Source organism: Comamonas sp. SY3 (genome assembly GCF_041730275.1).
Lineage (GTDB): Bacteria > Pseudomonadota > Gammaproteobacteria > Burkholderiales > Burkholderiaceae_C > Comamonas > Comamonas sediminis.
In genome coordinates, this window is record NZ_JBGTYN010000009.1 from 112,213 (window position 1) to 167,475 (window position 55,263).

A 55,263-nucleotide genomic window follows, 5' to 3' on the forward strand; every position below is an offset into this window, starting at 1 on the left:
TCGGGCATCCTGCGCATCTTCCCCAACGGCAAAAGTTTTGACCCGCACTACACAGTCATCCAGGCTCGCGATTCCCAAAGCGTGCTGCCCGCGCAAGCAGCCATTGAAAACCTGCTGCGCCTGCGCCACGGCCGCGAAGACTTCTACGTCGCCAACGCCGCCGCCCGCCTGCAGGCCGAAGCCCAGGCCAAGGATTCCATGACCACCATGCTCAGCCTGATCGCCGCCGTCTCGCTGCTGGTCGGCGGCATCGGCGTGATGAACGTGATGCTGATGGCCGTCAAAGAGCGCACCCGCGAAATCGGCATCCGCATGGCAACTGGCGCACGCCAGTGGGATATTCAGCGCCATTTCATGACCGAGGCGGTGCTGGTGACCATGGTGGGCGGGACCGTGGGCGTGTTTCTTGGGGTGTTGATTGGCGCGGTGCTGGTCTTTTTGGGGGGCGCTGTTGTGCTTTCTGTTAGTGCGATGCTGCTGGCTTTTGGGTGCGCGGTGGTGACCGGCTTGGTGTTTGGGTGGATGCCGGCGCGGCAGGCGGCGCGGTTGGAGCCGGTGGTGGCTTTGGGTGGTTAGGGGGAGGGTGCTGGCTTCTAACGCAGCTGTCGCAGTCGCCGACCGTTACGGCTTCCCGACCCAGCCAAGCCGCTACTGCGTCACTGAGGAGGGGCTTGGGAAGGGAAAGGGGCTCAATAATGTGCCACACCCAAGTACTCCCATTTCTGCCGTGCTACAGTTACGCCGCTGCGCCAGTAAAGCGCAGTCGGGATTGGCGTCCCGATTCCCGCTGCGACGCAAGCCGCAGTCTCTTCCGCAGAGTACCTGCGGCTTGTTTGTTCGTGCTCGTTTTATGGCGGCTCGGGCAGGGAGCCGCGAGGCTCGCCGGTATGCGCAAGCGGGGCCGGTACGCCAACCTGTTCGAGCTGCCGCCCCCATTGGCGTGGGAAGCGGTGGTTGTAGCAAACCATCCTGATTGGAGTCCACCATGGCTCAGTCCTCCCTCGCGCGCATCTCTGCGCCTACTTCCTGCCTGGGCGAAGTCGCCCTTATCCAACTGCATCCCGACGCGTGCAACGCGCTGAACATGGTCATACAGGCACTAATGCCTGCACTGCGCAACCTGTCCAGGAATCAGGAGGCGTCATCATGAACAGCAAGCCCCAAGCTGCCCGCGCGGCAGCAAAAGCCGGCTCATCCGTGGATTCCAGCTCGGATACTTCCCGCCCGAATACCGCTTATGCCGATGCCATCCAGGCCATCGCTGGTCATGGCGACCAGCCTCTGGACATTCACGACATTTGCAGGCTCCGGCGGGCTTGCGGCTTCACCGACGACCTGGTGCTGACGGAGTCGGAAGCCCAAGCGATCAACACGCGCTTGTATGGCTTGAGTGCTATATCAGCGCTGCTGATTGGGGCGGATGATGGCGGGTCGTTTAAGCTGAGCAAGTGGCTGCAAGGCGGTCTGCACAGTGCTTTATATGCGCTGACCGAGGATGCGCAGGCGGCGCTGCATCGGGCGAATGAGAAGGCAGCCGAGGGGCGGAAGGGTGGCGCAGGGTGACCTGGCCGTCGTTCCCGAGCGCTTGGGCATCTTCCCCATGGCAATAGTTTTGACACGCCGGATGGGGCCGTGGGCGTGGTCATCGGGGTGTTGATTGGGTGGACGCAGGCTCGGTAGGCGGCTCGGTTAGAGCCGGGGCGATTCAAGCTGCACATCGGCATTGATGCACAAACGCTGCAGGTACGGGCGATCTGCGTCGCTTCCAACAATGTCAGCGACGCTGCCGTTATGCCTGAATTGCTGCCACGGGTTCCAGTCCAAAAACCGCTGCTGACCGTCACAGATGATCAGGGCTATGAAACCCAGCCCGTGCGTGCGATCAAGATGCAGCGCAATGCCACGCCTTTGCGCACCGTAATGCGGCCATCGCCGCATATTTTTGTAGGTTAGCGCCTGTGCATCGGTTCGGAAATTCACCCCAAGCCCGTGCCATACTCTCCCTCGTACGGGTGAAACCCCAAGCCCTCGTTCGTAATACATGACCCAACAAACCAATAACCTCGCCGCCGACCTGTGGGCTCTGGCCGATTTGCTGCGCGGCGATTTCCGTCAGAGCCAATACGGCCGCGTCATCCTGCCCTTTGCGCTGCTGCGCCGTTTGGAATGTGTGCTGCAGGGCAGCAAGCCCGCTGTGCTGGCTGAAAGCGCCAAGGTCGAGAAAATGGCCATTGCCGAAGAGGCCAGAGAAAAGCTGATCCTGCGCGCTACCGGTGGCCTGAGCTTCTTCAACACCTCGCCCATGGACCTGAGCACCTTGGGCGAGTCTGGCATCAAGGCCAATCTGGAGCGCTACATCCAGTGCTTCTCCAAAGATGCTCGCGAGATTTTTGACCACTTCAAGTTCGCCGAATTCATTGGCCTTTTGAACGACGCCAATCTGCTCTACAAAGTGGTGAAAAAAGTCCGCACCATGGACCTGCATCCCAATGCCGTGTCTAACTACGAAATGGGCCTGGTGTTTGAAGAGCTGATCCGCAAGTTTGCTGAAAGCTCCAACGACACTGCGGGTGAACACTTCACCCCGCGCGACATCGTGCGCCTCACCACCTCGCTGGTGTTCATGGAAGACGATGAAGCCCTCACCAAGCCCGGCATCATCCGCACCATTTACGACCCCACAGCGGGTACAGGAGGGTTTCTTTCGGCGGGCATGGAATATGTGCATGAGCTGAACCCGCAGGCCGTGATGCGCGCCTTTGGCCAGGAGCTCAACCCCGAGAGCTACGCCATCTGCAAGGCCGACATGCTTATCAAGGGGCAGGATGTGAGCAACATCAAGCTTGGTAACACGCTCTCCAACGACCACCTCTACGCCAGCAAGTTCGACTACATGCTCTCCAACCCGCCCTTTGGCGTGGACTGGAAAAAGATCGAAGGCGACATTACCAACGAACACACCCTTAAAGGCTTTGATGGCCGCTTTGGCCCCGGCCTGCCGCGGGTGTCCGATGGGTCGCTGCTGTTTTTGCTTCATCTCATCAGCAAACTGCGCGATGTGAAGGATGGTGGCTCGCGCATCGGCATCATCCTCAACGGCTCGCCGCTGTTTACTGGCGGCGCAGGCTCGGGTGAATCGGAAATCCGCCGCCATATTCTGGAAAGCGATCTGCTCGAAGCCATCGTCGCCCTGCCCACCGACATGTTCTACAACACCGGCATTGCCACCTATGTGTGGGTGCTGTCGAACAAAAAGCCTGCTGAGCGCAAAGGCAAGGTGCAGCTCATCAATGGCGCCAACCTTTGCGGCAAGATGCGCAAATCGTTGGGCAGCAAGCGCAATGTGATGGACGAGGCCGACATTGCCACCATCACCCGTTGCTTTGGCAACTTTGAGGTGGTGGAAGCGCTGGCGCTCAACAAACCGGCGGAAGCCAAAAGCAACCGGGGTCGCCCGGCCGCCAACCCCAAGCCCGAAGCCGTCAAAACCTTTGCCAGCAAAATTTTTTCCACGCATGAGTTTGGCTACCGCCGCATCACCATCGAGCGGCCCCTGCGCTTGTCGTGGCAGTTCAGCGATGAACGCATTGCCAGCCTGCGCTTTGAGTCAGGCAACCTGAATGCGGCCATGCAGTGGGTCTACGCCGAGTACGGCCAGTCCTACTGGCAAGACGCTGCCGATTGCGACCTCTACGGCCAGCTGGACGACTACACCGAAGAAATACGCGCCCACCTCAAGCGCGACTTTGCCAGCCTCAAGGAAAAGCAGATCAAAGACCTGCTCGACGCCCGCACCTGGCTGGCACAAAAGGACGTATTGCTCAAGGGCCGCGCCCTGCAAAGCGCAATCGGCAGCGCCCCGCACGACGACTTCAATGCCTATGACGAAGCCATCAAGGGCGCCAGCAAAAAGGCAGGCATTACGCTGGACGCGAAAGAGAAAAAGCAGATTGCCGATGCCGTGAGCTGGAAGAACCCCGCCGCTGAAAAGGTGGTCAAGAAGGTGCACAAAGGCAAGTCCCATCCGCTCTACGGCCTGTTCGCAGTGAACCAGGAGGTCATCGAATACCAAGCCGATGGCGAGCTGCGCGATTTTGAAAACGTGGCCCTGGACCCCAACGGCACTGTGAGCGAGAGCGTCGAGGCCTACTTCATCGCCGAAGTGCAGCCCCATGTGTCCGATGCGTGGATAGACGGCAGCAAGCGCGACGCCAAAGATGGTGAGATTGGCATCGTCGGTTATGAGATTCCGTTTAACCGCCACTTTTACCAGTACCAGCCGCCACGGCCGTTGGAAGAGATAGATGCCGACTTGGACGCCGTGAGCGCCGAAATCATGGCCCTGCTGCGTGAGGTGCATTCGTGAGTCGGTACAAGTCTTATCCGCAGTACGAAAAATCAAAACTCCAATGGGCAGACAGAACACCAAAGCACTGGAATTCTGTACATCTTCGCTGGATTGCAAAACTATATGCCGGAGGTACGCCATCCAAGGCTATTGAGGAGTATTGGAAAAATGGGTCAGTGCCTTGGATTAATTCTGGCGAGGTAAGTCAAGGCCTAATTTCGGAAGTCTCAACCTACATTACAGAAGCTGCCTACAAAAACAGCAGTGCGAAATGGATTCCTAAAAATGCACTGGTGATGGCGCTTGCGGGGCAGGGAAAAACGAAAGGAATGATTGCGCAGCTGGCAATAGATGCTACATGCAATCAGTCTATGGCTGCCATCGTTCCTCAAGACTTACAGAATTCACGTTATTTATTCTGGTGGTTGCACTCAAACTACCAGAACATCAGAAACATGGCCGGAGGCGACCTTCGAGATGGCCTAAATTTAGAGTTATTGGGCGATATAGGTTGTCCGATTCCAAATGTAGAAGAACAGTTGTCCATCGCCGCCTTCCTCGACCACGAAACGGCGAAGATTGATGTCTTGATCGAAAAGCAGTTGCGGCTGATTGAGTTGCTCAAGGAAAAGCGCCAAGCCGTCATCAGCCACGCCGTCACCAAAGGCCTCAACCCCAACGCCCCGATGAAAGACTCCGACGTGGATTGGTTAGGCGAGGTGCCTGCGCATTGGACTGTTTGTAGGCTTAAGCATGCAATTAAATCTGGCTCCTCGATCTCATACGGAATTGTTCAGCCTGGAGAGCCGCTAGATGATGGGGTTCCATTTGTGCAAACGACAAATATGAGTCGTGGCAGCTTCGGGATTGATGATCTTCAGAAAACCACAAAAGAAATTGCTGCTGCCTACCCAAGATCGACGCTTGAAGGTGGTGAGGTAATTTTAGGAATACGTGCATCAATTGGAGCCGCCCACGTTGTTCCAGAAAGCCTTAAGGGTGTAAATCTCTCTCGAGGCGTTGCACGAATAACTCCCGGCATGAGTTTGCTATCCAGTTATTTGGTCCTTTTCTTTGGGACTGATGCTGTTAGTCGCTATTGGGAGTTGAGCAAGCAGGGCAGCACATTCAGTGAGGTGTCCATCGAGACCGTGCGAGAGATGAGTTTGTTGATTCCTCCCAAATCTGAGCAACTTGAGATAGAAAAATCTATAAAGCAACGGCTTTCCAAAATGGACGTTGTTCTAAATTTGGCAGTTAATAAAGTCTCTCTTTTGCAAGAGCGCCGCACAGCCGTAATATCTGCCGCCGTCACCGGCAAGATTGACGTGCGCGACTGGCAAGCTGCCGCCTGACTGCCTAAACCCATACCGCCACATTTCCACCCCACCATGAGCGACCAAGCCACCGAACGCATCTTTCAAGACGACATCATTCGCCAGCTGCTGGCCAATGGCTGGTTGCTAGGCTCGCCGGAAAAGTACAACCGCGCGCTGGCCTTGTATCCCGAGGATGCGTTGGGCTTTGTGCAAGAGACGCAAGACGCGCAGTGGCAAAGGTTTTGCGCCAACCACCCCAAGGATGCGGAGCAGAAGTTTTTGCAGCTTGTGGCTACGCAACTGGGCAAGGCCGACCCCAATGCCACGCACAAAGACAGCCGCACCTTTGGCACGCTGGGCGTGTTGCGCCACGAGTTGCGCGACCGCAATGCGCGCCTGTCGCTGTGCCAGTTCAAGCCCGAGCACGACCTGAATCCGGACACGCTGGCCCGCTACGCTAAAAACCGCCTGCGTGTGGTGCCGGAGCTGGTGTATAGCCCGTGGTGTACCGATGCCTGTTTCGCGGAGACAGGTGCCAAGGCCAAGGCGTGGCGCATTGACCTAGTGTTGTTCGTCAACGGCCTGCCGGTGGCCACGCTGGAACTGAAGAGCGAATTCAAGCAGGCGGTGGACCGGGCAGTGCGACAGTACAAAACCACGCGCCTGCCGGTGGACCCGGTGGCCAAAAAGCCGGAGCCACTGCTGACCTTTAAGCGCGGGGCGCTGGTGCACTTTGCGGTGAGCCAGTACGAGGTGCATATGGCCACGCGGCTGGAGGGGGAGGGCACGTACTTTCTGCCCTTTAACAAAGGCACGGCAGACGGCGGCGCGGGCAACGATGTGCCAGACGACATCAACCGCTACGCCACCGATTACCTGTGGAACGAGGTGCTGCTGCCGGACAACCTGCTCAACATCCTGGCCCGCTTTGTGCACCTGCAGATTGAGGACAAGGAAGACTGGGAAGGCCGCAAGTACAAGAAGGAAAGCCTGATCTTCCCGCGCTACCACCAGTGGGACGTGGTTGGCAAGCTGCTGACTGCGGCGCGCACCGAGGGGCCGGGGCAGAAGTATTTGATTCAGCACAGCGCGGGATCGGGCAAGTCCAACTCCATTGCCTGGGTGGCGCACCAGCTCTCTGCGTTGTACAAGCATGACGGCAAAAAGCAGTTTGACTCGGTGATTGTGGTGACCGACCGCACGGTGCTGGACGCGCAGTTGCAAGACACCATCTACCAGTTTGAGCACACCGATGGCGTGGTGGGGCGCATAAACAACAAAGAGGGCGATGGTTCCAAGTCTGAAAAGCTGGCCGCTGCCCTGGAGTCTGCCCAGCCCATCATCATCGTCACCATCCAGACTTTTCCGTTTGTGTTGAAGGCGATTGAAAACAGCGTGAGTCTGAAGGAGCGCTGCTACGCCATCATTGCCGACGAGGCGCATTCGTCGCAAAGCGGCTCTACGGCGCGGCAGCTCAAAGAGGTGCTGATGAAGGAGGCCGGTGAAGCGGGAGATGAGGCTGCCGAACTGGATAGCGATGACATCATTGCTGCCACGGTGGCGTCGCGCCGCGCATCGGGCAACCTGAGCTACTTTGCTTTTACCGCCACACCCAAGGCCAAGACGCTGGAGCTGTTTGGCCGCGTGCCGCGCCATGACGAGGTGCCTTCGGCCACCAACAAGCCGGCGGCGTTCCACGTATACAGCATGCGCCAAGCGATTGAGGAGGGCTTCATCCTCGACGTGTTGAAGAACTACACCAACTACAAGGTGGCTTACAAGCTGGCCCTGAAGGTGCAGGACGCCGATGCAGAGGTGGAAAGCAAGCGCGCCAAGGTGAAGCTGAACCAATGGGTGCGCCTGCATGACCACAACATTGCCCAGAAGGTGATGGTGATTGTGGAGCACTTCAAAGACAACGTGATGGGCTTGCTGGGCGGGCAGGCCAAGGCCATGGTGGTGACCAGCTCGCGCAAGGAGGCAGTGCGCTACAAGCAGTGTTTCGATAAGTACATATTGGAGAAGGGCTACCAGAAGATTCACGCCATGGTGGCGTTTTCGGGTGAGGTGGAGTTCACCGACAAAGACCCGGCTGCGGCGGGCCAGATCGGCGAGAAGTTCACCGAGACGAATATGAACCCGAACCTCAAGGGCCGCGACATGCGCAAGGCTTTCGATTCGGACGACTACCAGGTGATGATCGTCGCCAACAAGTTCCAGACCGGGTTTGACCAGCCCAAGCTGTGCGCCATGTATGTGGACAAGAAGCTGGTCGGGGTGGAGTGCGTGCAGACGCTGTCGCGCCTGAACCGCACCTACCCGAACAAGGCTGAGACGGGCACCTATGTGTTGGACTTCTTCAATGAGTCGGATGAGATTCTGGAGGCGTTTCAGCCGTACTACCAGACAGCGGAGCTGCTGGATGTGTCGGATCCGAACCTGATCTTTGCGCTGCGGGACAAGCTGCGGGCTGGGGGCATTTTTACGTGGCAGGAGGTGGAGCAGTTCTGTGCGGCGTTTTATGTGAAGAACAAGAGCAACGCGGCTATTGCCAACATTTGCAAGCCTGCGGTGCAGCGCTGGCAGCTGCGCTACAAGTCGGCGGTGGAGGCTTTCAAGATTGCCAAGGACATGTTTGAACGCACCCAGAAGACAGGCGATGCCGTGCTGATTGCCAACGCCGAGAAAAGCCTGAAGGAATGCCAGAAGGAAAAGGACGCGCTGGAAATCTTCAAGAAAGACCTGGGCACCTTTGTGCGCTTTTACGAGTTCATGTCGCAGATCGTGGATTACGACGATACCGACCTGGAAAAGCTGAGCCTGTACGCGCGCAGCCTGCGACCCATGCTGCGCGAAACCTTGCTGGAAGAAGACGACATCGACCTTGGCAACGTGGTGCTCAGCCACTACCGTGTGGCGAAGATACGCCAGCAGGATCTGGTGCTCAAAGAAAATAGCGCTGAGTACAAGTTGGTGCCCGGTGAAGGCTTGGGCACGGCCAAACCAAAAGATAAGACGGAAGAGCTTCTGTCGCAGATCATCAACCGCCTGAACGAGGTGTTTGTCACCGACAAGCTCACCGACAAGGACATGGTGAACTACGCCTATACGATCCGCGACAAGGTGGGTGAGAACATCAAGGTGATGAAGCAGATCGAGAACAATTCGCCCGAACAGGCCATGCTTGGCGACTTCTCCAAGGCGATAGACGATGCCATCATGGACAGCAGTGAAGCCCATCAGAACCAGATGATGCAGTTGCTGGCCGATCCGAGCAAGGCAGCCAACTTTGCGCGAATAGTGTTTGATCTGCTGGTGCAGGGTAATTCCCCCAATATCCACCGTTACGAGAAGTAGATCGGTTACGCGGGAGGTCTAATCGCAGAATTTGGGTAGTGCGCGAGGCTATGTGGGGGCGGTGATGATGTGTTTTCACCTGGCCTGAAGCAGAGCCCTAGCGCCCTACCGCGTGAATAGCAACCAGTCGGCTTAAGCTCATGCCTGAGGAATGAGCTTCTTCGAGTGAGGTTTGCGCATCGTTTCAGTCCCTGACGCAGCTGGCTGTCGCCACATCCATGTAGGTGTGCTCAACAGCAGTAGGAGTAGCCTTCGCAAAACTGCCTACAGATCGCCTACAGCCTGAGAAAAAGAAAAAGCCCGCTATCCAAAAGATAGCGGGCTTTTTACTGACTTGGTGGGAGAGAGGAATACAACAATTTCTTAAGTAGTTGATTTAATTGAAATTCCTTGCATATAACAAAATTGGGATACACATAGGGATACAGAAAAATTTCTGCTGAAAAATTAAGCAATCGTTTTTTGATCATTTTTTAAGCAACTACCACATCCGAGATGTGTATGCACATTTAAGCGGCCGGTTCACCGACGGGGTAGGCATTCAGCGCATCTTCCAGATCTTTTGCCACTTCACGGATGAAGGCTACAACAGCATCGGCATGATCTACTTGTTCCTCAAGTCTCCACACCCGGATCGCAGACTCTAAGACACTAGAGGCGGATCCAACTGCTCTGCTTAGATTGTCAAATGCCTTTCCATCGTCTTGGTAGGAAAAGAGCTGTTCGCTATGGCCAAAGTATTGCAATTGGCTGATGCGTTTTTCGATCAACTTGGAATGTCGTTCATCTTCATTCCATGACACATCTTCGCCCGCAAAATAATAGTCGAGGAATGTGGCGTACTCCCTTAGCTCAAGCACAAGAGCTCGGAGTGATCCGCAATCCTTGGCTAGTAGGAATCGAGCATATTTTTTTCGCCGCCTGTGTTCGCTTCCAGATATCCATAGTGACGCGCCCACAGCAGCAGCCGTGGCCACCGCACCAATAGCCGACCAATCTACGCGCCAGCAACTAATTGCATCCAACATACGATTCCCTGAATGTACTCAGGAGCGCATCATATCGAACCGCATACCCGTGTTCGTGGCTCCGGCCCTTAGTGAGCCAGCACCACTAGCCCCGAGAACCCCAGTTTGGGCCTGCCCCAAGTGACACCCCTTTGTCCGGGACACTGGCTAGGTCGGTCGCTCAAAGTGATGCTCGCTTTGCCATCATGGCCGATATGGGTGCCCACGTGAATCGGTGTGGGCAACTCTTGGGCAGTGCAGGCTCTAACTTGCTATAGGAAATAGAATTCAGCTACTTTACAGGAGGGGCAAGATGACGCCATCTGATTGGGGAGCAATCGTTGCTGCAGTGTTTGCTGGGGGATCGCTGTGGGTCTCGGCATGTAGCTACCGCCAAGCCAAAGGAATAGAAAAGAGATTGCTACTTGACGAGAAAATGGAGTTCGGCCAGGCGCTTAATCCTGACTCAGTCTCTCTGCCTGATCACCGGCGAGCGGTCATCCACATTGGAATGGCAAACCTCGGTCATCGCAAAGCAGTCATCCGGAAGGTGATAGTTCGTGATCCGTCAGGGCGAGAGATTCTGGTCACTTGGTCGGACAAAATTGACTCACTGGGAAATGTTGAAGACAGAAGATCTCCCATATCAGTAGCCGACAGTTCCAGTTTGTACATTCGCGACAACAGAGGCGTTTGGTTTGACACGGGCACCACGATTGAGATCCACCACAGTCAAACGAATTCGCCATCTACCGTGACTTTTACAGACCTTGATGTAACACCTTAGCGTTCCCACATTAAACAAGCCCCGCTGGGCGAACCATACGGGGCTTGTTGTCGGTGGGATGAGGCTATGCTATTTCGTCAGCCTGCATGAAGGTCTCCATGCGCTCCGGGTTGTCGTCCTGATAGACGCGCACCCATGCAGGCACCCGCATACCGTCTCGGGGAAGTAGCTGCTCCAAGCGGTTGTCCAGGCTCTCTATTGACTCCCCAGGGTGACGGGTGATTTTCTTAGCGGCGTTGCCATAGTCCATGATGCCTATGCAGTCGCTCTCGTCGCGCTCTTCACGCCCGCCAGCGCCTTTGACACCCATCACGCTGATGATGATGACTCTGGGCAGTGAGTCCAAGTCCTCCAAGCCCATCACCATTTCCAGCCTCTTGATTCGGTTCCCGAGACTCATCGGCTCCCCCTCATGTCATGAGCCTGCTGCTCAAGTTGGTTGATCCGTTTCTCCAACTCCCCCGTCTCGATGGCCGTCCTCAGTAGGTTGAGGACGTAGGCCAGTCGGCTGCCGTCTTGTGTCGGTATCTGGCCGGACTTCATCTGTCGATACAGCCGGGCCAGTTCACGCGATACATCGTCTGCCGTGCGCAGTGGTATGCGCAGACGGGGGGTAGGAGCCTCCAGAATCTCAACGCCATCAACGACTATCAGCTCTCCTGCATCGTCTTTTTGGGCCATCTACAAGGCTCCTTTCCTACTTATTCAGCCGGTTGGTCGGCCTGTCGGTCGGCCATTGCCTTTGCGAGCGTGTCGGCCACTCCGGGGATTTTCCAGCCGCTGCCGAACATGCGCACCAGTTCGGAGATAGGCTCCTGGGCTTCTTGTTGCAGCGAATTGATGGCACCTTGTACCGACTGCCGCGCTGCCGCGATGGCCAGGGCGTCGGTGGCGTACACAGAGGCCGTCGCCGGGTCAGCCAGACTCATGCGGACTGTCTCAAAGGTCTTGTCGTCCATCCCGGTCAATTCTTTGGGCAGGCGTACCAGCGCTTGCTTGGCGCGGTCACTCCACCCCATGGATACCATGGTCGTAATAGGTGGGTTCTCGCGGTACATCCGGGCGATCTCCAGATCAATCACAGCATCGGCTGGCGTCTGGTCTGGAATCTTCACCAGGCCGCTGGTGCTGGCGTTGAATTCGCTCTCCATCTTGAGAACGGCCTCGGCGGTGGTCTTGAGATTGCTCAGGGCGTTGGATGCCGCCTGCTTGATGCGGTTGCGCTTACCCTCATGACTAAGCTCACGATCACTGTTTACCGTGTCACGCTGGCCGACAAAGCGATTTACCAGGCCGGTGGCGCTTGCGACGGCTTCGGGGTCAATTGCCCTCCATGCGCGACTGACAAACGGGGACGCGTTGGTGTCTACGCCGGTGGGCCAGATTGCTTTGATGCGACCATCGATGCGGATAGTGGTCAGATTGGACATAGTTTTAACTTTCAAAAATAGTGTGTTTATGGGTAGTTCCGTGAAGTGCGGTGTCGCGCCCCTGTAGCGCGTGCAATTCGATCTGCTGCATCACTGACGGCCTCCTGGCGGGTAATCCGTCTTGAACATGCGCAGCAGCTCCTGGCGGTGCTCTGGCCTACTGTTCAGAATGTCTTGGCGCATCTGCTCCCTGGCCTGAGGTGAATCACCCCAATAGTCACATGCGCGTATCGCCGCGTTCATCAGCTGCGAAGTGATCCGGGCAGCGTCCTGGATGCAGGCAATCAGTTCGTATTTGTTAGCCCGGATTGCCGCCCGCTGGGCATCGTTGAGCAAGCCCGCCTCAACCTCGATGCCATCGCCGTCTGGCGTGACGCTGGGAGTAATACCGCATTCCAGAAGCTCAAAAAGGATGGTTTCTGCGGTCATCAGAATTTCTCCTTCTCGGTCTTTTCACCCGGATCATTTGGAGAAGATTCCTTGCCAAGATTCCAAGATTCCACGTTTTGAAAGTTGGGAATCTTGGAATCTTGGGCGGAATCTTCGTCAGAACTGGAATCTTGGGGCAGTCGCCAGTACCAGCCGTCACGCGCCCCGTTTTCCCCTTTCTTGCGGATCACTCCGAGTTTCTTGCTCGCCGTCCAGACTTGCTTTTTGCTGAAACCAGCTTTCAGAACACTTCGCTGTGCTTCATCGGCGGGTGTCCAGCAGTCAGCGGTCAAGCATGCTCTCAGCATCTCGCAAATGTCGTTGCTGTCCTCTGCGCTGCCGTCATCGTCTGGATCGGTCAGCAGATCACGGGCAGTGCCGTCCACCGCCTTTCCCCACCCAATACGCGATGCCTGAATGCCTGGGATTGGCTCGACCTGCTCCAGCGCGTATTCAAAGCCGCCATCGTCTGGGCCGATGTTGGACTTGGCCCGCGCCAGAATGCGGGCGTCCTCTCCGGTCTCCATGCTCTTGACCTTGGCAGCCACCAGCACGACACGAGCCACAGCGGTAAAGGCCACAGAGCCCACCACGCGCTGCGCCGGGTCTGAGCCTTGCCCACCCTTAGAGAAGTGGCTGATACCCAGCACAGCACAGCCGCATTCCGCACCGAGATCGACCAGCGGCTGCAAAGCTCGGCGAACCTCAGTATTTTTGTGACTGTCGCCAGTCACTGCCGAAACTACCGGATCAACAATCAGCAGGCGCATGCCGCCGATCTCTGCGATGGCCTGGCGCAGTCCGTCCAGGTCGCGGGCAGGGTCGAATGGCTGCATCTTTCCATCCACGCCCTGAGCACCCTGAATGAAGTAGCAGCGGTCACGGTCAGCACCAGCGGCCAGCAGGCGGGGGAGTAGGGTGTCTGCCGGATCGTCCTCTCCGCTCCAGATCAGGACGTTGCCTTTCTCTACCCGGGTTCCATCTGGCCAGCGACCGCCAATGGTCACGGTCGCGGCCATGGTCAGCGCCAAGGTGGTTTTGCCCTGACCAGGCGCACCGGCCAGGATATGCAGCTTTCCCAGCGCCAGCCAGTGCTGCCACAGCCAGCGGATCGGCTCGGGGTGCAGGTCTGTGCCACGCTGCAGAATCACACGGCATGCGGGCTTGTCTACCTGGGCTTGGTGTTGGTCATCCTCCATGGGCGGAAACGTGCGTTCACGCATTGGTGGGCGGTAGGCCAGCGCCTCGGCCATGCTGGCGTCTACGGCCTCAAAGGCCAATTTTTGATTGGTCATGCGAATACCTCCCCGACCTGATGAATGCGGTTTGCAGCCAGCAGCACACGCTGTCGGTCGTCTTGCGACAAGACCACTCCATGCGCTATATTTGCGGCTGCAATCGCAATCAAATTGCTCTCGACCGCCAAAACGTCCAAGGCTTGGCGGGCGGTAAAAGGCGTTGGTTTTGTTGGTGCGGGGGATCCATCCTCGATCCAGCATCCCAGCGCCTTTGCTGCGTCTACGAACCCCATTCCATAGGCTGCCATGTGATAGGCCACGGTATCGCCACCTCGGGCACCACAACCGGCCATGCAGACGAATGCACCGCTGTGCAGATTGATCCGCATGCTGTCGCTGCCGCCGTGGAATGCGCAGGCCGTACTGACCCACTTCTTGCCCTTGCTCAGCTTCAAGCCTTCGGCCTCGTAGTAGCTTTGGGGGTCAGGTTTGCGGGATTGGTCAATTGCCATCAGCGCCACCTTTCACTTCAATATCTTCGGCTTGCAGCTTCTCTATTTCCTTGAGCGCCGCGAGCAAGGAGTTCTTCAACGTTGCCGCCTTAGCGGAGTTAATCGTCATGCCGATGCGCACGAACTTGGCAGCATCCTTAGCAACCCTTGCAGCCTTCTGGAGTGTTTCCTCGGCGCGATTCCGGGTGCCTGGGTTTTGGATAAACCCAATAGGCTTTGGACGTGCTGGTGCAGTCGGATCGGTAGCGATGGCCTTGACGGCTTCGCGCAGGGGCAAATCGGCAACGCGTTGCCGTTCTGCTTCTGGCAGTGCGGGGAATGCAGTTGCCAGCTTCATATAGCTGCGGGCCGTGCGCGGCGCTACAGCACAGTTATCCGCAAGCCAGCTCTCCCACTGTCCGTGGGGAACCTGCTCCTTTGCCTTCACCAGTAGCGCCCCAGCCTCAAGCGCGCACTGCATTGCTCCGCGTGCTTTGTTCTCTGCCTCTGCCACCTTCTCATTGATGGCCTGGGCCAGCGTTGGAATGATGTTGCTCATGCCGCACCTCCGTTCTTCGAGGCCTGACCTTCTGCCTGCTCTGCAATCTCCATTGCAAAGAGCGCATCGGTGAAGCCGGATTCAGCAGAGCGCAGCCACCGCCAGGTGGGCGTGTTCTTGTCCGGAAATGCTGCTGCGGCAAGGGAGATGGTGGATTGAATCCGGCAATGCAGATAGGTGAACTCATCAAAATCGAGCGGCAATCGGGCAGCAAGCCACTTGACGCTATCCAGTGCCAGCTCAGCGGCGTTTATTGAATCGCGCTGATCTTCCGGCCAGTTGCCGCTACCCAGGAAATGTTCGCCGGCGCGGACCAGGCAGTCTTCCATCAGGCGGCAAGCCAAAACCTGAATTTGTCCAACAGTCGGCAATGCAGCAGCTTCCACTGCCGTTTTGGCAGCGTTTTTCTTGGTAGACATGGGTTAGCCCTCCAGCTTCTGATCGAGGGCGCTCAGGGCTGCGATAGCCTGCTGGGCTTCGGCCAGGAAATTCTGGGCGAACAGGTACATCGGCTCGTTAGCGAGCAGCATCGACTTGCAGCGGCTCAGGCTATTGAGCGCCAGCGTGTGCAGTTGGATAGGGTCAGGGGTGCCCGTGGTGGGCGATGCGCAGATTTGCGCGGCGGTGGATTGAGCCATGATGGCCTCCAAGAGTGTGTGGTTAGCTGAAACCACCGCACTGAGTCCAATCAGGGCGGTAGCTCGACAGGTTGGACTACCGGACACACTCTTGCGAGAACCGGCCAGGCTTGCGCCTGCCTGTCGAGCCACCATAAAAGGGGCGCGAATGACAAAGCCGCATTCCATTGCGGGAGCTGCGGCTTTCGTCGCAGAGTGTGTAAGCACGGGAGTCCAGGCCCGATCACGCTTTACTGGCGTGACGTTGCCAGTATAGCCCGAGCTGGGGAAAGTGCAAGCGGTATTCAAGCTGCCACCTCCAGGCGCTGGGCCTTCTTGGCGTCGATCCAGGCGTTGATTTCGCCCTCGTCAAAGAACACCGCGCTCTGGCGGTTTTCGCCCAGCTTGATCGGACGGGGGAAGCCGGGATCAGAGTTGACCAGCTTTTCGAGACCGCTCTTGCTCAGGTCGAGAACCTTTGCAGCGGTGGTTTTGCGGAGCAGGGCCATGTGTACGCTTCCTTATGCGTAGTAGTACATGACTCCAATGTGCTGCGAGCACGCTGCGCTGGCTATTTGCCGTGCTCTCGCATGCCTTGTCGTGTTCTGGCGTGTCTTGCCGTGTCTTAGCGTGCCCGCCTTAGCCTCTCGCGTAGGGCCCTCAGACTCAGGATCTGGGGCTCATCATTAGCATCCATCCACTGCAAGCCTTCGGTACTCACTCCGAAGAATGGCGGGCGCGGCGGGCTCTCTTGGGCCATCTGGCGTAAGGCCATGAACACTAGCGCACCATCGTCGCCATGTTGTGCCACAGCTCTGGCAATAATCGGAGTGAGAAAGTCTCCGCGCTGACCGCTGGCTCGGCTTTTGGCAGCATTGCGCACCAAGGCTCGATGCTGCTCTATTCTGGCCTTCCCCGTCGCTATCAGCTCCCGCAAATGAGCTACCTGTGTCGCCAGTTGCGCCAAGTAAACAACGCACTTAGCCACTGCATCAGCATCAAGATCGCTCCCGTTTTTAGGCGCATCCAGTAGGGCAGATAAGGCTCGCAGTGTGTACCTGACTTCCCATCCCTGCGCTTCAATATCGCTGAGTTGCAGATCGTCGTGTACCGCTTCCTCTTGGTCTGTGGATAGCCGTATCGTAGGCACGCTCGCCATGATGGTTTTCACGGCGGCGTGCAAGCTGTCTTGCAATATCAATACTTCCCCCCAAAGCCCCTGAATTAGATTGCCAGCCCAGCCTGTCAGGGAAACAGGTTTTCGCACCGTCGTGCTAGGGCCAGCAAAAACTTATGCCGTCTGAACTTTGGCTAGGCCGCTAACGGCCAGCAGGTCGATCTGGTCAGCCCACCACTGCATTAGCTCACGGCGCTGGTTTAGGTACTGGGCCTTGTTGTAAACGCCTTCGGTGCCCATCACCTTGTGCGCAAGGGCACTGTCCACGATCCGATATTCCTTCCCGGCCTCATTAGCTGCCGTAGAGAACAGATGGCGCATGCCGTGGGGGGTCTGCCTATCTTTGTAGCCCATGCGGTTCAGCGCCTGGTTAAAAGTCATGTTGCTGGCCGGGGTGTTGATCGGATCGTCTCGCCCAGGGAACAACCAGGGAACGCCAGTGCTATAGGTTCGCAGCTCCAGCAGCAGACGGACAGCTTGGCAGGGGAGGGGGAGTATGAAGTCCCGGCGCTCTTTCTTGCTGTCAGCTGCGATAGTCCACAGGCCCGCGTCAAGATCGAAGTCATCCCACCGAGCCTGACGCAGCTCACCAGGACGCACGGCCAGTAGCATCATCAGTTGAAGCCCAATGGAAATATGCCGCGCCCCGTGGCTGCGGATATCCCGGATGAGCTGGGGAGTTTCTTCCGGCGAAACATGCGGGTAGTTCTCACTCTGGCCAGACGCCAGGAACTTGTGCTGCCCCTCGATAGGGTTGTATTTGATCCAGCCCTGTATCTGCGCAAAGGTGTATGCATCTTTGCAGTAAGAGCGTATCTTGCTCAGCGATTCAAGGATGCCCAAGCCCTCCATGCGCTTGAATAGTGCAAACCATTCATCGGGTTGAATATCGCGGTAAGCGCGCTGCCCCATTGTGGGAATGACGTGGCGATCCAGCATGCCCCGTGTCCGGGTGAAGTTGTCTGGCGTCCACTTGCTGCGCTTCGTTTCAATCCAGCTTGCGACTAGGCCGGCCAGCGTGTCGGAGGCGTCCACAATGCCCTCCGCCGCCTTCTTGGCTATGGATAGGGAGGTGCCATCGTCTCGCGCCTTCTGAGTAAGTTCTGCAGCCTTTTGGCGGGCCTGCTGGCCTGTGAGGTGATGTGCGCCTTTGCCGTAACCGCCAAGACCGAGCCATGCCCATTTGCCATCGGGCTTCTTGTAGCGGAGCTGCCAATCCTTGCCGCCATTCGACCTCACGCGTAGGTAAACCCCATCTGCATGTAGTTCTCGGTAGTCTGATTTCTCAGCCTCCAGGGCATCAACCACGGTATCAGCCAGCGGGCGGCGCTTGATCTCTGATCGCTTCATGGCTTGTATCCCTTTTTGTTAGAAGATTTTTAGAGGATACACGGAGGGATACAAGAAGACAAGCGCTATGCAGGCGCTTTTGTGGGCGTTGGCGGGCGTGTTTCTATAGCTAAGTTGTTGTTTGGAAATGAAAAAACCCACATGCGTGGGCATGTGGGTTTATCGTTTTGGTGCCGGAGAGATGAATCGAACACCCGACCTTCTCATTACGAATGAGCTGCTCTACCGACTGAGCTACACCGGCGTTAGAGAGAAATTATAGCGTGAAATTTTGGCTCTCAGACCAAATTGCGGAATTTATGCTTCCGTGTGGTAGCGGGTGATGCGCTCGACCTCGTTCTTCGAGCCCAGGACCACGCTGACGCGCTCGTGCAGCTTGGTCGGCTTGATGTCGAGGATGCGTTCGCGGCCGTTGGTGGCGGCGCCGCCGGCTTGCTCTACCAGCCAGCTCATGGGGTTGGCTTCGTACATCAGGCGCAGCTTGCCGGGTTTGTTGGGTTCGCGCTTGTCCCAGGGGTACATGAAGACGCCGCCACGGGTGAGGATGCGGTGCACGTCGGCGACCATCGAGGCGATCCAGCGCATGTTGAAGTCCTTGTTGCGGGGGCCTTCCACACCGGCCAGGCATTCGTCCACATAGCGCTTGACCGGTTCATCCCAGTGGCGCATGTTGCTCATGTTGATCGCGAATTCCTTGGTGTCTTCGGGGATGCGCACGTTCTCCTGGGTCAGCACAAAGCTGCCTTGCTCGCGGTCCAGCGTGAACATGGCCACACCGTCACCAAAGGTCAGCACCAGCGTGGTTTGTGGTCCGTAGACGCAGTAGCCGGCGGCCACTTGCTGGGCGCCTGCCTGCAGGAAGTCGTCTTCGGTCACGCCAGGGTGGCCTTCGGGCTTTTTGAGCACGCTGAAAATGGTGCCGATGGACACGTTCACGTCGATGTTGGACGAGCCGTCGAGCGGGTCGAACATCAGCAGGTATTCACCCTGCGGGTAGCGGTTGGGCACCAGGTAGATGCTGTCCATCTCTTCGGAGGCCATGGCGGCCAGGTGGCCACCCCATTCATTGGCTTCGATCAGCACTTCGTTGGCGATGATGTCCAGCTTCTTCTGCACTTCGCCTTGCACGTTCTCGCTGCCGGCGGTGCCCAGCACATCGCCCAGCGCGCCTTTGTTGACGCTGTGGCTGATGCGCTTGCAGGCGCGGGCCACCACTTCGATCAGCAGGCGCAGCTGGGCGGGGATGAGGCCGTCTACGCGTTGCTGCTCGACAAGGTAGCGGCTGAGGGTGATGTTTTTCTTCATGGGTGGAACTCCTTCAAACTTGGTCAATCTGGGTGGGCTCAGCGCTTGGGCTGGCGCGCTGGCTGTGGGGCGGGCGGTTGGGCCGGCTGTTGCGGCGGGGGCGCTGCTTCGCGGCCGTTCAGCTCATCGCGCAGCTGTTGGGCGCGGGCCAGTTGGTCGCTGTGCCCCTGGGCGCGGGCATATTGCTCATAGGTGCTGAGCCACTGCCGCGCTTGCTGCGGGTCATTTTGTTCGTGGGCCAGCACCATCAGCTGAAAGTAGCTGTCGTACACGGTGGCGTGGTCGCCTGCGCCTAGGGCGATCTGCAGGCGCTCTTGCAGGTAGTTGCGGGCGGCATCCACCTGGCCGAGCATGTAGCTGTTCTGCGCCAGGTTGGCCAGCAGGCCGCGCAGGCGCGGGGTCTCGCCCATCGCTTGCAGGCGCTCGCGCGCCACGGGCAGCAGCCGCTGGTTGGCTTGCAGTGCCTGGCGGTACTGGCCTTGCTCGTGCAGCACATAGCCCAGGTCTTCGTAGATGCCCAGCACCTGCAGCTGCGTGGGGAAGTCGGCAGCCTGCGGGGTGGGGGTGCTGTTGTCCCAGCGCATCTGCGTGGGCAGCTGGGCCACCTGTTGCAGCGGGTAGCGCACGGCCAGGGTCTGCACCTGTTTCAGCGCCGCCTCATAGCGCCCGCCTTCTGCCAACCAGCGGACGCTGGCAATGCTCAGCTCCAGATGCGGGTAGGCCCATTGCGGATCGCTGGGCTTGGGCATGGCCGTGATGGCCTTCTGCGCTGCCAGGCCCGCCTCAGACGGCATGCCACGGCGGCTGAACAGGGTGGCCTGGGTGTAGTACAGCCGGAAAAAATCCAGCGCCGGCGCCTTGGTGCGCTTGAGTATAGGTTCGAGCGCTTGCAAATCGGCGCTCATCGCGCTGCCGCTGAAGCGCCCGCCTTCGGTAAACACCGCTGCGTAAAGCGGTGCAAAGCGTTTTTCAAAATTGTTGTTGCCCGTAGTGGGCAGCGCAGCTTCGGCCGGGGATGTGGCTACCGCATTGGCGTTGCCGCCGGTTTGTGCGGTAGCCAGCAAAGGCATGGCTGCAGCCAGGCTGGCCAGGGCAGCGATGCCCTGGGCCAGCAGCTGTTGGCGCATGCCTTGGCGCATCAGTCCGCCATTGCGCGCGTGATCACTTCGCGCACATCGTTGCTGAGCTTGGGCTTGGCGGCGACCTTGGCAATCGCGTCGCCTGCTGCGCTGCGGTAGGGCTCGGGCAGCTTCTTCCAGCGGTCCAGCGCGCGGGCCAGGCGGGCAGCGACTTGCGGGTTGAAGGCGTCCAGCGCCACCACCTGCTCGGCCCAGAACGCGTAGCCAGCACCATCGGCGCGGTGGAAGCCACCGGGGTTGCCGTTGCAGTAGCTGAAGATCACGCTGCGGGCGCGGTTGGGGTTCTTGATGTTGAAGTCGGGCTGTTTCATCAGCGCGCGCACGGCGGGCAGGGCGCTGCCGTTCTGGTCCGGTGCGCTGGCTTGCAGCGCAAACCACTTGTCCAGCACCAGCTCGTCGTTCTTGAACATCTGGTGGAAGCTCTGGATGGCAGACTCAGCCAGCGGGCTGCCGCTCACCACCAGCGCGCTCAAGGCGTTGTAGCGGTCGGTCATGTTGCCTGCGTCCTTGTAGCGCTGCAGGGTCTTGCCAGGCCAGACCTTGTCGCCCGATTCGCGCGCAGCCACGCAGAGCATCAACAGCGCATGGCCGGCCAGTGCGCGCTTGCCGGCGCTCACTGCGTCGGGCACATAGGCGCCGGTGTGGCTGCATTCGTCGTAGGCCCAGGCCCAGTCGGCAGCCAGCTCGGTGGCCAGTTGCTGGCGCATGGCTTCGCGCACCGCGTGCACGGTCTGCGGGTCGACCTGGTCGAGCTGTTCGCTGATATAGCCTTCGGAGGGCAGGGTCAGTGCCAGGTCCTTGAAGGCGGCGTCGAGCTGCGGATCTCGCAGCACGTCGCGCATGGCCTGCACAAACGATGCGGGCAGCAGCTTGGCTTGCGGTGCAGCGGCATCGGCACCAGCGGCGCTGCGTGCGGCAATGGCTTGCAGCGCAAAGCGCAGGCCCAGGCGTTGGCCGGCTTCCCAGCGGTTGAAGGCGTCTTCGTCGTGGGCCAGCAGGTGCAGTAGCGCGTCATCGCTCTCTTCGATCTGCAGCACCACGGGGGCGCTGAAGTTGCGCAGCAGCGATGGGGCAGGGGCTTGCTCGACACCGTCAAAGACGATGGTGTGCGATTCCTCGGTCAGCACCACGGTGTGGTTGGTGGCGCTGTGGGCGATGCTGCTGAGCGCCTGGCTGGGGCGGATGTTCAGCGGCAGGCTGCGGCCATCGGCTGCCAGCAGGCCCAGCGTGACGGGGATCACAAACGGCTCCTTGCCAGGCTGGCCCGGGGTGGGCGGGCAGGACTGGGTTAGCGTCAGGGTGTAGGTCTGCGCTTCTGCGTCGTACACACCTTGCGCGGCCACGCGGGGCGTGCCCGACTGGCTGTACCAGCGCTTGAACTGCGGCAGGTGCTGGGCCAGTGGTGAGCCGGGGTTGGCATCGGCAATGGCCTGGGCAAAGTCGTCGCAGGTCACGGCCTGGCCGTCATGGCGCTCGAAGTAGAGCTTCATGCCCTTGGCAAAGCCTTCGCGGCCCACCAGGGTGGACTGCATGCGCACCACTTCCGAGCCTTTCTCGTAAATGGTGACGGTGTAGAAGTTGTTGATTTCGAGGTAGCTGTCCGGGCGCACAGGGTGGGCCATGGGGCCTGCGTCCTCGGGGAACTGCACAGTGCGCAGCACGCGTACATCGTCGATGCGCTTGACGGCGCGGGCCGAGGCGCTGCCAGCCATGTCCATGCTGAACTCCTGGTCGCGGAAGACAGTCAGGCCTTCCTTGAGCGAGAGCTGGAACCAGTCGCGGCAGGTGACGCGGTCACCCGTCCAGTTGTGGAAGTACTCGTGGCCCACCACCGACTCGATATTGGCGTAGTCGGCATCGGTCGCGGTGGCCTGGCTGGCCAGCACGTACTTGGTGTTGAAGATGTTCAGGCCCTTGTTCTCCATCGCGCCCATGTTGAAGTCGCTGGTGGCGACGATCATGAAGCGGTCCAGATCCAGGCTCAGGCCAAAGCGGGCTTCGTCCCAGGCGATCGAGGCCATCAGCGAGTTCATCGCGTGCTCGGTCTTCTCCAGGTCGCCGGGGCGCACAAAGACCTGCAGCAGGTGTTCATTGCCGGCGCGGCTCTTGATCTTCTGCTCGCGGGCGACGAGGTTGCCGGCCACCAGCGCAAACAGGTAGCAGGGCTTTTTGTGCGGATCGACCCACTTGGCAAAGTGGCGGCCGTCGGGCAAATCGCCTTGCTCGACCAGGTTGCCGTTGGACAGCAGCACCGGGAACTGGGCCTTGCTGGCGCGCAAGGTCACGGTATACATCGCCATCACATCGGGACGGTCCAGAAAATAGGTGATGCGGCGAAAGCCTTCGGCCTCGCACTGCGTGAAGAACGAGCCATTGCTGGTGTACAAGCCCATCAGCTTGGTGTTCTTCTCGGGCATGCAGGTGGTGAAGATCTCCAGGTCCACCGGGTCACTGCCCTCGGGCAGGTTCTCCAGCACCAGGTCCGAGCCGTCCATCTTGAACGAGGAGGCCGCGCCATTGACCATCACGCGGGCCAGGTTCAGCTCGTCGCCATTGAGGTGCAGCGGCTGCGCTGGCACATCGGGGTTGCGGCGAATGCGCATCTTGTTGAGCACGCGCGTCTTGGCCGGGTCCAGGTCAAAAGTCAGATCGACCGTATCAATCCACCATGCCGGGGCCTGGTAGTCGGCGCGGTACACGGTGTGTGCTTGTCCTTCACGCATCATGGAGCTTCTCCAAAAATTGGTTGTTGAGCAGGGTCGAGAAATCGGGCGCCCATGCCAATACATGGGGGCCGCTGAGTTGCTGTGCATCGTGCGTGGTGCCAATGCCCACCGCACGCATGCCGGCGCGCCGCGCCGCTTCAATGCCGTGCGGCGCATCTTCAAACACGATGCAGGCGGCCGGGTCTATCGCCAGGCGTTCGGCCGCCTTCAGAAAAATATCGGGGTGGGGCTTGCCGGGCAGGCCCTCGTCGCCACGTGCAATGGCCTGGGCCGGGGGCTGCATCTGCAAGTTGTCCAGCACAAAGCGTACATTGTCCTGGTCGCCTGCGGTGCCAATGGCCACTTTGAGGCCCATGTCTCGCGCCTGGGCATGAAAGCGCGCAAAGCCATCGACCGCGCAGAAGTGGGCGGCAAACAGCTCGCGGTAAATGCCTTCCTTCTCTGCGGTGATGCGCTCGCTCTCTTCGGCGCTCACCGTGCGGCCCATCAGCGCGCAGGCGCATTCAAAGGCGTTCTTGCCAGTGGTCTGCGCCATGAAGGCGGGCACATCCAGATCCATGGCGTGGCGGCGTGCGTACTCCACCCAGGCCTGCGTGTGCCAGGGCATCGAGTGGACCATGGTGCCGTCCATGTCAAAAATCAGCGCTTCGATCGCGGGCATTGGGCTTGTCTTCAGGTCCGTATCGGTTGGGAGCCCCAGCCGATCGATAGAGGGGCTGTGGCACACCGCATGCGCGGCAGGGAGGGCGCGCTGCATAAGGTGGGCCACAGGTTTTTTAAACGCCTTGCTTGAGCGAGGCTTCGATGAACACGTCCAGGTCGCCGTCCAGCACCTTTTGGGTGGCGGAGACTTCGACGTTGGTGCGCAGGTCCTTGATACGGCTGTTGTCCAGCACGTAGCTGCGGATCTGGTGGCCCCAGCCCACATCGGTCTTGGTGTCTTCCAGCTTTTGCTGCTCTTCCATGCGCTTGCGCATTTCAAAGTCATACAGCTTGGAGCGCAGGCGCTGCCAGGCCACATCGCGGTTGCTGTGCTGGCTACGGCCATCCTGGCACTGCACGACGATGCCGGTCGGGATGTGGGTCAGGCGCACGGCCGAGTCGGTCTTGTTGATGTGCTGACCACCCGCGCCGGAGGCACGGTAGGTGTCGGTACGCACATCCGAGGGGTTGATGTTGATCTCGATGGAGTCATCAATCTCGGGGTAGACGAACAGCGACGAGAAGCTGGTGTGGCGGCCGCCCGACGAATCAAACGGGCTCTTGCGCACCAGGCGGTGCACACCGGTTTCGGTGCGCAGCAGGCCAAAGGCGTACTCGCCCTCGACCTTGATCGTGGCGCTCTTGATGCCGGCGACGTCGCCCGGGGTTTCTTCTTCGACGGTGGCCTTGAAGCCCTTACGCTCGGCGTACTTGAGGTACTGGCGCAGCAGCATGCTGGCCCAGTCACAAGCCTCGGTGCCACCGGCGCCGGCCTGGATGTCGATAAAGCAGTTGAGCGGGTCGGCCTCGTTGCGGAACATGCGGCGGAACTCGAGCTCCTCGATCAGCGGGCGCAGCTTGGCAGCCTCGGCTTCGATGGTTTCCAGCCCGGCGTCATCGCCTTCTTCCTTGCTCATCTCGAAGAGCTCGGTATTGTCCGCCAGCTCGCTGGTCAGCTTCTGCAAGGTCAGCACGACGGAGTCGAGGGCCTTCTTTTCCTTGCCCAGCTCCTGGGCCTTCTTGGGGTCGTTCCAGACGCTGGGGTCTTCCAGCGAGGCGTTTACCGTGCGCAGTCGTTCGTACTTTGCATCGTAGTCAAAGATACCTCCGAAGCTCTTCTGTCCGGCTGGACAGGTCTTCGAGGGTGTTGCCGATTTGGTTGATGCGTTCTGCTTCCATGTCACTGTGTCCTATTATTGCGGTCTAGCCTGCTATTGTCGCATGCTGGCAGGGCTTGGCCGGCCAGTGGTGCTTTAGGGCATATGCTTGATAAATAATGTTTTTGCTCCCGCTGCGCGGCGTTTGCGGCGGCGGTCGTGGCGGGGCTCACTTCCAGGCAAACCGGGGCTGGTCAAAATGCGCCACCCGGGTGGGCTGGCCGCGCAGGCACACCTCACGAAACTGGTACAAGAATGCGGCCGTGGGCGCGGCCACCCAGCTCTTGCCCATCGGCATGCGCAATACCGGGTGCGGCGAGGCATCGGTCGGCTCCAGCATGGGCGCATCGCTGCGCAGCAGCTCGGCCAGCGGGATGCGGTGCACACTGGCCACTTCATCGGGGTTGGGCTGCAGCTGGGCGGTGGCGCCGGCCCACACCACCACCGGTGTGATGACAAAGCCCGAACGCGTGGCGTAATCATCGAGGCACCCGAGCACCTGGCTGGGCGGCAGCAGCAGGCCTGCTTCTTCATGCAACTCGCGCAACGCGGCTTGCTCGGCCGTCTCGCCGGCTTCGATGCGGCCTCCGGGCAGTGCCCATTGGCCAGGGTGGTTGCGCAAGTGCAAGGCGCGGCGGGTCAGCAGCAACGCAGCCTCATTGCTCCACTGGGCGGGCCGCTGCATGCCTTCGAGCCCGGTGCCTGGGCCTTCGTCCAGCAGCACCAGCGCGACCGCTGCCTGCGCCTGGTCGCTGCCGCCTATGCGCTGCACCTCAAAATGCTGCAGGCTGTGGTGGATGCGCGATCGCAGTGCGTCGCTCAGAGGTATGGGGTGGGTCATAGGGCTGCTGCATTGTAGAAGCGGCCCAGCCGGGCAGTGGGCGCCGGCGAGACAGTGGCCGTTGCCGTGGCGGCTGGTGGGGCCGCATCAATTGGGGCGGGTCTTGTGGCGCAGGCAGACCTGGAACATCCAGCCAAAAGCTGCATCAGGGCCAAACTGTGCCGGCAGCGGTTCGCCCTGTGCCAGCAGCAGCTTGCCGTGCATGACGCTGGCATTGCCGGGGGGAGAGGTAATCAGAATCTCGGGGCCACACCCCCCCGGCAGCAGCACCCGCAGTGTCTGGCCTGGCCGGAAGTGGAGGGGGCCTTGCGGTTCGAAAATGAGCCGGACGGTGCCATGGGCGTGTCCGCTGGTATCGCAGAGCATGCAATGGACGATGCCCTGGAGGGATGGTTGCGCAGTGAATGGATCTTTGCCGGGATGCCCCGGCCCCATGCCGCTGAAGGCCCGTGCTTGCCTGCCATGGTCAGCGCACTGCGAGCAGTGGACCTCGGTGCACCGCGTGGGCAGGGTCTTGCCGATTTGTGGCCTAGGCTCGCGCGGCTTGTCCGGGCGGGGGAATGGCGGAGGGTGGCTGTGGTGATTGGGCGGCTGGAACATCATGGGGCTGTCTCGGTATCTGTATTGAATGAAGCAATGGTTTCGATAGTTTTTTATAAATAGTAAAAGATCAAGCTTCGATGGAACTTACGGGCGTTTGGTGACTGATGTAGATCAAAAGACGGCTGAATGGCACTTGACAACGGTAGGGGCGGTTGCAAGGCGCTGCATGGTGTGGGTGTCGTCAGCGGTCGCGGGCCCAAGGGCAGTCTCAGATCGTGGCCATGGCCAGCAAGGTGTCAAAAAATGCTTTTACACTTGGTTTTTTTGACCGACTTCGCCGAATTTTTCTTATGCAAGACATCCTCCTTGGCCGCAGTGATTTGAAGGTTTCGCCCATTTGCCTGGGCACGATGACGTTTGGCGAGCAAGTCAGCGAGAGTGATGCCCATGCGATGCTCAGCCACTCGCTGGAGCGCGGCGTGTATTTCTGGGACACGGCGGAGATGTATTCGGTGCCCGCCCGCGCCGAAACCTATGGCGCCACCGAGACCATCATCGGCAACTGGTTCAAGGCCAACCCGGGGCTGCGCGACAAGGTAGTGCTGGCCAGCAAGGTGGCCGGCCCATCGCGCGGCATGCCTTGGGTGCGTGAGGGCAAGGGCATGACGGCGGCCGACATCGTGGCCTCCTGCGACGCCAGCCTGCGCCGCCTGCAGACCGATGTGATTGACCTCTACCAGATCCACTGGCCCGAGCGCCATGTGCCGGCCTTCGGCAATCTGTACTACGACCCGAAAAAGGAAACCAGCGAGACGACGATTGGCGAACAGCTGCATGCGCTGGCCGGGCTGGTCAAGGCGGGCAAGATCCGCCACATTGGTCTGTCCAACGAAACGCCTTACGGCGTGCACGAGTTTGTGCGCCTGGCCGAGCAGCATGGCCTGCCGCGCGTGGCCAGCGTGCAAAACCCGTACTGCCTGATCAACCGCATCTGGGAAAACGGCCTGGATGAGACCTGCGACCGCCTGGGCGTGTCGCTGCTGGCGTATTCGCCGCTGGCCTTTGGCCTGCTGACGGGCAAGTACGACGACAGCGGCATCACCGGCCCGCAGGCGCCGCAGGGCGCACGCATTGCCAGCTATGAATCGGTGCGCAAGCAGCGCTGGGGCCGCCCTGAGGCGCTGGACGCGGCCAGGCGCTACAACCAGCTGGCGCGCGACCATGGCCTGACCCCCACCGCGTTGGCGCTGGCGTTTTGCTACAGCAAATGGCAGGTGGCCAGCACCATCATTGGTGTACGCACGATGGAGCAGCTGGACGAAGACCTCAATGTCTGGGGCACGCAATTGTCCGAGGCCTTGCTGCAAGAGATTGACGCACTGCGCTGGGCGCTGGGCGATCCGGCGCAATAAGCTTCGCCGTCCGTTACCGGGCGATTGACGGACTGGTGACGGCAGTGACCCGCAGGCCCTGGTGCAAACCAGGGCCTTTGGCATTGCAAAGGCCGCTATGCTTGGCGGCGCCCCACCCATTTTTCGAGACAATAGGGGCAGATTTCGAATGGCGCCTGCCGCCATCCAGTGAGCTATGAGCAAAAAAAACCATATCAGCGAAACGCCGGCCACCCAGTTTTTGAAGGCGCACAAGGTGGCGTTTACCGAGCATCCTTACGAGTATGTGGAGCATGGCGGCACGTCCGAGTCGGCCCGCCAGCTCGGGCTCGATGAGCATGTCGTCGTCAAGACCTTGGTGATGCAGAACCAGGATGCCAAGCCGCTGATCGTGCTGATGCATGGCGACTGCAAGGTGTCGACCAAGAGCCTGGCGCGTCAGATTGGCGCCAAGAGCATTGAGCCCTGCTCGCCCGAAGTGGCCAGCCGCCACAGCGGCTACCTGGTGGGCGGTACCTCGCCGTTCGGGCTGCGCAAGGCGATGCCGGTATACATTCAAGAGACGATTCTGGAGTTGCCGCGCATCGCCATCAACGGCGGGCGGCGTGGTTTTTTGGTGCAGATCGACCCCAAAGCATGCGTTGAAGTGCTCGGCGCCCAGCCGGTGCAATGCGCGCTGGCAGAATGACGCCTGCATTTCAGTGACATCAACCAGCTTGGCGCCCGCCACCGGCGCGCGCGAGCAAGGGGAGCAATTTGAGTACCGTTTATTCCATCCTGGCCACCATCCTGGCCTACCTCATCGGGTCGTTGTCGTTCGCGGTGATCGTCAGCCGCAGCATGGGTCTGAGTGACCCGCGCACCTATGGCAGCAAAAACCCGGGCGCCACCAATGTGCTGCGTTCGGGCAGCAAGGCGGCCGCCATCGTGACCTTGCTGCTGGATGCCGCCAAGGGTTGGCTGCCCGTCGCGCTGGTGGCCTGGTTTGGCAAACCCTATGGCCTGGAAGAGGGCACGATTGCGCTGGTGGGTATTGCGGCATTCCTGGGCCATCTCTGGCCGGTGTTCTTCAAGTTTGAAGGCGGCAAGGGCGTGGCAACGGCGCTGGGCGTGCTGCTGGGCTTTAGCGGCTGGCTGGGTTTGCTGACCTTGCTGGCCTGGGTGGCGGTGGCTGCCATCTGGCGTTATTCGTCGCTGTCGTCGCTGGTGGCGGCGGTGCTGGCGCCCGTGTTCTACATCCTCATCGGTGGTGAGCTCTGGGATTTTCATGCCGAGATCTTTGTCGCGATTCTGGCCATGTCGGCCTTGCTGGTCTACCGCCACAAGCTCAACATCCAGCGCCTGGTGGAAGGCAAGGAATCCAAGCTGGGCCAGAAGAAAACCAAGTGATGCAACGTGCTGCCCACGGGCAGACGGCAGAAGGGCTGAACACCATCGCGGGTTCAGCCCTTTTGTTTTGCCGAGGTTCAGCGCGGCGGCCGGGCGCTATTTGATCCGGTCCAAGGTCATCTGCGGGCCGGCGCGTTTCATCTCAAAGGCATTCAGAAAACTGTTGCCCAGCAGCACATAGGGCATGTTGGCGGAGGTCACCACGGCATCCACATTGCGCAGTTCCACATCGGAAATGCGCACGCTGCTCAGCTGCAGATACCAGCCGTTGCTGACGCCATTGGCAGTGCCCATGCGCACCGCACGGCCCTTGCGGTAGTCAATGCCCAGTTTGAGCGCTTCGCTCATCCCCAGGCTGACAGTCGTGGCGCCGGTATCAACCAGAAAACGCGTGGCCTTGCCATTGATCATGCCGGCCGTCATGAAATGGCCGCTGGCATCGGCCGCCAACACAATGCGGCCGGTGTTGCTGACGGGCAGCGCGGCATCGGCCACGCTGACCGGCGACTCGCCCATGCGCAGGCTGTGCGCCACGCCGGCGATGCGGACCTGCGCCTGCCCATCGTTGACGCTGAGGACCTGCACCTGCTGGTAGCTGCTGCCAGCGGCCACGGCCTTGGGCGCCCGGCCATCGATGACCAGCAAGGCCTTGTCGCCCAGAATGCCGGCGAGCGCCACCGAGCGGGGGCCTTCGGCCGCATCTTGGGCATGGGCTGCCCAGCCCGCGCTGCCACACAGGGCCCATGCCAGCAGCCAGCGGTGCAGGCGGGCGGGCGCGGGGCGGGCTGGGGAGAACAAAGGCTTCATAGGTGGCGAGGCAGCGGTATGGGTGTAGGCGCTCGGGAAGTGCCGAGTTCCATGGCGGCCACCGGCGGGCCGATCGCTTTACATCGTAAACGAAGCGGCCTGCGCCAGGACCCGGGATTTATTTTTTGACCCAAGGGCAAGCCCGTTGTTTTTTGGAAAAGTAACTGCCAGTTGAAGGTTAATGCATTGCTATTGATAATTGTTATCATTAGCATTCCTGACTCAAATTTACAAGCCGTTAACCAAGCGGAATTATTGTTTCAGGAGTTTTCAATGATCCAAGCCCTTCGCAGCGAGACGCTCGCGCGTACAAGAGGCGAGCGCGCCGGCCTGTCGGTCGCCGCGCTGTTGACGCTGGCAGCGATGCCGGCCATGGCGCAAGAGCACACGTTGCCAACGGTCCAGGTGTCGGCCGACCAGTTCGATCCCGACGATGTGCGCCCCGAAGGCGTGACCACGGCGACCAAGACCTATATGGCGCCCAAGGACATCCCGCAGACCATCGACACCTTGGAAGTCAACAAGTTCAAGAGCTACGGCATCAATGACCTGTCGGTCATGCTCGATGGCGTGCCCGGGGTCAATACCAGCTACGACATGCGTGGCGAGGGGGTGATGATCCGCGGCTTCAATGCCGACAGCGGCGACATCTACCGCGACGGCGTGCGCGAATCCGGCCAGGTGCGCCGCAGCACCGCCAATGTGGAGCGCATCGAGATTCTGAAAGGCCCCGCCTCGGTGCTGTACGGCCGTGGCGCTGGCGGCGGTGTGGTCAACATGGTCAGCAAGCAGGCGCGCTTTGATGGCGTCAGCAGCGTCACGCTGCGCGGTGGCTCCTGGGAGAACGTGGGCGGCACCATCGACATCAACCGGGTGATCAGCCCCAACGTGGTCATGCGCCTGACGGCCGACCGCGAGCAGGCGCACAGCTTTCGCAGCGGCATCCGCAACCGCAATGAGATGGTCTCGCCCAGCATCCTGGTCGATACGCGCACGGGCCTGCGCTGGACCGGCCAGTACACCTATGACAACGTCTGGCGCGTGCCGGACCGGGGCCCTGCCTACGACCAGATGCCGCCGGGCATGTCGCTGCGCCAGGGCTTTGCCCAGCCAGGTGACTTTGTCGAAGACCGCCTGCGCGTGCTGCGCTCGGACCTGTCCTATGAGTTCAACAAGGCCTGGAGCGTGCGCTGGGTGGCCAGCAAGCGTGAAGCCAGCCAGGACTTTGACCACTACTTTGCCGGCACCTACTGCAACCCCCAGGGCCTGACCCCTGCCGGCGCCAAGTGCGCCAACCCCGGCCTGCTGCGCCAAAGCTATGCCTGGCAGCAAACCGAGAACCGCACCACCACCCACACCGTCGATGTGACCGGCAAGCTGGACCTGGCCGGCATGCGCCATGAGCTGCTGCTGGGCGTGGAGCACAGCGAGGAAGAGCGCGCGCCGCGCCTCTTCAGCACCGCCAACAGCAATGGCTATATCGACCCGAACAACCCGGTGTTCGATGCCGTGCGCCCGCCCCAAGGCACGCCATCGCAGCACAACCTGCACAAAGGCACGGCCCGCGCGCTGTATGTGCAGGATCTGATCAGCCTGAGCGACCAGTGGAAGCTGCTGCTGGGTGCACGCTATGACAACTTTGACTTCAACAGCCGCAACCAGCTGACCGATGCCAGCCGCAGTACCGATGGCCACTCGGTGAGCCCCCGCGCCGGCCTGGTCTGGCAGCCGGTGCGTGAGCACAGCCTGTATGCGTCCTGGAGCCGCAGCTTCTCACCCTATGGCGGGCGCGGCATCTTGTCGGTCGATACCGGCGCCGGCGCAGTGCTGGACGACGAGCCCCAGCATTCGCAGCAGTTCGAGATGGGTGTGAAGAGCGATTGGCTCGATGGCGCGCTGTCCACACAGCTGGCCGTCTACCAGCTGGAGCACTACAACATCCGCTACCGTCCTGATCCGGACAACGACCCCTTCACCTGGGCGGTGCGTGGCAAGGAGCGCTCGCGCGGTATCGAGTTCAGCGCGGCCGGACGTGTCGCACCATTCTGGTATGTGCGTGGCGGCGTCGGCATCATGGCGGCCAAGGTCACCGAGAACAAGGCCAACCCGGCGCTGGAAGGCAACTACCTGGCCAACACCGCGCGCCGCAACGGCAATGTCTTTCTGCGCTATGCGCCCGCAGGCAACTGGTATGCCGAGCTGGGTGTGACCCACACCAGCGCCCGCTACACCAATGACGCCAACACCAGCCGCGTGCCGGGCTACACCCGATGGGATGGCCTGGTAGGCTGGCGCGCCGCGCCATGGACCGTCACCCTGGCGGTGTCCAACCTGACCAACAAGGAATACTGGCGCAGCAGCAGCATGCCCGGCACGCCGCGTGGTGCTCTGCTGAGCGCGAATTACCAGTTCTAAAAGGGTAGGCGCCATAAAAACAGGCCGCGCTGCAAACCATGCAGCGCGGCCTGTTGGTATTTGACCGATGGCGGATCAGTCGCGGAAGTTGTTGAACGACAGCGGCACGTCGGTCACGTCTTTCTTCAGCAGCGCCATCGCCGCTTGCAGATCGTCGCGCTTGGCGCCGGTGATGCGCACGGCATCGCCCTGGATGGCAGCCTGCACCTTCATCTTGCTGTCCTTGATGAGCTTCTGAATCTTCTTGGCCAGCTCCTGCTCGATGCCGTTGCGCACCTTGATCACTTGCTTGACCTTGTCGCCGCCGACCTTTTGCACATCGCCCTTGTCCAGAAAGCGCACATCCACATTGCGCTTGGTCAGCTTGTTGCGCAGGATGTCTTCGACCTGCACGAGCTGGAAGTCGGCATCGCCGTACATGATGATCTCTTTGTCCTTGAGCTCGATCCCTGCCGACGTTCCCTTGAAGTCGAAACGGGTGCCAATTTCCTTGGCGGAATTCTCAACAGCGTTCTTCACCTCGACGAAGTCGGCTTCGCAAACCGTGTCAAACGATGGCATAAATACTCTCCTTGCAGGCCAGGCTGAGCGCCTGAGTGGGTCGCGACAAGTGCGACAATCTACCGATGTTAGTCGAGAAAAATGCCCCGCTGCAGCAATACAACACCTTTGGCATCATGGCGCGGGCCATGAACCTGGTGCGCGTGCAGGCCCCGCAGGATATCCGTGATTTTCTGGCGCAGCCCCCGTTGGGCGCCAGCCGCCAGGTGGTGGTGCTGGGGGGCGGCAGCAATATCGTCATCACCGGCGATGTCGAGCCCACCGTCTTCAAGATGGAAATCATGGGCAAGCGCCTGGTCGAAGAGACCGACAAGCACTACATCATCGAGGTCGGTGCCGGTGAAGTCTGGCACGAGGTGGTCGCCTGGAGCCTGGCCCAGGGCTACCCCGGGCTGGAGAACCTGGCGCTGATCCCCGGCACCGCAGGTGCGGCGCCGGTGCAGAACATTGGCGCCTATGGCGTGGAGCTGCAAGACCGCTTTGACTCGCTCGATGCGATCGACCTGAGCAATGGAGAACACTTCAGCCTGCAGGCGGCGCAGTGCGCGTTTGGCTACCGGGATTCGGTGTTCAAGCATGCGCCGGCCGAAACCATGCCGCTGACGATGATCGCCCGCGCCACCGGCGTCGCCGAGCCCCGGGGCATGGGGCTGGCGGGCCGCGCGGTGATCACCCACGTACGCCTGCGCCTGGCCAAGGATTGGAAGCCCGAGCTGGGCTACCTGGACCTGGCCCGCAAGCAGGCCGAAAAAGGCATTGCGCAGCCCACCGCCCAGGATATTTTTGACTGGGTAGTGGAGATACGCCGCGCCAAGCTGCCCGATCCGGCGCAGATCGGCAATGCCGGCAGCTTTTTCAAGAACCCCCAGGTAACGGCCGACCAGTGCGAGGACATCATCGCGCGCGAGCCCAAAATCGTGCACTACCCGATGCTCGATGGCAGCATCAAGCTGGCTGCGGGCTGGATGATCGATGCCTGCGGCTGGCGCGGCAAAAGCATTGGCAAGGCCGGTGTCTATGACCGCCAGGCGCTGGTACTCGTCAACCTGGGCGCAGGGGAGGGCAGCGTTACCGGCGGTGAGGTGGTCACCTTGGCGCGCGCGATCCAGACCAGCGTCTATGAGCGCTTTGGTATCCAGCTGGAGCCGGAACCGGTCGTCTGGTAGGCGCTAACGCCCCTTTGCACCCCCTGGTGGGCGCAGATCAGCGCTGGGCAGGCGGTATCCAGCGCGCCAGTGCAGCGGCCGCACCCCAGGCCAGCAGGCCAATGCAGGCAATGCCGCTGGCCAGCGACAGGCTGCCGGCCAGAAACGACAGCAGCGCTGGCCCGAGCGATGAGCCCAGATCGGCCGCCAGGCGCCATATCCCCAGAAAATGCGCCCGGGCATGGCGTGGTGCGTGATCGGCGCCCAAGGTCATGATCAGGCCTGAGCCAATGCCGTTGCCAAAGCCCAGCGCCATCGCGGCCAGCAGCAAGGTCGTCACGGTGCCGGTCAGCGGCATCAGCAGCATGGCGGTGCCCATCACCAGCATCGATGGCACGGCCACCCAGCGCCGGCCTTTCAGGTCCATCAGCCTGCCGGCGGGGTAGAAGACCAGCATGTCGATGGCGCCAGCCAGCCCGTACACCAGCGATGCGGCTGCAGGCGCCAGCGCCAGATGGTCGGCCCACAGCGGAATGACCACCTGGCGCGAGGCGCGCACGGCGCTGACCAGCAGCACACCCATGCCCAAGGTGAGAAAGAGCTTGTGGTGATCGCGCAGAATGCCGGCGATGGACGGCGCCTCGGCGGGCAGCGGCTGGCCCGGCAGCGCGCTGGGGGCCGCCAGATCGGGTACACGCAGCCCAATGGCTGCGGCGCAGAGCACGCCCACAATACCCACCGCAAAGGCGGCATGCAGCCCCCAGGCATGCATGGCCCAGGCACCAATGAAGGGGCCGATGAACATGCCGATGCGCATTACGCCGCCCAGGGTGGACAGCGCACGGGCGCGGAACGACACCGGCACCGCCTCGGTCAGATAGCTTTGCCGCGCCAGGTTGTAGACCGCCTGCGACATGCCCACCATCAGGCAGCCCAGCGCAAACAGCCAGAGCTGCTGGGTGGCCAGGCACAGGGCCATGCCCAGCGCGCTCCACAGGCCTGCGGCCACAATCGGCCAGCGCTCCCCCCAGCGGGCTGTGATCAGCGAGGCCGGGATATTGCTGAGCAACGAGCCAATGCTGACCAGCCCCACCACCAGCGCTGCGATGGGAACCGAGGCGCCCAGATCGCGCGCCATCAGCACGATGACCGGCAGCACCGCTCCTTCGCCAATGCCAAACAGCAGCGAGGGGCCAAAGGCGGCCACCGCAATGCGGCGCAGCGAAAACTCTGCGCCGCTGTCTGCGACCGGATCGGTTGGGGGCGGCGGGGAGTTGGGCGTGCCCATGTTGGGGTGATGGGGTATCGGATCTGCGCTGAAGGGCCGGGAGTGATGGGTACTGCTGAAAACCTCCTCAAGGTTCTCGGCAGCACCGGGCGCTATTTTGCGCCTGCCCGGCGCTCGGATGGCGCAGGTCCTGTCGCGGGCAGAACTTGGCCTGCGCGGTTTACTTCAGGCTGCCCGAGAGGAAGCGCGCCAGGCGCTCACTCTTGGGGTTGGCCAGCACCTCGCGCGGCGGGCCTTGTTCTTCGATCAGGCCCTGGTGCAGGAAGATCACGTGGTTGGAGACCTCGCGGGCAAAGCCCATTTCATGGGTGACGACCAGCATGGTGCGGCCTTCCTGGGCCAGCAGCTGCATGACCCGCAGCACTTCACCGACCAGCTCGGGGTCGAGGGCAGAGGTGGGCTCGTCAAACAGCATCACCTCGGGCTCCACCGCCAGCGCGCGGGCAATGGCCACGCGCTGCTGCTGGCCGCCGCTCATGTGGTTGGGGTAGCTGTCTTCCTTGTTCTCCAGGCCCACGAGCTGGAGATACTTGCGGGCACGGGCCACGGCCTCTTCCTTGCTGATGCCCAGCACATGCACCGGCACTTCGATGATGTTCTGCAGCACGGTCATGTGGGCCCAGAGGTTGAAGTGCTGGAACACCATGGCCAGCTTGCTGCGCAGGCGCTGGAGCTGCTTGGGGTCGACGGCGTCCAGCGCGCCATTGCGGCCGGTGCGCAATTGCAGCGCTTCGCCGGCGACGATGATCTGGCCCTGCTGCGGTTGCTCCAGCAGGTTGATGCAGCGCAAAAAGGTGCTCTTGCCCGAGCCGGAGCTGCCGATGATGCTGATCACGTCGCCAGCACAGGCATTGAGCGAGACGCCCTTGAGCACCTGGTTGCTGCCATAGCTCTTGTGGATGTCCAGCGCCTGCAGTTTGTAGTTGGATGCGTTCATATCTCGATGCTCGAATGTCTTAGGCCTTGCGCGGAGCCAGGTAGCCCAGGAAGCGGCGCTCCGCCACGCGGAAGATGCCAATCAGGATGAAGGTGATGCACAGGTAGATCACCGCTGCGGCGATATAGGCTTCAAACGGCAGGTAGTAATCCGAATACACCCGGCTGGCGGCGCCGGTCAGGTCCACCAGCGACGGCACGGTCGAGGCCAGGCTGGTCGAGTGCAGCATCATCACCACCTCGTTGCTGTAGGCGGGCAGCGTGCGGCGGATGGCGCTGGGCAGCACGATGCGGCGCATCAGCTGCCAGCGGCCCATGCCCATCGCCCGGGCCGCTTCCACTTCGCCCTTGTAGGTTTCGCGGATCGAGCCGGCCAGCATCTCGGCCGTGTAGGCGGCCGTGTTCAAGGTGAAGGCCAGGAAGGCGCAGAAGAACGGCTCCTTGAAATAGGTCCAGGGCCAGACCGCATCCCAGCGTGCCTGCACCCATTCGAGCTGCGAGAAGCCGTAGTAGATCAGGTAGACCTGGATCAGCAGCGGCGTGCCGCGCATGAAGTAGGTAAAGGCGCCCACGGTCTTGCGCAGCAGCCAGGAACGGCTGACCAGGGCGAGCGCGCCCAACAAGGCCAGCACCGCGCCAATCGCCAGGCTGGAGAGCAGCAGCTTGAGGGTGGTGACCAGGCCCTCGCCGTACAGCGCAAGGGTGTCCGGCTGAAAAATGACTTCCCAGTTCATAGCTGCACCTTTTCGGTTCCCAGGCTGTAGCGCGCATTGAGGCGGCCCAGCGCCCACAGCGATACCGAGGTGTAGATCAGGTACAGCGCAGCGGTGAACAGGAAGAAGATGAAGGGCTCGCGCGCAGCGGCGCTGGCCTGCTTGGCCAGGTAGGTCATGTCTTGCAGGCCGATCAGGCTGACCAGCGCGGTGGCCTTGATCAGCACCAGCCAGTTGTTGGTAAAGCCGGGCAGTGCGTAGCGCACCATCTGCGGCAAGGTGATGCGGAAGAAGGTCTTGACCGGGCTCATGCCGAAGGCCCAGGCCGCCTCCATCTGGCCCTTGGGGATGGCCAGGATCGCGCCCCGGAAGGTTTCCGTCATGTAGGCGCCGTAGATGAAGCCGATCGTGAACGCGCCGGCGACAAAGGGGTTGAGGTCGACGGAGCTTTCGCTGCCCATCTTCTCGAGCAAGGTATTGAGGCCGATGGCGCCGCCGTAGAAGATCAGCAGCATCATCACCAGCTCGGGGATGCCGCGCACGATGGAGGTGTAGAACGTGGCCAGCACCACCAGCGGGCGCCGCCCTGAGAGCTTGGCACTGGCGCCCAGCAGCCCCAGCACGGTGGCGATGGCCGCCGACGCCAGCGAGACCGCCACGGTGAGCAGCGAGCCCATCAGGATCGATTGAAAGTAATCACTCATAGTTTCTGGCCTTAGGCAACGGTATTGCGGAGTGCAATAGCGCTGGTGAATGGCCTGGTGGTTGCCTCTGAAGGCGCTTGCAAAAGGGGCAGGGCACCATGGAATTGCGGCGCGTTCCAGTATGAAGACTCTGGAGCACCGCGCCGCTTGGTGTTAGCCCTGATCCAGAGCCTGACCGCACCGGGAGTGCAGCAAGGCTCTGCACGGATCAGTTGCCGTAGGGGTCGAAATCGAAGTACTTCTTCGCAATCGTGGCATAGGTGCCATTGCTGCGGATGGTCTTGATCGCCTCGTTGATCTGCTTTTTCAGATCGCCCTGGTTCTTGCGCATCGCGATGCCGATGCCGTCGCCGTAGTACTTGGTCTCGTACTGGTCCGGGCCCTTGTAGCCGTAGTCGGCGCCTTCGGGCTTGCGCAGGAAGCCGCCATTGACCTCGACCTTGTCGGCCACGGTGCCATCCAAGCGGCCGGACTTGATGTCCAGATAAACCTGGTCCTGTGCTTCATAAGGCACGATGGTCGCACCTGCAGGCTTGAGCTCACCGTTGGCCCACTTTTCCTGGGTGGAGCCCTTGAGCACGCCGATCTTCAGACCCTTGGCCGATGCCGGGCCCTTGTATTCGGCGCTTTTCTTCAGCACCACCGCGCTGGGGGTCTTGTAGTAGCGGTCGCTGAAATCCACGACGCGGCGGCGCTCGTCGGTCATCGACATGGAGCTGACGATCACGTCATATTTCTTGGCTTGCAGGCCGGGAATCATGCTGTCCCAGACCTGTTCGACAAATACGCATTTGCGCTTGATCTGCTCGCACACCGCCTTGGCGATGTCGACGTCGAAGCCGGTGACGTCGCCTTGGGGCGTCTTGAAGGTGAACGGTTCGTAGGTCGGGTCGACAGCTACTTTCAGGTCTGCAGCAAATGCGGGGGCTGCGATAGCGGCCACTGCCAGTGCGATCAAGGTTTTACGCATAGTGAATCCTCGGATCCTAATGTTGATGAGGTGGCTAGCATGCTAGTGCTTTTGCAGCCCTTCGTCGGAGTCTCCATCAGCGTGTGGCGACCCGGCGACAGCCCTGCGCCGTGCTTTTGGCCGAAGCGGCGAGCTTGTGCGCATTATCACCAGCCTAATTGCCCATTAAGCGTAAAAATCGACGTTGAAGCGTCAATTTTTACGCCCTATCCAGGGAAACACTGATAAGTAACTGTTGTGATGGTCGTTCTGATCGTCTATTTTGTCGAAACGTCTGCGCTTACTTCTTCCAGTAACCGGGGCGGATCAGCAGGCTGTGCACCCGGTAGGGGGCCTTTTCCTCGATGCCGATGTCCATCGGCACATACGCCTTGTCGCATTGCAGCAGGTAACTGGTGATGTAGGGGGTGGGGCTGGTCATCTGCGCGGCCACCTTGCAGCTGCCCACACTCTGGTGCACGTCATTGAACACCTGCTTCATCTGATCGCCATTGACCTGCTTGTTGAAGTCATCGGTAAAGGTTTTGGCATCGGGCAGCGCGGCCTTGCCTTCAAAGGCCGCCAACAGCGCCTGGAAACGCTGGGCCAGGGCCTTCTCTGCTGCCGGGTTGGGCGCAGGGGCCTGCGGTGCAGCCTCGCTGCTGGGTGCGGCCGAAGGCGCAGGTGCGCTGGACGCCTCGGGCGTGCTTTGGGCTTGGGCCGCAAAAGCGGCGCAGGCCAGGGCGGTGGACAGCAGGGCGTGGCGGGACATACGGTGCATGCGGGTTTCCTTGGTGTGGTTGTGCATCGGGCCATCCTAGGCGCTACAGGCGCGCTAGTGGTAACACTTGGTATTCAGATGCGGCATAGCGGATGAGGGGCTGATGGCGTTTCGGAACGCCATCGTGCAGCCCGGAATCGGCCAGCGCAGTCCGGACTGCGCGGCCCATTCCTGTGAAGGCACCACTGTGCAGCGCAGCCAGGGCCTACGCCGCCATCCAATGCCGTAACAGCGTTTGAGAATTGGCCTACATACAACCTGAATGCAAAACCCTGTGCGGTGCCTGTGCCAACGCGCCATTGCCGCGCGCTGCCGCGTTGCCGGCGCTGCGCGCTTTCATCTTGGTGACCCGGTTTTCGCACCATTGCGGCTAAGGTGTCGCGCAGTGATAGGCAACCCCGAAGGACATCGAGATGAATGGCGCACACAGTCTGGTCAAGACCTTGCTGGCGGCAGGTGTGGACACCTGCTTTGCAAATCCTGGCACCAGCGAGATGCACTTTGTAGCAGCTTTGGACCAGATACCCGGCATGCGCTGCGTGCTGGGACTGCAGGAAAACGTGGTCACCGGCATGGCCGATGGCTATTACCGCATCGCGCGCAAGCCCGCTTGCACGTTGCTGCACTGCGGCCCGGGCCTGGCCAATGGCTTGGCCAACCTGCACAACGCCCGGCGCGCGCGCAGTGGCATCGTCAATATCGTCGGCGACCAGGCCACCTACCACCGGCCTTTTGATGCGCCGCTGACGGCCGACACCGATGGCCTGGCCCGCGCGGTATCGGGCTGGGTGCATACCAGCACCCACAGTGCGGACCTGGGTCAGGACGCGGCGATGGCGGTGCGTGCCGCCTCGACTTTCCCCGGCCAGATCGCCAGCCTGATTCTGCCGGCCAATGTCTCGTGGGACGAGGGCGGTGTGGTGGCGCAGCCGCTGCCGGTGCCCACGCCGCCAGCGGTGGATGGCCATGCGATTGATAACGTGGCCAAGGTGCTGCGCCAGGCCGGCGGCGAGGCCTTGATTTTGCTGTCGGGCGCGGCGGTGTTTGCGCCGGCCCAGGCGCTGGTGTGGCGACTGGCGCAGGCCAGCGGCGCGGCCGTGCTGGCCGAGTACGGCGCATCGCACCTGCAGCGTGGCCGGGGCCGCATGGCGCTGGAGCGCGTGCCCTATGGCATGGAGGCCGCGATCAAGACCCTGGCCCGGTTTGAGCACATCATCCTGGTGGGCGCCAAGCCGCCCGTGGGCTTTTTTGCCTACCCCGGCCTGCCGTCCACCCAGTACCCGGACAGCGCGCAGCTGCATGTGTTGACGCGCCCCGAGCAGGAGCCGCTGACCGCACTGCAGGCCCTGATCGATGCGCTGCAGGCGCCGCAGGCTGCCATACCCGATGCGGGCCCACGGCCCGAAGCGGCCACCGGCGCGCCCACGCCCGAGGGCCTGGCCCGCACCGTGGCGGCACTGATGCCCGAGGGCGCTATCGTCTCGGACGAGAGCATCTCGTACGGCCGGGGCTTTTACCCGCACACCCATGCCGCGCCAGCGCATGACTGGCTGCACCTGGCGGGCGGCGCGATTGGGGATGGCATGCCGGTCGCGACGGGCGCCGCCATTGGCGCGGGCAAACAGCGCCGGGTGATCAATCTGCAGGCCGATGGCTCGGCGATGTATTCGCTGCAATCGCTGTGGACGCAGGCGCGCGAGCAGCTGCCCGTCACCACCATCGTGCTGAACAACAGCCGCTACAACATCCTGATTGGCGAATACAAGGGCGTGGGCGCCACGCCGGGCGCCACCGCGATGCAGATGCTGGACCTGGGCAACCCATCGATCGGCTGGGTGAAACTGGCCGAAGGCATGGGCGTGGAAGCGGCGCGGGCTACCAGCATGGAAGAGTGCGCCAGGCTGATGCAGGCCAGCTTTGCCCAACCTGGCCCCTTTTTGATTGAACTGATAATTTAATAAATTCTGAAAGTTCTACTTTGGAACTCACCTATACTGCTGCCTGACCATGCTCCAACGCCTGCGCAGCCGCCCTCGCTTTTCCGCCGTGATCACGGCGGTTTTTGCGTTGCTGCTGCTGGTGGCATCGGTAGCAGGTGTGCAGGTGCGCGTGCTGGCACAGCCGGTGGCCGCGGCGCTGGCGGCCGATGTCTGCAGCGTCAATGCACCGGCGCTGGATCTGGCACTGGCCCATGCCGATCACCAGACCTCCGATGATCTTCTGCCCGATAGCGGCATAAACCATGCCGACCACAGCGCGCACAGTGCCCATGGCGCCGATTGCGTGCTTTGCATCGCCATGGCGCTGCCGCAGGCCTTTGCCGCCGATGTGCACCGGCCAGCGGCCCCTGCCTTCCACCACCAGTGGCAGGCCCAGACAGCGCACAGCCTCCATGCGCCGGGCGCGCCACTGCCCGCGCGCGGCCCCCCAGCCGTCCTCGTCTAAGTGTTGATGCCGCAGTGATGCTGCCGCTGCCACCTCTGCACTTTGCGTGCGGAGGGCCGTCCTGCAGCCTCTGCGGCCCATGGGCCTCGTCGTCCTGCTTGTGATGCCTGCTTTGGCCGCCTTGGCTGCGGCCGGCTGGGCCTGGGCATGGCTGCGAGCGCCCGCACCCCCCATTGATGCAAGCCGCTGCGCCTGCAGCGCTTGCTGCGAGAGACATTGATGACTTCCTACTTTTTTGAGGCAGCGCCCAATCTGCGCCTGCCTGCCCCACCGCGCGCGCGCTTGCCGCGACCGCAGACGGCGCTATCCGTACTGATGCTGGCCAGCAGTGCTGCCTGGGCGCAGACGCCAGAGGCGGCCGATGCCCCGGTGCTTGCTGCGGCCAGCGCGTCTGAGATCAGCCTGCAGGAGACCGTGGTGACAGCGGTGCACGAGCACTCCCCGCTGCAGGTGGTGGCCGATCCCAAGCAGCCGCGCCAACCGGTGCCGGCCAGTGATGCAGCCGACTACCTCAAAAGCATTCCGGGCTTTTCGGCGATCCGCAGTGGGGGCTCCAACAGCGACCCGGTGTTCCGGGGCCAGTTTGGCTCGCGCCTGCCGATCCTGACCAATGGGCAGACCTTGCTGGGCGCATGCCCGGCGCGCATGGATTCGCCCAGCTCCTATATATCGCCCGAGACCTACGATGTGCTGACGGTGGTCAAGGGCCCGCAGACGGTGATCTGGGGGCCGGGTGCATCGGCCGGAGTGGTGCGCTTTGACCGCGAAAGGCCGGCGTTGGACAGCGGACAGGTGCGCCTGTCTGCCAGCCTGCAAGGCGGCACGGCCGCGCGCAGCGACCAGAACATCGACCTGCTGGCCGGCAATGCCGAGTACTACGTTCGCCTCACCGCCAACCATTCGCAAAGCAAGGACTACCGCGACGGCGATGGCCAGCGCGTGCCTTCGCACTGGGACAAATGGAACACCGATGTGGCAATTGGCTGGACGCCCGATGCCAACACCTGGCTGGAGCTGAGTGCGGGACAGGGCGATGGCGAGGCGCGCTATGGCGGCCGGGGCATGGATGGCACCCAGTTCAAGCGCGAAAGCTATGGCCTGCGGCTGGAGAAAAAGAACCTGAGCGAGCGATTGACCAAGCTGGAAGCGCAGCTGTACTACCACCGCGCCGACCATGTGATGGACAACTTCAGCCTGCGGCCCTTTGTGCCGGAGGGAGGCATGTCGATGCCGATGGCGGCCAATGTGCGGCGCACCACCACCGGTATGCGGGTGGCAACGACATGGCAACTGGGGCCGCACACCGAAGCGGTGCTGGGCGTCGATGCGATGGGCAGCCCGCACGACAGCCGGTCGGGCACGCAGATGCAGTCCTACCGCAACAAGCCTTGGGCGCGGGATGCCAAGTTCAGCAACCAGGGTCTGTTTGCGCAGGCCACGCAGCACCTGGGCAGCGAGGACAAACTGGTGGCCGGCCTGCGGCTGGACCGGGCACAGGCCTGGCGCTACCCCAGCGACAGTGGCATGGGCGGCATGGATGGTATGGGCGATATGGGTTCGATGGGAGGCATGCAGGCCATGGCCGGCATGGATGGCCGTATGCCCGCCACGGCCAGCAACCACCGCGAACGCAGCGCCATGCCCAGTGGCTTTTTGCGCTGGGAGCGCGCCCGCGCCGATGGCAGCACGCTCTATGCCGGTATTGGCCATGTGCAGCGCTTTCCGGATTACTGGGAGCTGATATCGCCCGGCAACAGCGCCGCTGACCAAGGTGATGCCTTCAACCGCCTGCGGCCGGAGAAAACCACGCAGATCGATGTGGGCGCAAGCTGGAAGGGCGCGGACTGGCAGCTCTGGACCTCCGCCTATGTCGGCCAGGTGCAGGACTATCTGCTGTTTGACTATGTGGGCATGGCCTCCAACGTGCGCAATGTGCAGGCGCGCACCGCTGGTGCCGAGCTGGGTGGCAGCTACCAGCTGACTCCCGGCTTGACCGCCCAAGCCACGATGGCCTACAGCTGGGCCCGCAACCGCAGCGATGGCAAGCCGCTGCCACAGGTGCCACCGCTGGAGGCCAAGCTGGGCCTGGACTACCGGCAAGGCCCCTGGAGCGCTGGCGCGCTGTGGCGCCTGGTTGCCGCGCAGCACCGTTATGCCAGCGGCCAGGGCAATGTCGTCGGTCAGGATCTGGGGCCTAGTGCCGGTTTCGGGGTGCTGTCGCTCCATGCGGGCTACAAGCTCAGCGAGCAGCTGCGCCTGACTGCCGGTATCGACAATGTCTTTGGCAAGACCTATGCCGAGCACCTGAACCTGGCTGGCAATGCTTTGGCTTCCCCGGCGGGGTGCGCATCAACGAGCCGGGGCGTATCTTGTGGCTGCGGGGCGACTTCAAGTTCTGAAGCAGGCTAGCGCCGCTGCCAGCTAGGTGCTGGCGGCGGCGCGCGGCTTTGTACCAGTTACAGCGGTACGCGCAAGAAAAGCACAATCACGACGCCCAGCGCCAGGTTCAGCGCGACGAGCTGGCGAATCTGGCCCAGCGCCTTGCCGCCTGCCGGCCAGTCCTTGGCGCTGACGGCCTGGTCCAGCCGCTTGAACAGCGCAAACCGGATATGGCCAAACACGGCCATCATCGCCAGGCCCAGCACGGCCATCACCATCCAGGAGACGGGCATGCTGAACTTGGCACCGGCCTGCGCGGCCATCTTATGAACCAGGCCCATCATGCCGATGCCTGACAGCAGCACGGCCGCGATGATGACCAGCACCACCGCAAAAAAGCGTTGGAGCACATCGCGCATCAGCACCAGGCGCTGGGGTGGCTCCAACTGTTGCAGGGCAGGGCGCAGAAAGAAATGCGCAAAGGCCATGCCGCCCAGCCAGACGATGATGGACAGCAGGTGCACGGTTTTGAGAATGATGTAGAGCATCGGGGGCGGCATATTGTGGTGTGGGGATGCGCTATGGTACGCGCCAAGCCGCCCGGGCTGGGGAAGCGGGCCAGCTTTAAAAAACACCCATGCTGATGCCTGCGGCCATGGCTTCGCCCAGGTCGCGGCAGCGCTGCAGATCGTCTGCACCAATCTGCTTGGCCGCTGCAATGGCCTCGGGCGTTTGGGCATGGGTGCACACCACCAGCGGCTCCGCGATGGGCTTGAGCCGCCAGCCTGTGGCGATGCGGGCGATCTGCCTTGCCGCGTTGCTGCCATCGCTACCAGCGCAAATCAAGCATGCATAGGGGCGGCCCTGGATGCGGTCGAGCGCCGGGTAGTAGCAGCGGTCAAAAAAGTCCTTCATCAGCCCGCTCATCGCGGCCAGGTTCTCGGGGCAGGCAAACAGGTAGCCGCTGGCGGCCAACACATCATCAGGCCCGGCATCGGGTGCGCAGAGCAGGCGCACTTCCACTCCTGCCTGGCTGGCAGCGGCGGCGCGGGCGGCTTCGGCCATCTGGCGGCTGCCGTCGGTGTGGCTGTGGTAGACGATCAGGAGTTGGGCGCTGTCCATGGCCGCAAGCATAGTGGCAAAGGCAGCTGTCATGTGCAGGACGCGGGGCCGCCCCATCGGCTGCGCTGCATGCTAGATTGGCTGATCACCAGCCTGTCCTGGGCGCAAGGCATACCACCATGAACGCACTGTTTGAACGCATCTCCACCAGCTTCCATGCCCAAGGGCTGATGCAGACCCTGGGCGCGAGCCTGCTGTCCGTGCAGCCGGGGGAGGTGCAGATTGCGCTGCCCTACCAAAAGGCGCTGTCGCAGCAGCATGGTTTTTTGCATGCCGGCGCCGTCAGCAGCGTGGTGGACAGCGCGGCGGGCTATGCAGCGCTGACGGTGGCGGCCGAGGGCTATGAGGTGGTCACGGCCGAGTTCAAGATCAACCTGATGCGCCCGGCGATTGGCGAGCGCTTTGTCGCCATCGGCAAGGTTGTCAATGCCGGCAAGCTGCTGACGGTGTGCAGCGGCGAGGTGCTGGCCTATGGCGCAGATGCTGCAGTAGCGCCCAAGGTGGTGGCGCTGCTGCAGGCGACGATTGTCAATGTGAAGTACTGAGGCGGCTTACCAGCCAGCCACGTTGGAGCGGCTTGCTGGTGCGGCCTCAGGCTGCGCTCAATCCTGCCACTGGAACAGCGGCGGCTGCTTGCCGACAAAGCGGGCAATGGCCTCTTGGTGAAAGGCGCTTTCGCGGCACAGCGTCTGGGCCAGTGCTTCTTGCTGGTAGATCTCGTCGCGCTGGGTCTCAAACGCGCGGTTCATCACGCGTTTGGTGTAGCCCATGGCCTCGGTCGGTGCGCTGGCAAAGCGCTCGGCAAAGGCCAGCGCGTCGGCCAGCACGTCTTCGCTGCCGATCTTGTAGACCATGCCCATCTGCTGGGCCTCGGGGGCGGCAACAACGCGGGCGGTAAAGGCCAGCTCCTTGGCTGCCTGCAGGCCCACCAGGCGCGGCAGCAAGTACATGCCGGCCAGGTCAGGCACAAAGCCGATCTTGGCAAACACACAGCAGAACTTGGCAGAGGGCGCCGCCAGCACAAAATCACCCGCCAGCGCCAGCGACAGGCCGGCGCCAAAGGCGCTGCCTTGCACGGCGGTGATGACGGGCTTTTCCATGTCCAGCAACTCATCAAACCAGCGGTGCAGGCCCAGCATGCGGTTGCGGCTGTCAAACACATCCTGCTTGCCGGCGACAGTGGCCTGCATGCTCTTGATGTCGCCACCGGCGCAGAAATGGCCACCGGCACCCGTCAGCACCACCGCCTTGATGGCGCGGTCATCGCGCACCTGCGGGATGAGGCGGGTGAAATCTTCGCGCATCTGCTCGTCGAGCGCGTTGCGGGCCTGGGGGCGGTTCATCGTCAGCACGGCGGTGGTGCCATGCATGCTCAGGGTCAGGGCGGTCATATCAGTCGGTTTTCAAAATAAAGCGGTAAGGCGGGCCAGCGGCGGGAGCGGGGGTTATTCGGCACGGATGCCCAGTTTCTGGGCCACCGGTATCCAGCGTTCGCGCTCCGAGGCCACGAACTGCCCCCATTCTGCGGTGCTGCCCGCCATCGGCTGCGCACCTATGCGACGCAGGCGCTCCTGCACCTCAGGCTTGGCGAGGGACTGGTGGATGGCGCGGGCCATGCGCGCCACCGCGTCGGCCGGTGTGCCGCTGCGGGCCACCACGCCAAACCAGGCGCTGGCCTCGGTGTCGCCAAAACCCAGCTCGGCCAGCGTGGGCACCTGGGGCAGCGCTGCAAAACGCTGCTTGTCCAGCAGCGCCAGCGGCACGATGCGCCCGCCCATCGCCTGCTGCATGCACGAGGGCAGCGCGTCGAACATGATGTCCACATTGCCGCCCATCATGCTGGTGATGGCCGGCGCGCTGCCGGAGAACGGCACATGGGTGACCTGGAAACCCATGCGCTCGCTGGCGTATTCGCCCGCCAGATGGGTGATGTTGCCGCTGCCGGCCGACCCCATGCTGAGCGTCTTGCCCTGGCGCTGTGCCTGCTGGGCCAGTGCGATCAGCGCGCGCAGATCGCTGGCGCCCAGGTCCTTGCGGGTGACCAGCAGCAAAGGCGCCTTGCCCAGGCCTGCGACGGGCACAAAATCCTTGACCGGGTCGTAGCTCATCTTGGTGTAGATGGCGCTGTTGATGACCAGCGGCGCATTGGAGCCGACAAAGAAGGTCAGCCCATCGGCGGGTGCGCGCAGTGCGGTCTCGGCGGCAATCATGCCAGCGGCGCCGGCCTTGTTCTCGATGACGATGGGTTGCCCGCTGCTCTGGCCCACATCCTGGGCGACGATGCGCGTGATCTGGTCGGCTGCACCGCCTGCGGGGTAGGGCACGACCCAGCGCAAGGGGGCATCGGCCCCGCGCGCCAGCCAGGGGCTGGCCAGGCTGGCGGCCGCGCCCCATTGCACAAGACGGTGGTGGAACTGGCGTCGGGATACGGGCATCAACTGTCTCCTAGGCAGCATCTAGTTATGGGCATGTGGGGGGGCTGCCTGCCCCAGCATCCATGCAGGCTAGGGCCGTTTTTGGGCAGCGTCCAATACCAAATTGCACTCAGCTGATATGCAGTCGCATGTGGCCTTTACCCGTATGCTGGCCCGTGAGGCGCACAGCGCTGACTGCATCGAGACCTACCGGAACCAGGAGCCCTTTCCATGACTGCATTTTTGAACTACGAACAGCAAGGCCATGTCGTCACCCTGACGATGTGCCAGCCCGAGCGCCGCAACCCGCTGACCGGCAACACGGCGGTGGCCGAGATCCTGGCCGCCTGCGAGCGGATTGCGGCCGACAGCAGCGTGCGCGCGGTCATTCTGACGGGCGAGGGCCCCGCGTTCTCGTCGGGCGGCGACATCAAGACCATGCAGCAGCAGTCCTTTGGCGATGTCGATGGCATGCGCATCCGCGATGACTACCGCCGTGGCATCCAGCGCCTGCCGCTGGCGCTGTTCAACTTGGAAGTACCCACCATCGCCGCCATCAATGGCGCGGCCGTCGGTGCGGGCCTGGACCTGGCGTGCATGTGCGATCTGCGTGTGGCCTCGGACAAGGCCAGGTTTGCCGAGAGCTTTGTGAAGATGGGCATCATCCCCGGCGACGGCGGTGCCTGGCTGCTGCCCCGGGTGATTGGCATGGCGCGCGCGGCCGAGCTGTCGCTGACGGGCCGCATGATCGACGCTGCCACCGCGTTGCAGTGGGGTCTGGTGTCGCAGGTGGTGCCGCCCGAGGAACTGCTGAGCGCCGCCAACGCACTGGCCAGCGAGATTGCCGCGAATCCGCCCCAGGTCACCCGCATGACCAAGAAGCTGATGCGCGAAGGCATGCACCAGAGCCTGGCTTCCTTGCTGGAACTGTCGGCTGCCTACCAGGCGCTGGCGCACCAGACGGCCGACCACCGTGAAGCCGTGAGCGCCTTCCTCGACAAGCGTACGCCGGAGTTCAAGGGCTAACGCGTCGTTCTCCCGCTAGCCGAAGGCTTGTTGGATCTGCCGGGCCAGCTGCAAGGCCTGCGCCTCGCTGGTGATATTGGCAAAGCCCATCAGCAGGCCTTGGCGGGGCGCGGCATCGATATACCAGCGCGACAGCGGATGCGTGGCCAGCCCTTGCGCGCGGGCGCGCTGGGCCACCAGGCTGTCGTTGTCGCTGTCCCCAATCTGCCCGAGCAAGTGCAGACCGCCGGGCTGCAGGTCAATGCGCAGGCGATCGCCCAGCACCTGCTGGAAACTGCGCTGTGCGATGGCGCGGCGCTCGGCATACAGCAGCCGCATCTTCTTGAGGTGGCGCGCAAAGTGTCCCTGGGCCATGAAATCGGCCACGCTGGCCTGCAGCAGATAGGGACAGCCGGCATTGAGGTTGGAGCTGACGGCCTGGAAGCGCGGCACCACCTCCAGCGGCACCACCGCGTAGGCCAGGCGCAGGCCCGGAAACATCACCTTGCTGAAGGTGCCGGCGTAGATCACGCGGTCCTGCCGGTCCAGGCTTTTGAGGGCGGGCAGGGGCCGGCCCTGGTAGCGGAACTCGCTGTCGTAGTCGTCTTCGATGATCCAGCTGCCAGCCTCCCGCGCCCAGTCCAGCAGCGCCATGCGCCGCTCCAGCGACAGGGTCACGCCCAGCGGGCTTTGGTGCGATGGCGTCACCATCGCAAACCGGGCATAGGGGCTCCGCTGCCGGCCAACTTCCACCTGCATGCCCTGGGCATCGACCGGCACCGGCACGATCTGCACCGAGGCATTTTGTAAAAACGGACGGGCCAGGATATAGCCCGGGTCCTCAAACCAGAACGCATCGCCGGGGCTGGCGAGGCTGCGCAGGCTCAGCTCCAAGGTATTGCGCAGGCCGGTGGTGACAAATACCTGCTCGGGCACGCAGGTGACGCCACGCGAGACCGCCAGGTAGGCCGCAATGCGCTGGCGCAGCTCCTCATCGCCTTGCGGGTTGGGGTAGGCCAGGCGGTAGGGCTCGCTGCTGCGCAGGCGGTGGGTGACCAGCCGGTTCCAGACATTGCGCGGAAAGGCATCGATCGCCGGCAGCCCCAGCTGCAGCGGCCGGGGCTGCAGGCCATCGTAGTCGACGATGTGGGTGGCCGGTGGCTGGGCGATGGCTTGCGGCGCCATTGCAGACGCGGCGGGGGGCAGGCCCGGTGATATGACCGTGCCCGCCGCCCCGCGTACCTGGAAATAGCCTTCATCGGCCAGGATGCGGTAGGCCAGATCGACGGTGCCGCGCGACAGGTTCAGCTCGGCCGCCAACGCCCGCGACGCCGGCACCCGGTCGCCCGCGCGCAGATGGCCTTGCGCAATGGCGCTCTTGAAGCGCTGGCAGATCTGCAGGTACATGGGCAGCTGCAGGCTGCGGTCGACCTGCAGTTGCAGGGCTTGCACGGAGGGGGTGGGGTCGGGCATCCAGGTATTCCTATCTTGGCCTAGTCATTTTTGCATTTCTTGGCTCTTTTGGCTTGGCCAAGACCATCGCATACTGGCTGCCAGCAACGGAATTCACCGACGCAACCCTGGATGGAGATAGATATGCAAACCCGACTCGACTTCTACACCGCTGACCCCGCCATCATGAAAGCGCTGCTGGGCGTGGAAAACCAGATTGCCAAAGGCAGCCTGGACATTCTGCTCAAGGAACTGGTGCGCCTGCGCGCCTCGCAGATCAATGGCTGTGCCTTCTGCCTGGACATGCATGTGACCGATGCGATGAAGGCCGGTGAATCCAGCCGCCGTCTGGCCACTGTCGCCGCCTGGCGTGAGACCCCGTTCTTCAGCGACCGTGAGCGTGCTGCGCTGGCGTGGACCGAGGCACTGACCCTTGTCGCGCACGACCATGTGCCCGATGCTGTCTGGGAAGCTGTGCGCCCCCACTTCACGGATGCCGAGCTGATGGAGCTGACCGCTGTGATCACCTCGATCAACAGCTGGAACCGCTTTGCGATCGCCTTCCGCAAGATGCCCGTTTAACAGGCAAGCCCCCGGTGTGGCGCAACGCGGCTTATGAAAGTCCTGGTGCTGGGCGGCTGCAACCCGCTGGGCAAGCGCGTGGTCGGCAATCTGCGGCAGCTGGGTTACCCGGTGCTCGCCGATGCGGGCCCCCAACTGCCGGCTGCGCTGCATGGTGCCGAGGTGCTGATCGATGTGCGCGAGCCGCCTGTGGTGGATACGGCCGATGCGCTGGAGGGCTGGGCGCGCGCATGCCGGCAGCTGAATGCCGCCATCGCTGCTGCAGCGGTTGCGCACCATATTGCGCTGTCGGCCTTGGGTGTACAGCGATTGCAAGGCAGCGGCTACTACCAGGCGATCGCGTTGCGGGAACAGCTGGCCCTGGCAGGCAACACCCCCTGTACCGTGCTGCGTGCAGCACCCTTGTACGACAGCCTGGCGCAGCTGGCGCACGACAGCGTGGCCGATACGGTGCTGGCGATACCGGTGGCCCAGGTGCAGCCGCTGGCGGCAGAGGATTTGGCGATGCTGGTGGCCGATGCCGCGCTGGCGCAGCCCTTGGCGGGCTGCATGGACGTGGCCGGCCCGCAGAAGATGGCGATGGCCGAGTGGGTGCAGCAATACCTGCGCTTGCAAGGCGATCCTCGCATGGTGCTGGGCGATGCCACTGTGCGTTACCAGGGTGCGCTGCTGGACGATGGCTGCCTGGTTCCGGTGGGGCCCGCACGCCTGGGCCGAACCACGCTCGCCGCCTGGGTGTGCAAATCCCGGGCGATGTGATGCCGTAGAACTGTGCGGATGCGGCCCACCTTGGCCTGACTACTCAAACGATTGGACAAACGATGACCCGTACCTTGCTCTTGAACTGTGGCCCACACGGCCAGGCCAGCCACGCCTACCAACTGGCGGCCGACATGCTGGCAGAGCTGGGCCTTGCGCAGCAGCCGCTGTTGGAACGCGATCTCGTCGCAACACCGATACCGCCGATCAGCCGCGACTATGCGCTGGCGATCACCTCGAATGCGAGCGCGGATGCGCCCGCGCTGGCCTGGTCGGAAACGCTGATCAAAGAGCTGGAAGACAGCGATCTGCTGATGATTCTGACCCCCATGCACAACTTTGCGGTGCCGGCCACGCTCAAGCTCTGGCTGGACCAGGTGATCCGTATCCACCGCAGCTTTGCATCGACGCCCGAAGGCAAGATCGGCTTGATGAAGGACCGGCCCACCTTGGTGTTGGTCAGTTCAGGCGGCTTCCATGCAGGTCCAAAGGCGCGTCAGGAGGACTTTTTGACGCCTTATCTGCGTTATGCGCTGGCCTCCATCGGCATCCGCAATGTGCATTTTGTGTTGCTGCAAGGTCTGGTGTTGGGGCCCGATGCCGTCGCCACTGCAGTCGATGCTGCGAGGTACGCCTTGCGCGAGCAACTGGCGTCCTTCAAGCAGCAGGCGCTGGAGGTTGCTGCGGCCGCACGCTGAGCGAAAGATAGAAAAGAAGAAGCCGCTGGCAGTGCAGCGGCAGCCACGGCTTAGTGGCCATGAGCAACGGGCGGAAGGCAGAGCGCTGAAGGTGCCGGTTTGGCGCGTGCCCGGCATGGCGGTAACGCCCGGTACGTTCAGCGTCTGCGTCAACCCAGTGTAGCGATTCCGCTGCTGTCCACCTCTCGTGACAGCAGGCATGCAGCTGCCAGCAGGCTGGCTACAACGCACCGGCCCGGATTGGCACTGGCTTAGACCGCGTGCAGATGCTCCAGCCGCTCCAGGCGTTCAAGCTCGGCACAGATATCGGCCATGCTGCCCGACATGGCCCAGCGCATGCCCTTTTGGCGGTGCAGGCTGGCCGGTTGCGCCCAGTACATCTTGATGGGGGCATCGTTGGCGGCCTGGGCGCTGCAGCGCTGTACCGACAAGAACGGGCGGGTGTGAGACGGTGCACCGACGGAGAGGCGGCGGCGCGCTGCGGGTTTGCGCGGCAGGCGAATGCGGTCGATGGGGCGCTGTGCGGGTGTCTCTTCAGCAGGGCCGTCCACGCCAGGCGGAATGCTGGGGCCATCGAGCAGGCTCAGTTGCTGCACGGCACCACGCTGCGCAGCGGCGCTGGAGGCGGCGGCAAAGCAATGCACCTGGGCGGCAAGCTGGCCATCGTTGGCGGCGCCATGGCCTGGACGGCGGCGGCTGCTGCGCACGATGGCACGTTGGATGGACTGGAACCAGGGCAGGCCAGCGACGAGGGAAAAGGGCGCAAGCGCACGCAATGCATCTGCTACGAGCATGGGAGACTCCTTGGTGTACGGATGACAGCAGGATTGCGCAAGGCGAGCGCATTCCCCAGGGTTGTGGGCCGGGTGCCCACAACGCCCGCTACCTGGGGTTGCGCAGAAAGGGAGGGGCCGACAGGGCCGCTGGGCTTAGTTCAGCATCGTGTTGCGAATCAACCCGACGGCAATGCCTTCGATCTCAAAGGGCTCGCCCGGCTGCACGACGATGGGCAGATAATCCGGGTTTTCGGCCAGCAGCTCGATGCCATCCTTGGTGCGCTGCAGGCGCTTGACGGTGACGTCATCGCCCAGACGCGCGACGATGATCTGGCCATTGCGCGCCTCGCGGGTGGCTTTGACGGCCAGCAGATCGCCATCGATGATGCCGACATCGCGCATCGACATGCCGCGTACCTTCAGCAGGTAATCGGGCTGCTGCTGGAACAGGCCGCCTTCAACGGTATAGGTCTGGTCGACATGCTCTTGCGCGAGGATGGGCGAGCCCGCTGACACGCGGCCAATCAGCGGCAGGGCCAGCTGGGCGAGCTCTTGCACCACGCGGCCCAGGCCGGCGGTGGCGTTGGACACGCCTGCCAGCGGCGACGAAAAGCGCGTGCCGCGTGCCGCATTGATGGAGCGCACGGTATCACTTTGCAGGCGAATCCCCCGGGAGGTACCGCTGACCAGCTCGATCACACCCTTGCGTGCCAGCGCCTTGAGGTGGTCTTCTGCCGAATTGGCCGATTTGAAGCCCAGCTTGCTGGCGATTTCGGCGCGCGTTGGCGGGGCGCCGGTGCGCGAGATGGCCGTCTGGATCAGGTCCAGAATCTCTTGTTGGCGCGCGGTGAGTTTGGGATGGTCTCGCATAAGATCTCCGTGTGATCTGTGGTGCCGGGTGGCAGCCAAGCTGCCGTGCACTCCAACACCTGTATATCAATCCAGTACCTGTATTTTTAACCAGTTTTTTGCAGGAGGCAAGCTTTGCAGCCAAAAATTTTGATCATCGGCACCGGCGGCACCATTGCCGGCATGGCCGATGATGCCGAGAATCCCGGCCAGTACCGTGCGGCGCAGCTGTCGGTCGCGGCCCTGCTGGCGGGGGTGGGCGGTATCGAGACCGCCGCGGCGGGCCCGCTGGATGCAATGCAGATCGCGCAAATTGATAGCAAGGACATGAGCGATGAGGTCTGGCATGCGCTGCTCCAGGCTTGCGATGCAGCGATGCGCGACGAGGCGGTACGCGGTGTTGTTATCACCCACGGAACGGATACCTTGGAGGAAACCGCCTGGTTCCTGCATTGCGTTTTAGGGCGCCTGGCCAAGCCGGTGGTGCTGACCTGTGCGATGCGCCCGGCCAATGCCTTGATGCCCGATGGCCCGCAGAATCTCAAGGATGCCGTGGCCGCCGCTGCGGCGCTGGATGCGGACGGCCATCCGCTGTTGCGCGAGGTGGTCGCGGTGACCGGCGGGGGCGAGCTGCACAGCGCGCGCTGGCTGCAAAAGGTGCACCCGCACCGCTTGCTGGCCTTTTCATCGGGCGAGCAGGGGCCGCTGGGCTGGGTGGATGGCACGAACGTGCGCCTGCGCCAGGGCTATGCACCGCAGGCAGCAGATACGGAGGGCGGCTACACCGGCAGCGCATGGCTGGCTACGTTGCCCGCGCCGGCCAGTACGCCCTGGCCGTGGGTGGAGATCGTCACCAGCCATGCAGGCCTGCGCCCGGGGCTGTTGGAGGCGCTACAGGCCCAGGGTGTGCAGGGCCTGGTGGTGGCAACCACCGGCAATGGCACGGTGCATGAGGTGCTGCTGGATGCGATGGCGCGCGCACGCCAGCAAGGTTTGCCGGTGTGGCGCAGCAGCCGCTGCAGCGATGGCGTGATCAGCGATGCAGTATTGCCCGGGATGGCCGATCTGGACAAAGACCTGGCCGTGGCCTTGACGCCCTACAAATGCCGGGTCAGCCTGCAGCTGGCACTGGTGCAGGCACGATCCAAAATCTAAGTACGAGCATGGGAGCCAACGCCAGA

52 protein-coding genes, 1 tRNA gene and 2 pseudogenes (1 of these 55 only partly in view) are annotated in these 55,263 nt (G+C 62.1%); 21 read left to right on the forward strand and 34 right to left on the reverse strand.

What is annotated here, in order from left to right:
- The 6 genes and pseudogenes from ACCQ08_RS13750 to ACCQ08_RS13775 all read left to right on the forward strand — a co-directional run.
- Positions 1 to 576: the 3' portion of an ABC transporter permease gene (locus ACCQ08_RS13750; RefSeq protein WP_373450122.1), read on the forward strand. 1,386 nt of this gene lie to the left of the window's left edge; 576 of the gene's 1,962 nt are visible here — the last part of the coding sequence; its start codon lies beyond the left edge, outside the window; it ends in the stop codon at positions 574 to 576.
- Between the two features lie 570 nt (positions 577 to 1,146).
- Positions 1,147 to 1,563, forward strand: a complete 417-nt coding sequence (locus ACCQ08_RS13755) for a hypothetical protein (protein ID WP_373450123.1) — start codon at positions 1,147 to 1,149, stop codon at positions 1,561 to 1,563.
- A 144-nt stretch (positions 1,564 to 1,707) separates the two neighbouring features.
- A pseudogene (locus ACCQ08_RS13760) lies at positions 1,708 to 1,911 on the forward strand (IS5/IS1182 family transposase); the annotation flags it as partial.
- A 130-nt stretch (positions 1,912 to 2,041) separates the two neighbouring features.
- Entirely contained in the window at positions 2,042 to 4,366 is a 2,325-nt protein-coding gene (locus ACCQ08_RS13765; protein WP_373450124.1) for an N-6 DNA methylase, read from the forward strand.
- Positions 4,363 to 5,703 carry a restriction endonuclease subunit S gene (locus ACCQ08_RS13770; RefSeq protein ID WP_373450125.1) on the forward strand — a complete coding sequence of 447 codons (1,341 nt, stop codon included), beginning with the start codon at positions 4,363 to 4,365 and terminating at the stop codon, positions 5,701 to 5,703. Before ACCQ08_RS13765 ends, ACCQ08_RS13770 begins: the two co-directional genes overlap by 4 nt.
- A 36-nt stretch (positions 5,704 to 5,739) precedes the next feature.
- Positions 5,740 to 9,024 (forward strand): type I restriction endonuclease subunit R, encoded by a 3,285-nt coding sequence (locus ACCQ08_RS13775; protein WP_373450126.1) that lies wholly within the window; start codon positions 5,740 to 5,742, stop codon positions 9,022 to 9,024.
- A 509-nt stretch (positions 9,025 to 9,533) separates the two neighbouring features.
- Here the strand turns inward: ACCQ08_RS13775 and ACCQ08_RS13780 are convergent.
- On the reverse strand, positions 9,534 to 10,052 hold the full coding sequence (locus ACCQ08_RS13780) for a hypothetical protein (RefSeq protein ID WP_373450127.1): 519 nt from the start codon (positions 10,050 to 10,052) through the stop codon (positions 9,534 to 9,536).
- 292 nt (positions 10,053 to 10,344) lie between these two features.
- Between ACCQ08_RS13780 and ACCQ08_RS13785 the strand changes: the two genes are divergently transcribed.
- Positions 10,345 to 10,818: a hypothetical protein gene (locus ACCQ08_RS13785; protein ID WP_373450128.1), complete on the forward strand. Its 474-nt coding sequence runs from the start codon at positions 10,345 to 10,347 to the stop codon at positions 10,816 to 10,818.
- A gap of 64 nt (positions 10,819 to 10,882) precedes the next feature.
- On the opposite strand, the gene ACCQ08_RS13790 is transcribed toward ACCQ08_RS13785, so the two are convergent.
- The 18 genes from ACCQ08_RS13790 to ACCQ08_RS13875 all read right to left on the reverse strand — a co-directional run bounded on the left by ACCQ08_RS13790 (position 10,883) and on the right by ACCQ08_RS13875 (position 25,979).
- Positions 10,883 to 11,173 (reverse strand): hypothetical protein, encoded by a 291-nt coding sequence (locus tag ACCQ08_RS13790; RefSeq protein ID WP_373450129.1) that lies wholly within the window; start codon positions 11,171 to 11,173, stop codon positions 10,883 to 10,885.
- 41 nt (positions 11,174 to 11,214) lie between these two features.
- On the reverse strand, positions 11,215 to 11,499 hold the full coding sequence (locus ACCQ08_RS13795) for a hypothetical protein (protein ID WP_373450130.1): 285 nt from the start codon (positions 11,497 to 11,499) through the stop codon (positions 11,215 to 11,217).
- Between the two features lie 20 nt (positions 11,500 to 11,519).
- Complete coding sequence (locus tag ACCQ08_RS13800; protein ID WP_373450131.1) at positions 11,520 to 12,248, reverse strand: hypothetical protein; 729 nt, start codon at positions 12,246 to 12,248, stop codon at positions 11,520 to 11,522.
- 90 nt (positions 12,249 to 12,338) lie between these two features.
- On the reverse strand, positions 12,339 to 12,677 hold the full coding sequence (locus ACCQ08_RS13805) for a hypothetical protein (protein ID WP_373450132.1): 339 nt from the start codon (positions 12,675 to 12,677) through the stop codon (positions 12,339 to 12,341).
- Positions 12,677 to 13,972, reverse strand: a complete 1,296-nt coding sequence (locus tag ACCQ08_RS13810; protein WP_373450133.1) for an AAA family ATPase — start codon at positions 13,970 to 13,972, stop codon at positions 12,677 to 12,679. Before ACCQ08_RS13810 ends, ACCQ08_RS13805 begins: the two co-directional genes overlap by 1 nt.
- Positions 13,969 to 14,427, reverse strand: coding sequence for a hypothetical protein (locus ACCQ08_RS13815; RefSeq protein WP_373450134.1), 459 nt, complete (start codon positions 14,425 to 14,427; stop codon positions 13,969 to 13,971). The genes ACCQ08_RS13810 and ACCQ08_RS13815 overlap by 4 nt, the downstream gene beginning before the upstream one ends.
- The gene (locus ACCQ08_RS13820) at positions 14,417 to 14,965 is read right to left on the reverse strand and encodes a DUF3102 domain-containing protein (RefSeq protein WP_373450135.1); all 549 of its coding nucleotides are present in this window, start codon (positions 14,963 to 14,965) and stop codon (positions 14,417 to 14,419) included. Before ACCQ08_RS13820 ends, ACCQ08_RS13815 begins: the two co-directional genes overlap by 11 nt.
- Positions 14,962 to 15,384: a hypothetical protein gene (locus ACCQ08_RS13825; protein ID WP_373450136.1), complete on the reverse strand. Its 423-nt coding sequence runs from the start codon at positions 15,382 to 15,384 to the stop codon at positions 14,962 to 14,964. Before ACCQ08_RS13825 ends, ACCQ08_RS13820 begins: the two co-directional genes overlap by 4 nt.
- Before the next feature lie 3 nt (positions 15,385 to 15,387).
- Positions 15,388 to 15,603, reverse strand: a complete 216-nt coding sequence (locus tag ACCQ08_RS13830; protein WP_373450137.1) for a hypothetical protein — start codon at positions 15,601 to 15,603, stop codon at positions 15,388 to 15,390.
- Between the two features lie 284 nt (positions 15,604 to 15,887).
- Positions 15,888 to 16,091: a helix-turn-helix transcriptional regulator gene (locus ACCQ08_RS13835; RefSeq protein ID WP_373450138.1), complete on the reverse strand. Its 204-nt coding sequence runs from the start codon at positions 16,089 to 16,091 to the stop codon at positions 15,888 to 15,890.
- A gap of 782 nt (positions 16,092 to 16,873) precedes the next feature.
- Positions 16,874 to 18,109 carry a tyrosine-type recombinase/integrase gene (locus ACCQ08_RS13840; RefSeq protein ID WP_373450139.1) on the reverse strand — a complete coding sequence of 412 codons (1,236 nt, stop codon included), beginning with the start codon at positions 18,107 to 18,109 and terminating at the stop codon, positions 16,874 to 16,876.
- Positions 18,110 to 18,277: 168 nt separating this feature from the next.
- Positions 18,278 to 18,353: transfer RNA gene (locus ACCQ08_RS13845), tRNA-Thr, on the reverse strand.
- Between the two features lie 53 nt (positions 18,354 to 18,406).
- Positions 18,407 to 19,414 (reverse strand): class 1 fructose-bisphosphatase, encoded by a 1,008-nt coding sequence (locus ACCQ08_RS13850; protein WP_339537857.1) that lies wholly within the window; start codon positions 19,412 to 19,414, stop codon positions 18,407 to 18,409.
- Positions 19,415 to 19,452: 38 nt separating this feature from the next.
- On the reverse strand, positions 19,453 to 20,553 hold the full coding sequence (locus tag ACCQ08_RS13855; protein ID WP_373450140.1) for a tetratricopeptide repeat protein: 1,101 nt from the start codon (positions 20,551 to 20,553) through the stop codon (positions 19,453 to 19,455).
- Positions 20,553 to 23,279, reverse strand: a complete 2,727-nt coding sequence (gene pepN / locus ACCQ08_RS13860) for an aminopeptidase N (protein ID WP_373450141.1) — start codon at positions 23,277 to 23,279, stop codon at positions 20,553 to 20,555. The genes ACCQ08_RS13855 and pepN overlap by 1 nt, the downstream gene beginning before the upstream one ends.
- Positions 23,269 to 23,940, reverse strand: a complete 672-nt coding sequence (locus ACCQ08_RS13865; RefSeq protein ID WP_239812295.1) for an HAD family phosphatase — start codon at positions 23,938 to 23,940, stop codon at positions 23,269 to 23,271. The genes pepN and ACCQ08_RS13865 overlap by 11 nt, the downstream gene beginning before the upstream one ends.
- 115 nt (positions 23,941 to 24,055) lie before the next feature.
- Positions 24,056 to 25,160, reverse strand: a protein-coding gene (gene prfB / locus ACCQ08_RS13870; RefSeq protein WP_239812294.1) for a peptide chain release factor 2 whose coding sequence is annotated in 2 segments (ribosomal slippage) — positions 24,056 to 25,078 and positions 25,080 to 25,160 — 1,104 coding nt in all. Because the reading frame shifts where the segments join, the coding sequence is not laid out codon by codon here.
- 147 nt (positions 25,161 to 25,307) lie between these two features.
- Complete coding sequence (locus ACCQ08_RS13875) at positions 25,308 to 25,979, reverse strand: CoA pyrophosphatase (protein WP_373450142.1); 672 nt, start codon at positions 25,977 to 25,979, stop codon at positions 25,308 to 25,310.
- 893 nt (positions 25,980 to 26,872) lie between these two features.
- On the opposite strand from ACCQ08_RS13875, the gene ACCQ08_RS13880 reads away from it, so the two are divergent.
- The 3 genes from ACCQ08_RS13880 (at position 26,873) to plsY (ending at position 29,302) form a co-directional block, all read left to right on the forward strand.
- Positions 26,873 to 27,934, forward strand: coding sequence for an aldo/keto reductase (locus ACCQ08_RS13880; RefSeq protein ID WP_373450143.1), 1,062 nt, complete (start codon positions 26,873 to 26,875; stop codon positions 27,932 to 27,934).
- 175 nt (positions 27,935 to 28,109) lie between these two features.
- Positions 28,110 to 28,601, forward strand: a complete 492-nt coding sequence (gene ybaK, locus ACCQ08_RS13885; protein ID WP_312451203.1) for a Cys-tRNA(Pro) deacylase — start codon at positions 28,110 to 28,112, stop codon at positions 28,599 to 28,601.
- A gap of 68 nt (positions 28,602 to 28,669) precedes the next feature.
- Positions 28,670 to 29,302 carry a glycerol-3-phosphate 1-O-acyltransferase PlsY gene (plsY, locus tag ACCQ08_RS13890; RefSeq protein ID WP_312530002.1) on the forward strand — a complete coding sequence of 211 codons (633 nt, stop codon included), beginning with the start codon at positions 28,670 to 28,672 and terminating at the stop codon, positions 29,300 to 29,302.
- 96 nt (positions 29,303 to 29,398) lie between these two features.
- Here plsY and ACCQ08_RS13895 read toward each other — a convergent pair whose 3' ends face one another.
- A complete protein-coding gene (locus ACCQ08_RS13895; protein ID WP_312530000.1) occupies positions 29,399 to 30,109 on the reverse strand; it encodes a TIGR02281 family clan AA aspartic protease in 711 nt (236 codons plus the stop codon).
- Positions 30,110 to 30,382: 273 nt separating this feature from the next.
- Here ACCQ08_RS13895 and ACCQ08_RS13900 point away from each other — a divergent pair, with 273 nt between their 5' ends.
- Positions 30,383 to 32,524, forward strand: a complete 2,142-nt coding sequence (locus tag ACCQ08_RS13900) for a TonB-dependent receptor (RefSeq protein WP_373450144.1) — start codon at positions 30,383 to 30,385, stop codon at positions 32,522 to 32,524.
- Between the two features lie 75 nt (positions 32,525 to 32,599).
- Here ACCQ08_RS13900 and ACCQ08_RS13905 read toward each other — a convergent pair whose 3' ends face one another.
- Complete coding sequence (locus ACCQ08_RS13905; protein WP_021026760.1) at positions 32,600 to 33,085, reverse strand: YajQ family cyclic di-GMP-binding protein; 486 nt, start codon at positions 33,083 to 33,085, stop codon at positions 32,600 to 32,602.
- A gap of 65 nt (positions 33,086 to 33,150) precedes the next feature.
- On the opposite strand from ACCQ08_RS13905, the gene murB reads away from it, so the two are divergent.
- Positions 33,151 to 34,251 carry a UDP-N-acetylmuramate dehydrogenase gene (gene murB, locus ACCQ08_RS13910; RefSeq protein ID WP_133857172.1) on the forward strand — a complete coding sequence of 367 codons (1,101 nt, stop codon included), beginning with the start codon at positions 33,151 to 33,153 and terminating at the stop codon, positions 34,249 to 34,251.
- Between the two features lie 37 nt (positions 34,252 to 34,288).
- On the opposite strand, the gene ACCQ08_RS13915 is transcribed toward murB, so the two are convergent.
- From ACCQ08_RS13915 to ACCQ08_RS13940, 6 genes are all read right to left on the reverse strand, one after another.
- Entirely contained in the window at positions 34,289 to 35,518 is a 1,230-nt protein-coding gene (locus ACCQ08_RS13915; RefSeq protein ID WP_373450145.1) for an MFS transporter, read from the reverse strand.
- 160 nt (positions 35,519 to 35,678) lie between these two features.
- On the reverse strand, positions 35,679 to 36,455 hold the full coding sequence (locus tag ACCQ08_RS13920) for an ABC transporter ATP-binding protein (RefSeq protein ID WP_373450146.1): 777 nt from the start codon (positions 36,453 to 36,455) through the stop codon (positions 35,679 to 35,681).
- Positions 36,456 to 36,474: 19 nt separating this feature from the next.
- Entirely contained in the window at positions 36,475 to 37,188 is a 714-nt protein-coding gene (locus ACCQ08_RS13925; RefSeq protein WP_239812284.1) for an ABC transporter permease, read from the reverse strand.
- The gene (locus tag ACCQ08_RS13930) at positions 37,185 to 37,871 is read right to left on the reverse strand and encodes an ABC transporter permease (RefSeq protein ID WP_239812283.1); all 687 of its coding nucleotides are present in this window, start codon (positions 37,869 to 37,871) and stop codon (positions 37,185 to 37,187) included. Before ACCQ08_RS13930 ends, ACCQ08_RS13925 begins: the two co-directional genes overlap by 4 nt.
- Positions 37,872 to 38,079: 208 nt before the next feature.
- A complete protein-coding gene (locus tag ACCQ08_RS13935) occupies positions 38,080 to 38,841 on the reverse strand; it encodes a transporter substrate-binding domain-containing protein (RefSeq protein WP_312409284.1) in 762 nt (253 codons plus the stop codon).
- A gap of 280 nt (positions 38,842 to 39,121) precedes the next feature.
- Positions 39,122 to 39,628, reverse strand: a complete 507-nt coding sequence (locus ACCQ08_RS13940) for a hypothetical protein (RefSeq protein ID WP_312835001.1) — start codon at positions 39,626 to 39,628, stop codon at positions 39,122 to 39,124.
- A 386-nt stretch (positions 39,629 to 40,014) separates the two neighbouring features.
- Between ACCQ08_RS13940 and ACCQ08_RS13945 the strand changes: the two genes are divergently transcribed.
- The 3 genes and pseudogenes from ACCQ08_RS13945 (at position 40,015) to ACCQ08_RS13955 (ending at position 44,445) form a co-directional block, all read left to right on the forward strand.
- A complete protein-coding gene (locus ACCQ08_RS13945) occupies positions 40,015 to 41,559 on the forward strand; it encodes an acetolactate synthase large subunit (RefSeq protein ID WP_373450147.1) in 1,545 nt (514 codons plus the stop codon).
- 49 nt (positions 41,560 to 41,608) lie between these two features.
- Complete coding sequence (locus tag ACCQ08_RS13950) at positions 41,609 to 42,046, forward strand: hypothetical protein (protein ID WP_373450148.1); 438 nt, start codon at positions 41,609 to 41,611, stop codon at positions 42,044 to 42,046.
- 219 nt (positions 42,047 to 42,265) lie between these two features.
- Positions 42,266 to 44,445: pseudogene (locus tag ACCQ08_RS13955) on the forward strand (TonB-dependent copper receptor).
- Between the two features lie 57 nt (positions 44,446 to 44,502).
- Here ACCQ08_RS13955 and ACCQ08_RS13960 read toward each other — a convergent pair.
- Positions 44,503 to 44,973, reverse strand: a complete 471-nt coding sequence (locus tag ACCQ08_RS13960; RefSeq protein WP_373450149.1) for a CopD family protein — start codon at positions 44,971 to 44,973, stop codon at positions 44,503 to 44,505.
- Positions 44,974 to 45,049: 76 nt separating this feature from the next.
- The gene (locus tag ACCQ08_RS13965; protein WP_373450150.1) at positions 45,050 to 45,547 is read right to left on the reverse strand and encodes a flavodoxin family protein; all 498 of its coding nucleotides are present in this window, start codon (positions 45,545 to 45,547) and stop codon (positions 45,050 to 45,052) included.
- Between the two features lie 119 nt (positions 45,548 to 45,666).
- Between ACCQ08_RS13965 and ACCQ08_RS13970 the strand changes: the two genes are divergently transcribed.
- Positions 45,667 to 46,092, forward strand: coding sequence for a PaaI family thioesterase (locus ACCQ08_RS13970; protein ID WP_373450151.1), 426 nt, complete (start codon positions 45,667 to 45,669; stop codon positions 46,090 to 46,092).
- 57 nt (positions 46,093 to 46,149) lie between these two features.
- Here the strand turns inward: ACCQ08_RS13970 and ACCQ08_RS13975 are convergent, their stop codons facing one another.
- Positions 46,150 to 46,938: an enoyl-CoA hydratase/isomerase family protein gene (locus tag ACCQ08_RS13975; protein ID WP_312409276.1), complete on the reverse strand. Its 789-nt coding sequence runs from the start codon at positions 46,936 to 46,938 to the stop codon at positions 46,150 to 46,152.
- A 54-nt stretch (positions 46,939 to 46,992) separates the two neighbouring features.
- The gene (locus tag ACCQ08_RS13980; protein WP_373450152.1) at positions 46,993 to 47,982 is read right to left on the reverse strand and encodes a Bug family tripartite tricarboxylate transporter substrate binding protein; all 990 of its coding nucleotides are present in this window, start codon (positions 47,980 to 47,982) and stop codon (positions 46,993 to 46,995) included.
- A 210-nt stretch (positions 47,983 to 48,192) separates the two neighbouring features.
- On the opposite strand from ACCQ08_RS13980, the gene ACCQ08_RS13985 reads away from it, so the two are divergent.
- The gene (locus tag ACCQ08_RS13985; protein WP_373450153.1) at positions 48,193 to 48,987 is read left to right on the forward strand and encodes a crotonase/enoyl-CoA hydratase family protein; all 795 of its coding nucleotides are present in this window, start codon (positions 48,193 to 48,195) and stop codon (positions 48,985 to 48,987) included.
- Between the two features lie 15 nt (positions 48,988 to 49,002).
- On the opposite strand, the gene ACCQ08_RS13990 is transcribed toward ACCQ08_RS13985, so the two are convergent.
- On the reverse strand, positions 49,003 to 50,439 hold the full coding sequence (locus ACCQ08_RS13990; RefSeq protein ID WP_373450154.1) for a PLP-dependent aminotransferase family protein: 1,437 nt from the start codon (positions 50,437 to 50,439) through the stop codon (positions 49,003 to 49,005).
- Between the two features lie 123 nt (positions 50,440 to 50,562).
- Here ACCQ08_RS13990 and ACCQ08_RS13995 point away from each other — a divergent pair, with 123 nt between their 5' ends.
- The 3 genes from ACCQ08_RS13995 to ACCQ08_RS14005 all read left to right on the forward strand — a co-directional run bounded on the left by ACCQ08_RS13995 (position 50,563) and on the right by ACCQ08_RS14005 (position 52,457).
- Positions 50,563 to 51,000: a carboxymuconolactone decarboxylase family protein gene (locus tag ACCQ08_RS13995; RefSeq protein WP_373450155.1), complete on the forward strand. Its 438-nt coding sequence runs from the start codon at positions 50,563 to 50,565 to the stop codon at positions 50,998 to 51,000.
- 33 nt (positions 51,001 to 51,033) lie between these two features.
- Positions 51,034 to 51,759: an NmrA family transcriptional regulator gene (locus tag ACCQ08_RS14000; RefSeq protein ID WP_373450156.1), complete on the forward strand. Its 726-nt coding sequence runs from the start codon at positions 51,034 to 51,036 to the stop codon at positions 51,757 to 51,759.
- Positions 51,760 to 51,821: 62 nt separating this feature from the next.
- Entirely contained in the window at positions 51,822 to 52,457 is a 636-nt protein-coding gene (locus ACCQ08_RS14005) for an FMN-dependent NADH-azoreductase (protein ID WP_373450157.1), read from the forward strand.
- Between the two features lie 251 nt (positions 52,458 to 52,708).
- Here the strand turns inward: ACCQ08_RS14005 and ACCQ08_RS14010 are convergent, their stop codons facing one another.
- Together ACCQ08_RS14010 and lexA are read right to left on the reverse strand one after the other, a co-directional pair.
- Positions 52,709 to 53,251: a hypothetical protein gene (locus tag ACCQ08_RS14010; RefSeq protein ID WP_313335021.1), complete on the reverse strand. Its 543-nt coding sequence runs from the start codon at positions 53,249 to 53,251 to the stop codon at positions 52,709 to 52,711.
- A 135-nt stretch (positions 53,252 to 53,386) separates the two neighbouring features.
- Complete coding sequence (gene lexA, locus ACCQ08_RS14015; protein WP_312409268.1) at positions 53,387 to 54,103, reverse strand: transcriptional repressor LexA; 717 nt, start codon at positions 54,101 to 54,103, stop codon at positions 53,387 to 53,389.
- Between the two features lie 114 nt (positions 54,104 to 54,217).
- Between lexA and ACCQ08_RS14020 the strand changes: the two genes are divergently transcribed.
- Positions 54,218 to 55,237 carry an asparaginase gene (locus ACCQ08_RS14020; protein WP_373450158.1) on the forward strand — a complete coding sequence of 340 codons (1,020 nt, stop codon included), beginning with the start codon at positions 54,218 to 54,220 and terminating at the stop codon, positions 55,235 to 55,237.
- Positions 55,238 to 55,263 lie beyond the last annotated feature (26 nt).

Excerpts from the sequence above, each read along its gene's own strand:
- ACCQ08_RS14005 (WP_373450157.1), top strand. The coding sequence starts at position 51,822 with ATGACCCGTACCTTGCTCTTGAACTGTGGCCCACACGGCCAGGCCAGC.
- ACCQ08_RS13815 (WP_373450134.1), bottom strand. The coding sequence starts at position 14,427 with ATGGCAATTGACCAATCCCGCAAACCTGACCCCCAAAGCTACTACGAG.
- ACCQ08_RS13990 (WP_373450154.1), bottom strand. The coding sequence starts at position 50,439 with ATGCCCGACCCCACCCCCTCCGTGCAAGCCCTGCAACTGCAGGTCGAC.
- ACCQ08_RS13975 (WP_312409276.1), bottom strand. The coding sequence starts at position 46,938 with ATGACCGCCCTGACCCTGAGCATGCATGGCACCACCGCCGTGCTGACG.
- ybaK (WP_312451203.1), top strand. The coding sequence starts at position 28,110 with ATGAGCAAAAAAAACCATATCAGCGAAACGCCGGCCACCCAGTTTTTG.
- ACCQ08_RS13915 (WP_373450145.1), bottom strand. The coding sequence starts at position 35,518 with ATGGGCACGCCCAACTCCCCGCCGCCCCCAACCGATCCGGTCGCAGAC.
- ACCQ08_RS13880 (WP_373450143.1), top strand. The coding sequence starts at position 26,873 with ATGCAAGACATCCTCCTTGGCCGCAGTGATTTGAAGGTTTCGCCCATT.
- ACCQ08_RS13820 (WP_373450135.1), bottom strand. The coding sequence starts at position 14,965 with ATGAGCAACATCATTCCAACGCTGGCCCAGGCCATCAATGAGAAGGTG.
- ACCQ08_RS13950 (WP_373450148.1), top strand. The coding sequence starts at position 41,609 with ATGCTCCAACGCCTGCGCAGCCGCCCTCGCTTTTCCGCCGTGATCACG.
- ACCQ08_RS13900 (WP_373450144.1), top strand. The coding sequence starts at position 30,383 with ATGATCCAAGCCCTTCGCAGCGAGACGCTCGCGCGTACAAGAGGCGAG.
- ACCQ08_RS13905 (WP_021026760.1), bottom strand. The coding sequence starts at position 33,085 with ATGCCATCGTTTGACACGGTTTGCGAAGCCGACTTCGTCGAGGTGAAG.
- ACCQ08_RS13850 (WP_339537857.1), bottom strand. The coding sequence starts at position 19,414 with ATGAAGAAAAACATCACCCTCAGCCGCTACCTTGTCGAGCAGCAACGC.
- ACCQ08_RS13780 (WP_373450127.1), bottom strand. The coding sequence starts at position 10,052 with ATGTTGGATGCAATTAGTTGCTGGCGCGTAGATTGGTCGGCTATTGGT.
- ACCQ08_RS13995 (WP_373450155.1), top strand. The coding sequence starts at position 50,563 with ATGCAAACCCGACTCGACTTCTACACCGCTGACCCCGCCATCATGAAA.
- ACCQ08_RS13895 (WP_312530000.1), bottom strand. The coding sequence starts at position 30,109 with ATGAAGCCTTTGTTCTCCCCAGCCCGCCCCGCGCCCGCCCGCCTGCAC.
- ACCQ08_RS13800 (WP_373450131.1), bottom strand. The coding sequence starts at position 12,248 with ATGTCCAATCTGACCACTATCCGCATCGATGGTCGCATCAAAGCAATC.
- ACCQ08_RS13775 (WP_373450126.1), top strand. The coding sequence starts at position 5,740 with ATGAGCGACCAAGCCACCGAACGCATCTTTCAAGACGACATCATTCGC.
- ACCQ08_RS13865 (WP_239812295.1), bottom strand. The coding sequence starts at position 23,940 with ATGCCCGCGATCGAAGCGCTGATTTTTGACATGGACGGCACCATGGTC.
- murB (WP_133857172.1), top strand. The coding sequence starts at position 33,151 with ATGTTAGTCGAGAAAAATGCCCCGCTGCAGCAATACAACACCTTTGGC.
- ACCQ08_RS13965 (WP_373450150.1), bottom strand. The coding sequence starts at position 45,547 with ATGGACAGCGCCCAACTCCTGATCGTCTACCACAGCCACACCGACGGC.
- ACCQ08_RS13855 (WP_373450140.1), bottom strand. The coding sequence starts at position 20,553 with ATGCGCCAAGGCATGCGCCAACAGCTGCTGGCCCAGGGCATCGCTGCC.
- ACCQ08_RS13985 (WP_373450153.1), top strand. The coding sequence starts at position 48,193 with ATGACTGCATTTTTGAACTACGAACAGCAAGGCCATGTCGTCACCCTG.
- ACCQ08_RS13935 (WP_312409284.1), bottom strand. The coding sequence starts at position 38,841 with ATGCGTAAAACCTTGATCGCACTGGCAGTGGCCGCTATCGCAGCCCCC.
- ACCQ08_RS13970 (WP_373450151.1), top strand. The coding sequence starts at position 45,667 with ATGAACGCACTGTTTGAACGCATCTCCACCAGCTTCCATGCCCAAGGG.
- ACCQ08_RS13925 (WP_239812284.1), bottom strand. The coding sequence starts at position 37,188 with ATGAACTGGGAAGTCATTTTTCAGCCGGACACCCTTGCGCTGTACGGC.
- ACCQ08_RS13830 (WP_373450137.1), bottom strand. The coding sequence starts at position 15,603 with ATGGCTCAATCCACCGCCGCGCAAATCTGCGCATCGCCCACCACGGGC.
- ACCQ08_RS14010 (WP_313335021.1), bottom strand. The coding sequence starts at position 53,251 with ATGCTCGTAGCAGATGCATTGCGTGCGCTTGCGCCCTTTTCCCTCGTC.
- ACCQ08_RS13825 (WP_373450136.1), bottom strand. The coding sequence starts at position 15,384 with ATGTCTACCAAGAAAAACGCTGCCAAAACGGCAGTGGAAGCTGCTGCA.
- ACCQ08_RS13875 (WP_373450142.1), bottom strand. The coding sequence starts at position 25,979 with ATGACCCACCCCATACCTCTGAGCGACGCACTGCGATCGCGCATCCAC.
- ACCQ08_RS13835 (WP_373450138.1), bottom strand. The coding sequence starts at position 16,091 with ATGGCCCTGCTCCGCAAAACCACCGCTGCAAAGGTTCTCGACCTGAGC.
- ACCQ08_RS13805 (WP_373450132.1), bottom strand. The coding sequence starts at position 12,677 with ATGACCGCAGAAACCATCCTTTTTGAGCTTCTGGAATGCGGTATTACT.
- ACCQ08_RS13795 (WP_373450130.1), bottom strand. The coding sequence starts at position 11,499 with ATGGCCCAAAAAGACGATGCAGGAGAGCTGATAGTCGTTGATGGCGTT.
- pepN (WP_373450141.1), bottom strand. The coding sequence starts at position 23,279 with ATGATGCGTGAAGGACAAGCACACACCGTGTACCGCGCCGACTACCAG.
- ACCQ08_RS13840 (WP_373450139.1), bottom strand. The coding sequence starts at position 18,109 with ATGAAGCGATCAGAGATCAAGCGCCGCCCGCTGGCTGATACCGTGGTT.
- ACCQ08_RS13785 (WP_373450128.1), top strand. The coding sequence starts at position 10,345 with ATGACGCCATCTGATTGGGGAGCAATCGTTGCTGCAGTGTTTGCTGGG.
- ACCQ08_RS13765 (WP_373450124.1), top strand. The coding sequence starts at position 2,042 with ATGACCCAACAAACCAATAACCTCGCCGCCGACCTGTGGGCTCTGGCC.
- ACCQ08_RS14000 (WP_373450156.1), top strand. The coding sequence starts at position 51,034 with ATGAAAGTCCTGGTGCTGGGCGGCTGCAACCCGCTGGGCAAGCGCGTG.
- lexA (WP_312409268.1), bottom strand. The coding sequence starts at position 54,103 with ATGCGAGACCATCCCAAACTCACCGCGCGCCAACAAGAGATTCTGGAC.
- ACCQ08_RS13940 (WP_312835001.1), bottom strand. The coding sequence starts at position 39,628 with ATGCACAACCACACCAAGGAAACCCGCATGCACCGTATGTCCCGCCAC.
- ACCQ08_RS13960 (WP_373450149.1), bottom strand. The coding sequence starts at position 44,973 with ATGCTCTACATCATTCTCAAAACCGTGCACCTGCTGTCCATCATCGTC.
- ACCQ08_RS13920 (WP_373450146.1), bottom strand. The coding sequence starts at position 36,455 with ATGAACGCATCCAACTACAAACTGCAGGCGCTGGACATCCACAAGAGC.
- ACCQ08_RS13945 (WP_373450147.1), top strand. The coding sequence starts at position 40,015 with ATGAATGGCGCACACAGTCTGGTCAAGACCTTGCTGGCGGCAGGTGTG.
- ACCQ08_RS13755 (WP_373450123.1), top strand. The coding sequence starts at position 1,147 with ATGAACAGCAAGCCCCAAGCTGCCCGCGCGGCAGCAAAAGCCGGCTCA.
- ACCQ08_RS13980 (WP_373450152.1), bottom strand. The coding sequence starts at position 47,982 with ATGCCCGTATCCCGACGCCAGTTCCACCACCGTCTTGTGCAATGGGGC.
- ACCQ08_RS13810 (WP_373450133.1), bottom strand. The coding sequence starts at position 13,972 with ATGACCAATCAAAAATTGGCCTTTGAGGCCGTAGACGCCAGCATGGCC.
- ACCQ08_RS13930 (WP_239812283.1), bottom strand. The coding sequence starts at position 37,871 with ATGAGTGATTACTTTCAATCGATCCTGATGGGCTCGCTGCTCACCGTG.